The sequence below is a fragment of the Candidatus Njordibacter sp. Uisw_039 genome, assembly GCF_047730075.1.
Lineage (GTDB): Bacteria > Pseudomonadota > Gammaproteobacteria > Pseudomonadales > Balneatricaceae > Njordibacter.
In genome coordinates this window covers 931,374-989,044 of the sequence record NZ_CP159831.1, presented here as the reverse complement: position 1 = coordinate 989,044, position 57,671 = coordinate 931,374, and the positions used below count along the sequence as shown (strand labels likewise).

Annotated in this window: 45 protein-coding genes and 1 pseudogene (2 of these 46 cut by a window edge); 27 read left to right on the top strand and 19 right to left on the bottom strand. The window is 44.0% G+C overall.

Annotated features, from left to right (window positions below):
* Window positions 1–579, top strand: the 3' portion of a protein-coding gene (locus ABXT70_RS04665; RefSeq protein ID WP_443642011.1) for a dimethylsulfoniopropionate demethylase. It extends 534 nt beyond the left edge of the window; the window shows 579 of its 1,113 coding nt (coding positions 535–1,113); its start codon lies beyond the left edge, outside the window; the stop codon is at window positions 577–579.
* Window positions 580–741: 162 nt separating this feature from the next.
* On the opposite strand, the gene ABXT70_RS04660 is transcribed toward ABXT70_RS04665, so the two are convergent.
* The 6 genes from ABXT70_RS04660 to ABXT70_RS04635 form a co-directional block, all read right to left on the bottom strand.
* Window positions 742–909 (bottom strand): hypothetical protein, encoded by a 168-nt coding sequence (locus ABXT70_RS04660; protein WP_443642010.1) that lies wholly within the window; start codon window positions 907–909, stop codon window positions 742–744.
* A 132-nt stretch (window positions 910–1,041) separates the two neighbouring features.
* Entirely contained in the window at window positions 1,042–3,480 is a 2,439-nt protein-coding gene (locus ABXT70_RS04655; protein WP_443642009.1) for a GcvT family protein, read from the bottom strand.
* A gap of 8 nt (window positions 3,481–3,488) precedes the next feature.
* A complete protein-coding gene (locus ABXT70_RS04650; protein ID WP_443642008.1) occupies window positions 3,489–4,370 on the bottom strand; it encodes a phosphotransferase in 882 nt (293 codons plus the stop codon).
* Window positions 4,371–4,547: 177 nt separating this feature from the next.
* Window positions 4,548–5,279, bottom strand: a complete 732-nt coding sequence (locus ABXT70_RS04645; protein ID WP_443642007.1) for a substrate-binding periplasmic protein — start codon at window positions 5,277–5,279, stop codon at window positions 4,548–4,550.
* Window positions 5,276–6,148 (bottom strand): phytanoyl-CoA dioxygenase family protein, encoded by an 873-nt coding sequence (locus ABXT70_RS04640; protein ID WP_443642006.1) that lies wholly within the window; start codon window positions 6,146–6,148, stop codon window positions 5,276–5,278. The genes ABXT70_RS04645 and ABXT70_RS04640 overlap by 4 nt, the downstream gene beginning before the upstream one ends.
* 341 nt (window positions 6,149–6,489) lie before the next feature.
* Entirely contained in the window at window positions 6,490–6,717 is a 228-nt protein-coding gene (locus ABXT70_RS04635; protein WP_443642005.1) for a tetratricopeptide repeat protein, read from the bottom strand.
* 490 nt (window positions 6,718–7,207) lie between these two features.
* Here ABXT70_RS04635 and ABXT70_RS04630 point away from each other — a divergent pair, with 490 nt between their 5' ends.
* Window positions 7,208–7,924, top strand: coding sequence for a hypothetical protein (locus ABXT70_RS04630; RefSeq protein ID WP_443642004.1), 717 nt, complete (start codon window positions 7,208–7,210; stop codon window positions 7,922–7,924).
* 170 nt (window positions 7,925–8,094) lie between these two features.
* Window positions 8,095–8,220 (top strand): annotated as a pseudogene (locus ABXT70_RS04625) (transposase); the annotation flags it as partial.
* Window positions 8,221–9,044: 824 nt separating this feature from the next.
* Here the strand turns inward: ABXT70_RS04625 and ABXT70_RS04620 are convergent.
* Genes ABXT70_RS04620 through ABXT70_RS04610 form a run of 3 tightly spaced genes read right to left on the bottom strand, consistent with a single transcriptional unit; the run spans window position 9,045 to window position 12,881 of the window.
* Window positions 9,045–9,788, bottom strand: coding sequence for a phosphate/phosphite/phosphonate ABC transporter substrate-binding protein (locus tag ABXT70_RS04620; RefSeq protein WP_443642003.1), 744 nt, complete (start codon window positions 9,786–9,788; stop codon window positions 9,045–9,047).
* A gap of 20 nt (window positions 9,789–9,808) precedes the next feature.
* On the bottom strand, window positions 9,809–11,497 hold the full coding sequence (locus ABXT70_RS04615; protein WP_443642002.1) for a tetratricopeptide repeat protein: 1,689 nt from the start codon (window positions 11,495–11,497) through the stop codon (window positions 9,809–9,811).
* A 22-nt stretch (window positions 11,498–11,519) separates the two neighbouring features.
* Window positions 11,520–12,881, bottom strand: coding sequence for a formimidoylglutamate deiminase (locus ABXT70_RS04610; RefSeq protein WP_443642001.1), 1,362 nt, complete (start codon window positions 12,879–12,881; stop codon window positions 11,520–11,522).
* 108 nt (window positions 12,882–12,989) lie between these two features.
* On the opposite strand from ABXT70_RS04610, the gene hutC reads away from it, so the two are divergent.
* The 6 genes from hutC (at window position 12,990) to ABXT70_RS04580 (ending at window position 19,762) form a co-directional block, all read left to right on the top strand.
* Window positions 12,990–13,748 (top strand): histidine utilization repressor, encoded by a 759-nt coding sequence (gene hutC / locus ABXT70_RS04605; protein WP_443642000.1) that lies wholly within the window; start codon window positions 12,990–12,992, stop codon window positions 13,746–13,748.
* Between the two features lie 78 nt (window positions 13,749–13,826).
* Complete coding sequence (gene hutU / locus ABXT70_RS04600) at window positions 13,827–15,527, top strand: urocanate hydratase (protein WP_443641999.1); 1,701 nt, start codon at window positions 13,827–13,829, stop codon at window positions 15,525–15,527.
* Window positions 15,528–15,535: 8 nt separating this feature from the next.
* Window positions 15,536–17,071: a histidine ammonia-lyase gene (hutH, locus tag ABXT70_RS04595; protein ID WP_443641998.1), complete on the top strand. Its 1,536-nt coding sequence runs from the start codon at window positions 15,536–15,538 to the stop codon at window positions 17,069–17,071.
* A 43-nt stretch (window positions 17,072–17,114) separates the two neighbouring features.
* Window positions 17,115–18,323, top strand: a complete 1,209-nt coding sequence (gene hutI, locus ABXT70_RS04590) for an imidazolonepropionase (protein WP_443641997.1) — start codon at window positions 17,115–17,117, stop codon at window positions 18,321–18,323.
* A complete protein-coding gene (locus ABXT70_RS04585; RefSeq protein WP_443641996.1) occupies window positions 18,320–18,895 on the top strand; it encodes a HutD/Ves family protein in 576 nt (191 codons plus the stop codon). Before hutI ends, ABXT70_RS04585 begins: the two co-directional genes overlap by 4 nt.
* Before the next feature lie 87 nt (window positions 18,896–18,982).
* A complete protein-coding gene (locus ABXT70_RS04580; protein ID WP_443641995.1) occupies window positions 18,983–19,762 on the top strand; it encodes a HalD/BesD family halogenase in 780 nt (259 codons plus the stop codon).
* Between the two features lie 72 nt (window positions 19,763–19,834).
* On the opposite strand, the gene ABXT70_RS04575 is transcribed toward ABXT70_RS04580, so the two are convergent.
* Window positions 19,835–21,433 (bottom strand): ABC transporter substrate-binding protein, encoded by a 1,599-nt coding sequence (locus ABXT70_RS04575; protein WP_443641994.1) that lies wholly within the window; start codon window positions 21,431–21,433, stop codon window positions 19,835–19,837.
* 323 nt (window positions 21,434–21,756) lie between these two features.
* Between ABXT70_RS04575 and ABXT70_RS04570 the strand changes: the two genes are divergently transcribed.
* The 6 genes from ABXT70_RS04570 to ABXT70_RS04545 all read left to right on the top strand — a co-directional run bounded on the left by ABXT70_RS04570 (window position 21,757) and on the right by ABXT70_RS04545 (window position 30,439).
* Window positions 21,757–22,737, top strand: coding sequence for an ABC transporter permease (locus tag ABXT70_RS04570; RefSeq protein ID WP_443641993.1), 981 nt, complete (start codon window positions 21,757–21,759; stop codon window positions 22,735–22,737).
* The gene (locus ABXT70_RS04565; protein WP_443641992.1) at window positions 22,734–23,663 is read left to right on the top strand and encodes an ABC transporter permease; all 930 of its coding nucleotides are present in this window, start codon (window positions 22,734–22,736) and stop codon (window positions 23,661–23,663) included. Before ABXT70_RS04570 ends, ABXT70_RS04565 begins: the two co-directional genes overlap by 4 nt.
* On the top strand, window positions 23,653–25,269 hold the full coding sequence (locus ABXT70_RS04560; protein WP_443641991.1) for an ABC transporter ATP-binding protein: 1,617 nt from the start codon (window positions 23,653–23,655) through the stop codon (window positions 25,267–25,269). Before ABXT70_RS04565 ends, ABXT70_RS04560 begins: the two co-directional genes overlap by 11 nt.
* Window positions 25,270–25,621: 352 nt before the next feature.
* Entirely contained in the window at window positions 25,622–27,046 is a 1,425-nt protein-coding gene (locus ABXT70_RS04555) for a sulfatase-like hydrolase/transferase (protein WP_443641990.1), read from the top strand.
* Between the two features lie 146 nt (window positions 27,047–27,192).
* Complete coding sequence (locus ABXT70_RS04550; protein ID WP_443642479.1) at window positions 27,193–29,055, top strand: tetratricopeptide repeat protein; 1,863 nt, start codon at window positions 27,193–27,195, stop codon at window positions 29,053–29,055.
* Between the two features lie 463 nt (window positions 29,056–29,518).
* Window positions 29,519–30,439 (top strand): hypothetical protein, encoded by a 921-nt coding sequence (locus ABXT70_RS04545; protein ID WP_443641989.1) that lies wholly within the window; start codon window positions 29,519–29,521, stop codon window positions 30,437–30,439.
* A 52-nt stretch (window positions 30,440–30,491) separates the two neighbouring features.
* Here the strand turns inward: ABXT70_RS04545 and ABXT70_RS04540 are convergent, their stop codons facing one another.
* Genes ABXT70_RS04540 through ABXT70_RS04525 form a run of 4 tightly spaced genes read right to left on the bottom strand, consistent with a single transcriptional unit; the run spans window position 30,492 to window position 36,174 of the window.
* Window positions 30,492–31,601 (bottom strand): mandelate racemase/muconate lactonizing enzyme family protein, encoded by a 1,110-nt coding sequence (locus ABXT70_RS04540; protein WP_443641988.1) that lies wholly within the window; start codon window positions 31,599–31,601, stop codon window positions 30,492–30,494.
* Between the two features lie 6 nt (window positions 31,602–31,607).
* Window positions 31,608–33,233: a GMC family oxidoreductase gene (locus ABXT70_RS04535; RefSeq protein WP_443641987.1), complete on the bottom strand. Its 1,626-nt coding sequence runs from the start codon at window positions 33,231–33,233 to the stop codon at window positions 31,608–31,610.
* Entirely contained in the window at window positions 33,230–34,171 is a 942-nt protein-coding gene (locus ABXT70_RS04530; RefSeq protein ID WP_443641986.1) for an alpha/beta hydrolase, read from the bottom strand. Before ABXT70_RS04530 ends, ABXT70_RS04535 begins: the two co-directional genes overlap by 4 nt.
* Complete coding sequence (locus ABXT70_RS04525; protein WP_443641985.1) at window positions 34,168–36,174, bottom strand: CocE/NonD family hydrolase; 2,007 nt, start codon at window positions 36,172–36,174, stop codon at window positions 34,168–34,170. The genes ABXT70_RS04530 and ABXT70_RS04525 overlap by 4 nt, the downstream gene beginning before the upstream one ends.
* A gap of 246 nt (window positions 36,175–36,420) precedes the next feature.
* Between ABXT70_RS04525 and ABXT70_RS04520 the strand changes: the two genes are divergently transcribed.
* Window positions 36,421–36,804: a hypothetical protein gene (locus ABXT70_RS04520; RefSeq protein ID WP_443641984.1), complete on the top strand. Its 384-nt coding sequence runs from the start codon at window positions 36,421–36,423 to the stop codon at window positions 36,802–36,804.
* Window positions 36,805–36,810: 6 nt separating this feature from the next.
* Here ABXT70_RS04520 and ABXT70_RS04515 read toward each other — a convergent pair whose 3' ends face one another.
* Window positions 36,811–37,392: a thymidine kinase gene (locus tag ABXT70_RS04515; RefSeq protein ID WP_443641983.1), complete on the bottom strand. Its 582-nt coding sequence runs from the start codon at window positions 37,390–37,392 to the stop codon at window positions 36,811–36,813.
* A gap of 352 nt (window positions 37,393–37,744) precedes the next feature.
* Entirely contained in the window at window positions 37,745–39,001 is a 1,257-nt protein-coding gene (locus tag ABXT70_RS04510) for an FAD-dependent oxidoreductase (RefSeq protein ID WP_443641982.1), read from the bottom strand.
* A gap of 118 nt (window positions 39,002–39,119) precedes the next feature.
* Between ABXT70_RS04510 and ABXT70_RS04505 the strand changes: the two genes are divergently transcribed.
* A complete protein-coding gene (locus ABXT70_RS04505; RefSeq protein WP_443641981.1) occupies window positions 39,120–40,595 on the top strand; it encodes a M81 family metallopeptidase in 1,476 nt (491 codons plus the stop codon).
* A gap of 72 nt (window positions 40,596–40,667) precedes the next feature.
* Window positions 40,668–41,480, top strand: a complete 813-nt coding sequence (locus tag ABXT70_RS04500; protein ID WP_443641980.1) for a phytanoyl-CoA dioxygenase family protein — start codon at window positions 40,668–40,670, stop codon at window positions 41,478–41,480.
* A gap of 659 nt (window positions 41,481–42,139) precedes the next feature.
* On the opposite strand, the gene ABXT70_RS04495 is transcribed toward ABXT70_RS04500, so the two are convergent.
* Genes ABXT70_RS04495 through ABXT70_RS04485 form a run of 3 tightly spaced genes read right to left on the bottom strand, consistent with a single transcriptional unit; the run spans window position 42,140 to window position 45,605 of the window.
* Entirely contained in the window at window positions 42,140–43,636 is a 1,497-nt protein-coding gene (locus tag ABXT70_RS04495) for a sugar ABC transporter ATP-binding protein (protein ID WP_443641979.1), read from the bottom strand.
* A gap of 8 nt (window positions 43,637–43,644) precedes the next feature.
* Window positions 43,645–44,649 (bottom strand): ABC transporter permease, encoded by a 1,005-nt coding sequence (locus tag ABXT70_RS04490; RefSeq protein WP_443641978.1) that lies wholly within the window; start codon window positions 44,647–44,649, stop codon window positions 43,645–43,647.
* The gene (locus ABXT70_RS04485; RefSeq protein ID WP_443641977.1) at window positions 44,646–45,605 is read right to left on the bottom strand and encodes an ABC transporter permease; all 960 of its coding nucleotides are present in this window, start codon (window positions 45,603–45,605) and stop codon (window positions 44,646–44,648) included. The genes ABXT70_RS04490 and ABXT70_RS04485 overlap by 4 nt, the downstream gene beginning before the upstream one ends.
* A gap of 283 nt (window positions 45,606–45,888) precedes the next feature.
* Here ABXT70_RS04485 and ABXT70_RS04480 point away from each other — a divergent pair, with 283 nt between their 5' ends.
* The 9 genes from ABXT70_RS04480 to ABXT70_RS04440 form a co-directional block, all read left to right on the top strand.
* Window positions 45,889–46,890 (top strand): sugar ABC transporter substrate-binding protein, encoded by a 1,002-nt coding sequence (locus tag ABXT70_RS04480; protein ID WP_443641976.1) that lies wholly within the window; start codon window positions 45,889–45,891, stop codon window positions 46,888–46,890.
* A 329-nt stretch (window positions 46,891–47,219) separates the two neighbouring features.
* Complete coding sequence (locus ABXT70_RS04475) at window positions 47,220–48,377, top strand: Gfo/Idh/MocA family protein (RefSeq protein WP_443641975.1); 1,158 nt, start codon at window positions 47,220–47,222, stop codon at window positions 48,375–48,377.
* Complete coding sequence (locus ABXT70_RS04470; protein WP_443641974.1) at window positions 48,367–49,965, top strand: GMC family oxidoreductase; 1,599 nt, start codon at window positions 48,367–48,369, stop codon at window positions 49,963–49,965. The genes ABXT70_RS04475 and ABXT70_RS04470 overlap by 11 nt, the downstream gene beginning before the upstream one ends.
* Window positions 49,962–50,963 carry an inositol 2-dehydrogenase gene (gene iolG / locus ABXT70_RS04465; protein ID WP_443641973.1) on the top strand — a complete coding sequence of 334 codons (1,002 nt, stop codon included), beginning with the start codon at window positions 49,962–49,964 and terminating at the stop codon, window positions 50,961–50,963. Before ABXT70_RS04470 ends, iolG begins: the two co-directional genes overlap by 4 nt.
* 188 nt (window positions 50,964–51,151) lie before the next feature.
* Window positions 51,152–52,831 carry an extracellular solute-binding protein gene (locus ABXT70_RS04460; RefSeq protein WP_443641972.1) on the top strand — a complete coding sequence of 560 codons (1,680 nt, stop codon included), beginning with the start codon at window positions 51,152–51,154 and terminating at the stop codon, window positions 52,829–52,831.
* Window positions 52,832–53,577: 746 nt separating this feature from the next.
* Window positions 53,578–54,597: a sugar ABC transporter substrate-binding protein gene (locus tag ABXT70_RS04455; protein WP_443641971.1), complete on the top strand. Its 1,020-nt coding sequence runs from the start codon at window positions 53,578–53,580 to the stop codon at window positions 54,595–54,597.
* 186 nt (window positions 54,598–54,783) lie between these two features.
* The gene (locus ABXT70_RS04450) at window positions 54,784–56,313 is read left to right on the top strand and encodes a sugar ABC transporter ATP-binding protein (RefSeq protein ID WP_443641970.1); all 1,530 of its coding nucleotides are present in this window, start codon (window positions 54,784–54,786) and stop codon (window positions 56,311–56,313) included.
* A complete protein-coding gene (locus ABXT70_RS04445) occupies window positions 56,310–57,332 on the top strand; it encodes an ABC transporter permease (protein ID WP_443641969.1) in 1,023 nt (340 codons plus the stop codon). The genes ABXT70_RS04450 and ABXT70_RS04445 overlap by 4 nt, the downstream gene beginning before the upstream one ends.
* A 4-nt stretch (window positions 57,333–57,336) precedes the next feature.
* A protein-coding gene (locus tag ABXT70_RS04440; RefSeq protein ID WP_443641968.1) for an ABC transporter permease crosses the window boundary here: on the top strand, window positions 57,337–57,671 show its start. It continues 694 nt past the right edge of the window; only the first 335 of its 1,029 coding nucleotides appear in the window; its start codon is at window positions 57,337–57,339; its stop codon lies beyond the right edge, outside the window.

Sequence of the window (57,671 nt, the reverse complement as noted above, 5' to 3'; positions counted from 1 at the left end):
AAATTTGGCTGGATCGAATTTCAAGGATCCCACCAATTAATCGCCCGTTCGGGCTACTCTCGGCAGGGTGGCTTTGAGATTTATCTTGAAGGTGGTCATCTTGGTGGCGACCTATGGGATTATATATGGGATGCAGGACAAGCTTTTAATATGACGCCTGGGTGTCCAAACCTCATTGAACGTATCGAAGGCGGCCTCTTTTCCTACGGCAATGAAATGACTCGAGAAAATAATCCTTTAGAGATTGGCTTAGGTAAGTTCTGCTCACTGGATGGTTCCATAGACTATATAGGTCGTAAGGCATTAGAAAAAATTGCTGCCGAAGGGGTTGCTCGCATAATCCGTGGCATCATTTTTGATGGTGAGCCATGCCCGACATGTTCAATACCTTGGCCTATTATGGTTGGGCAGCAACAGGTTGGACAAATCACCTCGGGGATTTGGTCGCCACGATTAAAAGCCAACGTTGGGCAATCACTCATTGACCGAGGGTTCTGGGAAATCGGGCAGGAAGTTACCGTGATCACCCCAGACGGACAGCATAGGCATGGTCATGTATTAAAAATGCCAATGGTATAGTATTGAATAAACACAACACAGGTTACGTAATCCAAAATGTGCTAAAAGCTAATGCTCTCTTTACATCTGCTTATAGAAAAAATTTATCAACCCACACGGATATTGCATAAGCTGCATTAGGCGCCCACCCTTTCATTGAATTTAGGTGGACAGCATTGTTGATCACACTTCAGCGGCTACTCGATTGTAGAGCAAGATTTTGCCCCTTGCTTCCGCTACTAGCTCCCCGTTCTGATTAATGCAATTGGCGGACATAATGACGATGCCACCTTTTTGCTTAGGTTTGTCTAATTTTTCTTCAATGTTCCAGGTGGTGGTTAGAGTGCCCATGACCTTAACACTAAAGAAGACATCACCATCGATAAACTAGTGACAGTGATGACTAAATTATTAAACAGTGATGATAGTAATTACGTAAAGTGAAACACCACAGGTGGTTAAGGGTCGAGGCATCGGGAACTTTTAATCCCTTATAGATGTTTTTAGCAGGGGTTTCAGATGCACTTTGCAGGGAATACGGACAGTTGCAACTTCTAGCTCATAGTCTCCAGCCTCAATATAATTTTTGTCGACACCCTCCAGATTGCGGACATAGCCATACCCAATTGACTGTTTTACTGTGTACCCAAAACCTCCAGAGGATAACCAACCTACTCGTATTCCATTACGATAAATGGTTTCCCGGCCCAAAAGAACGACACTTGGATCATCAACCGTAAAACCTACCAGCATTTTCTTAACACCATCCTGTTTTTGCGTCACCATGGCAGCACGGCCTTTGAAAGCTTGATCCGTCTTCAGTTTTACTGCCCAGCCAAGGCCCGCCTCGTAAGGGGTGTGGTCTGTACCGAGATCTGAGCCCCATGCACGATACCCCATTTCCAGACGGCAGCTTTCGATGGTACGGTAACCTGCGTTGATTAGCCCATAATGTCCCCCTGCTTTCATGACTGCTTGGTATACGGCGGAGGCAAATTCCACTGGAAGGTGTAGTTCCCAGCCCAATTCACCGACGTACGTAACCCGCAAGGCCTGCACGGGGCAGCCAACGATATCTATTGTTCTTACAGTGCCAAATTTGAAGCTGGTATTGGAAACATCGTCGCTTGTTACCTGTTGCAATATATCTCGCGCCTTAGGCCCCATTAACGACAGCACTGCATTTGACGAGGTGATATCAAACAACTGGCAGTTCAGACCGGCAGGAATATTTCGACTAATCCAGTCAAAATCATGAGTGGCAAAACCCGTTCCAGTGACGACGTAATATTCATCATTGGCCAGACGAGCAACGGTGAGGTCGCATTCAATGCCACCACGATCATTCAACATTTGAGTATAAATAAGTGATCCAACAGGTTTGGCAACATTATTCGCGGCGATCCAGCTAAGCGCTTTTTCTGCATCGGGGCCTTTCAGCGAAAACTTAGCAAACGAGCTTTGGTCAAACAACACTGCAGCCTCTCGAACAGCTTTGTGTTCTCTGCCTACTGCATTAAACCAGTTCTGTCGGCCAAAGCTATAAACATCCTGTGGAGTTTCATCATATGCTGCATCAGCAAACCAGTTGGGCCGCTCCCAACCTAACTTCTCTCCAAAACAGGCCCCCTGATCTTTTAGCATTTCATAAAGTGGGGATTTACGGCAGGGACGCCCAGACTGATTTTCCTCATGTGGCCAATCCATTGTGTAGTGTTTGCCGTAAGCTTCTACCGTGCGGGTGCGAACCCAGTCCGTATCAAAGTGCGGATGCCCAAAGCGGCGAATATCGGCAGACCAAAGATCATAGGGGGGTTCACCTGCATGCACCCATTCTGCCAGCGCCATTCCTGCGCCACCACCCGCGGCGATGCCAAAGGCATTAAAGCCAGCACCAACAAAGAAATTCGACAATTCTGGCGCCTCACCTATAATAAAATTGCCATCTGGGGTGAAGCTTTCCGGGCCGTTGGTCAGGGTTTTGATACCAACATTTTCAAGAGCTGGAACACGACCCAAGGACAATTCCATCAACTGTTCAAAGTGATCGTAATTGCTGTCCAACAAAGAGTAGTGAAAACCCTTAGGAATCCCTGCGATTGCCCAGGGGATAGGGTTTGATTCATAACCCCCCATTACCAGCCCGCCAACCTCTTCTTTGTAATAGGTTAGACGATCTGGGTCTCGAAGGGTTGGCAAGTGCTTAGGCATACCCTCAATTTCTGCGGTAACCATATACTGGTGTTCCATCGAGACTAACGGCACATTCACACCAAACCGTTTGGCGAATTCGCGAGTCCATTGCCCGGCACACACCACAACTTTTTCACATTCAATACGGCCATGTTCTGTGATTACAGCTTTAATTTTTCCATTGTCTATTTCTAGATCCAAAACCTTGGTGTCTTCAAATATCTTTGCGCCAGCCATACGCGCTCCCTTGGCTAGGGCTTGGGTAATATCTGAAGGATTAGCTTGGCCGTCAGTGGGCATGAAAGCGGCGCCGATTACATCGTCAATATTCATCAATGGCCACAGATCAAGTGCTTCTTTGGGCGTCAGTAAGTCCATCTCCAACCCAAAGGAGTGGGCTGTGGTTGCCTGGCGTTTTACTTCGGTCCAGCGCTCTTCGGTGCAGGCCAAACGTAAACCACCGTTCATCTTCCAACCGGTGCTAAGCCCAGTTTCTTGCTCTATCTTGTTATAAAGTTCTACGGAATAGCCCAGAAGCTGGGTGATGTTAGCGTTTGAACGCAATTGCCCAACCAGTCCGGCCGCATGGAATGTGGTGCCAGAGGTTAGCTTCTTGCGCTCAAGCAGAACGGTTTCGACGCCTATCTTCGCCAAATGGTATGCGGTTGAACAACCAATAATACCCCCACCTATAATAACCGTTTTGGAAGAGCTCGGTAAATTATGCATATTGGGTCTCATGTTTGATTGTAGTTGTTATAAGCAATGCGAAACCGCGCAAGATTGTCGGTAGTGTATGTTGTGTAATCAAAGTTAATATCCGAACTGATTTCGGACACCATGCTCCACATAGTTTCGCGCAGCAAAGACGCGCATTTCATGGCGGTATAGCGATGCAGTAATTCAGATGTAACAGGCGTTTTGAAGTAGTTTTCTAGGAGCCAAATTTCTTGAGATTCGTTAAGTTCATTATTAGAAGCCAGCCCACCAAGGTCAAATAGTGGCGAATTAAATCCGGCATAATCCCAGTCAATCATCCATAAACGTTCTCCATCATCCAAAAAATTAGCCGCCAACAGGTCATTGTGGCCATAAACCATATCAAATGGGCCTGCGTTGGTTTCTAGCAGATTGCCAATTTGAACTAGTTCAGGTAATAATTTTTGGTACAAGCTTCCTGCATCTTGCAGGCTCGCTGCATAATCCCTAATCACATGAAATACCCAGAAAACAAGAGCAGGACCACGCAGATGTTTTGGCAGCTCAAAATGACACTTCTGGATTAATAACAGGATTCTTTTCAGGTTTTCAGGTTTACGGACATCTTCTGGAGAATAGGTTGCACACTCAATGAATTGCAGAACCGTAATGCCGGGTTCGGTGTAAATAACAGCTGGTGACAGACCTGCTAAATGAGCTGCACGACTCGCAGACAGTTCATTAAAGCGCATGACGTGGTGTTTAGGAATATCTTCACCCAAACGCACCACGTATTTTTTATCTCCGTCGGTGACAACATAATTTACATTAGTGATCCCACCGTCCAAAGGAACTGCACTAATCTCACCTTGCCAAAGTGGCATGGCTTTAATCCGGTTCAAAAGCGTATTAGTAGTCATGCGTAGTCTCCAGTCCATAACGAATACGGGCATTCTTAGCAGATGCTGAATCAATCCTATCAGCAATAATCGCAATGAAGGCAATCGAAAGTCCAGCGATAATACCGTGTCCCGTGTCGGTCCTAGTCAGAGCGATATAAATCTCTTGGCCAAGGTCACGGGTACCAACGAGCGCTGTTATCCCTGTAACTTTATAAAACAATGACTAGGATATCTAATGCCAGCCAAGTGCTGGCGCCAAATGTCAGACACTGAGCCTGCTTCAATCAGCACATTTAAGGCACCATCAAGTGCAGATTTCAATTCGATTTGATGTTTTTGCATAGCTGCACCCCATAAATTAGCACTTTTCACAGTAAAGGCAAGCTTATAACGAGGGTCAGTTAGGAGGTCCCCAAAGGCTGGCTCGTCATCCACAACAGCGTCAACCTCTCCAACTGTTAAGGCGTCAATCATGTCTGCAAAAACGTCGTCAGACTGACCTGAAAAAGAAATTTTTACACACCCTAACCAAGATTCTGCTAATGCCATATTGGTACTACCATCGATGGCCGCCACTTTTAAGGCTTTTAGGTCTGACGGACTAGATATGCTTGAATTACTGCGCACCAACACAGATTCATCAAAGGCTGCGTAGGGCCTAGAAAAGAGCAAACGTTCTTCTCTAGCGGGGGTTATAGCACAACCACACCAGATGGCATCCGCTTTATTGTCTAACAATACAGTTTCAAATTCAGACCAGCGAGTAAATAACCAATTAAGCTTAAGGCCCAAATGCTGGGCTAATATTTGGGCCACTTCTGGTTCGTAACCAAAACGCTTGCCCTGAGGGTTAGTGCTAAATAGAGGCATTGCGTCTAAGTCTGCACAAATTAATGTTAAGTAGCCATCTTTTACTGTGTTTATCATACTGGCCCTGGTGACGCTAAATAGTCATCAAGGGCTTTAGTTCTGCTGCCATCCTCATGCCACAAAATTGGAAAATAGTTTTCGTCCAATTGATTGTCTGCTAAATGTTTGTAACGGCTGTAAGTAGGACCTATTCCCTGCTCAAACTTAGTTGGGTCATATTCTGCATCACAGCGCATCAAATGAAGAACTAATGCACGTCTGGGCAAAGCAGAGTCATTTGCTCCCGAACCATGCCAAGTCCAGCCATGATGAACAGAGCCTCCACCAGCTTTCACTTCAACGTACGCAATTTGCGGTTCCACTCCTTGGCTCTCAGCAGCATGATGCATTGGTTGCCGGTAATCATCTGGCCCATGGAATTCACCCGAAGGTGAATCCTGTTGCCACTCATGCGAATGCGTCACAAATTCCAACGTACCACCAGATCGGGTGGTATCGTCAAGGGCAATCCAGCAGGATATGAGATCACTTGGGCTAAACCATGACAAATAGGCACTATCTTGATGATAGCCCAAGGACCTCGCACCTGGTGGTTTCGAAAGTAGATTGTCAATCATGATTCGAACCCCAGGCCAACCTGCTAATTGAGCAACACTGCGACCTAAGGCTTCACTTAATACCACCCGCGCAATACTTCGATTGGCCTTCCAGCCATTGCAGACCTGACGAGTGAGACTGGGGTCACCCGTGCCATACTGCCAGTTTACCTCGTCGGGCGTTACACCTGTTTCAAAGGTTCCGTTAAATACGTCATCAAAAGCTTGGTGCAGCTGCAACAGTTGTTTGGAAGGGAGTATTTCATCGACAACAAGGAACCCTTGTTCACTATAATCTAGCTTATTACGATCCGTTGGCGTGAATAGCATAATGATCTTAATTCCACTCTTACTTGAATGATCAGTATATATAATAAGAAACAAACAGTTCAACTGAAGAATTAATGGAATAAAACGAACCTAAGCTTCTACCCTGCAGTCTAATAATGAGCGGCCTTAAGAATCCGCATACTCTCATTCCCAGCACCGGATAGCCATCTTTTGTGCCTTGGCTATTTTAGTAGATGTCATTTGTTTAGGGATGCTTTCTATATCTTTAAAACTCTCATAAGCTGCTAAGTTGTACCACATATATGCTCGTACATAGTCTTTGGGAACACCCCTTCCAGCCTTGTATATATTTCTAGGTCACATTGAGCTTCTGCATGCCCCTACTCAGGGGCTAGGGTGAACCACTTAGCTGCTGTCTTATCGTTCTGCCGAACACCGTCACCAAGCAAGTACATAACCCCAAGATTATATTGTGCATTAGCATACTCCTGGTCAGCAGCTAAGCTGTACAATTTCCTGGCTTTCCTATCATTCTCCCAGACACCAAATCCCTCATCGTACATAACTCCCAAAGTATATTGAGCATCCACGTGTCCCTTTGCTGCCAAGGGAAGCTTTTCCCTAAAAGGGGATTTGTAGTCTCCTAGCTAAAAGTGGCTATAAAAAGCAGTTTTATAATCTCCTGATTTAAACGTGTTATACGCGCTATTATAATCGGCAACTGCGGCTCCAAAAAATAGTAATAAAAGACTTAACCCAAGAAGTAATTTTCTTACACCTATGTCTCTATGCTCAAAGATGTACGATAAATACTGCTTCCATAATACCGTAATGAATGTAGGAAGATTTTTGATTTTGAATCTCAATTACGGCCAATACAAAGAGCTACCGTCGCTATGCAGTGGTCTTAGAGCTAAAGAAACCATCATCATGCGTAAACTGGTAGCAGAAATGAATAAGTCACTAATAAGTCAAAATTTAGTCCCACTAGACTAAGGGTTAGCACGGCAATTGCCCCTAAAAATACATCGTACGAATAAAGATTTTTGCTATTATTTTCGTTAAACTGGCAGAGTAAAATCATAAAAGACAATGATAATGAACCCACAACAGATAAGTAATTTTTTTGAAGTTATTCGATCTAATAAACTAATAAGTAGTAAAGAAATATCAGATATTTTGGCAAATTCGGACTTGCCAGAATATTCGTCAAAGCATATAGGACATGAGTCCCCAAGTTCAAATGCAGGAAAAATATTGTATGCGTTAGGTCGTTCAGTAAGCATAAAAACAGCGTTGGTTTGTTTTGCTGGCCCCCCTGGCCCCAATGGCTTATTTTGCTTATCTAAAGGGTTCAGCAATAAAAACGGTCAGGTTTTTGCGCTAGAAGGACGAAGAAGATATGCCTTCTTAAATTGGCTGTTTTTATTTAAGCACAAACTTACTAAAAGTGTCACCATACACTTTAAGCGAATAGAGTTACCTAAAGATAAACCTTGGTTTGACAAAAATATCGATGTTCCCACTCTTGATTTATTTGCAGTCGATATTGATGACAAAGGATCAGAAAATTTATATCAATTTATCATAAGCAAATACGAGCCAAAGTTGATTTTTGTAGAAAACTCAGGTTATAGGCCGAATGAAAATAATCTTGATACTTTAGAATATGATTATGAAGATGAAGAGTTGTTCAAAAAATCAATGGAAAAAACTGGCCAATATCAGTTATTGATTAGCAGATGTGATTCAAAGCTAAAGGTTCCAGGAAGAAAATTTTCGTTATATATTAAAAAACATTATTGTATAGAATAAATAACAGTCAGCCAAAACCAGAAAAAGCGAAAATTTACCAAATTCGCTTTACCACTGCATTTTTCTGGCGGGTGGGCGGGAACTATGACTGTAGTGGTACGATAATCCCCCCGAAAAATAACGGAGGTCAAAAGTAGAATTTTCTCGTAAACTTTACGAAGGAGATCTGCATGAAAAAATCACGTTATTCTGATAGCCAAGTACTGGCCATCATCAAGCAAGCTGAAAGGGGCGTGCCCATTCCCGAACTCTGCAGAGAACATGGAATGAGCGGTGCTTCCTTTTACAAATGGCAAGTCAATCATTTCCCAGTTAGCGTTTGCCTCGAATGAGGCTGAATAATAATCAGAGTAAGATTGCATCTCAGTTGTGCGAATAAAAATATAATAAGTGTGTTTATTGCCTCGCACATTTAAGCGAACCTCTTAAACTTTTTTGCCATTTTTTTCTGAATCTCCAAATGAGATACCCGAGCGTAATTGTTAGTCTTGCAAAAAAAATATCGCCGTCTTATTCAATCCCAACCTTGCCATCAGATACTCCACCCATTACTCTATCACTAAAATACTGCCAGTATTTTGTGTTTTCTAACTTAAATGGCAGACTAATACCCGCTTCATTAGCAAAGGTTATTGGCGTAAAAGTTAATAACATAAGCAAAAAAATTTGATACTGAAATTATATTCAAATTTAATCATACTCAAAATCCAAATTTTATTTGATGTATTACGATAAAAAATCACTAAGCTATTTAAGGATGTTTTTATTAATATCCTGATCCATTAGAAGTTTCAGGTACAGCGGCATTGGGCTTGATTACTATATAATCAACGCAACTTAACTCTCTGTTTTTAACTTCCTGCAGAAACTGAGGGTTGTCTTGTTGGTTTGCGGCAAGCCTGCAAATAGTCTTATCAGACCAGCCTGATATATCTTGCGATAACACGTGTGTCGTAATCAACGATGCAGTCAATAAACACACAACCCGAAGCCAGAAATTCAACATGACTACCTCTATTAGCTTAAATTTTACGGTAAGTAGCATAAATACTACTTCCATAAAATCGTTATAGCTATAGGAAGATCTAAGCGGTCACAGCTTAATGCCGATCTCAACAGCTTATTTGGGATTCGGAATTTTTAGGTAATCCGAGGCTGAGATTTTCACTATCCCTTTCAGAAACATTGCATCACGCATATCCTGTGGCAGGTCTTGAATGGCTTGATTCACCGAGTCGTAGACCTGATCTACATCCAGTGTCAGCGAGGTGATCAAAGGCAGTACCGGCGTGCTAGGTGTTGTCTTCTCCAATACCCGCAGCTTTGATGAAAACGCATCATGTCGCTCGATCAGCATCCATGTCACGGCATCAATTGCAGCAATATCAGCTTGCCCGTTCACGACCATTTCGGCAGATTTCACATGGCCATGAGATTCAATTCTGTTGGTAAAGCTGACCCCGCGGGCTGCTGCATAATTTAGAGGCGCGGCAAATCCAGATTGGGAGTTTTCCATATTATAAGCAAATATTGCTTCGGCGTAGTCCTTCAAAGCCTGGCGTGGATCACTTTTTCGCACCACAATTGCACTAAAGTAATGGCCCGGCGGACAGTCAGGCAAGCCATAATCCGGCGTACCAACAAGTTGAACTTTGCCGTGTAAAACATTGCGATATGGCATGCCACAGGTCTGACTTAAAACTAAACCTGGATCCAACCAACTGCTCAGGCCTTCTGCATCCTGAGATAGGGTTTCCGGTGCTTTAATGCCTTTGTCGTTCAGATTTTTACGGATAAGATCCCATAAATACGCGATGGCATCGTTTAATTCAGGACGAGCATACATTGGTAAGCTGGCAATCATGGGGATTTTCCCAACAGTAATCATACAGGAAGTTCCACGACAGTTTTTCTACAACAGCAGGAAGATGTGATCGCCAAATCAGTTTTTGAAAGAGCCTCCATCAGCAGACTTTGCAACAGGCTGCATTCAGTTTCTTCATTACGATGTTTCAGACATTCAACTATTCCATGCAAAGCCCAAACGTTGTTTCTGTGTTGGGCACAGCGGGGCACGGCATCGTTTAGCCCCAAATCAGAGCGGTATACGTCTTCCGCTTCTTTATAATGGCCCTGCTCTAACAATAAAGCACCCAGTGCATGACGTGGTGGGTGCATCCATGGCCATGGTTCTGAATAATGCAAATCATCGCAGCGCTGAACACTCTCGCGTAGGTGCGCATATGCTGTCTCATAGTTCCCTTTATAGTATTCCAACTCTCCCAGCAGCATCTTTTCTCCCACAGCCAGCGTTTTGAGGGCGGGGTTATTGAATAATTTTCTGCTAGGGGAAATGCGCTTCAGAGAGTTGTAAAATGCCTTTTTCTCTTGTTCGGCTTGGTCAAAATTTTTCAGTGCAGCATGGGCTATCGTTTTGCCATAATGGTGCATGCTGGTCGAAACACAATAAAGTTCTGGTCGTTCCGGCATCGGTGCATCAACGATTTCCTGCCATTTCCCAAACCGCACAAGTACATGTATTTTCATGGCAAAATACCCCTCCATCGTCCCTGCTATGAAAGGTTTGCCTTGCAGATCGATGACATCCGGAGTCAGATTTTCACATATCTCTTTTGCGGCAGCCATGGATGGTTCGAACTGACCAAGCAACATGCAGGTATACATCATCAGATGGAGGTCATGGCACCGCGCTGTTGTATAGTAATTATAGGGCCCTGCATAAGACAGGTACTTGCGATTGACCCGAATAGCAGTCTCGCTGGCAATTTTTGCCTTTTCATACTCTCCACACAAAACATAGATATGGCCAGGCATATGGTGAATGTGCCCAGCATCCGGACAAAGACCGACGAGGCGGTTAGCAGACTCCATTGCATGTTCTGGTTCTGTCGACATTTCCATCAAGTGAATGTGAAAATGCAGTATGGCGGGATGCTGTTCTTTATCATGTTGGACGGCCAACTCAATGGCATTTTCACAAACCCAGATAGCCTCGTATGTGTCAGCACCCTTGGGGGGTAAGCAGGTCTTTACATCCCACATGTTCCAGGGTGTACGGGTCATCATCGCCTCGACGAATAAAGCCATCACATCCTGATTATCTGGAAAATCAACATTCACCTGACGCATGGCAGTTGCATAGGCATCATCCCAACTACCAAATTCTAACTCAGACACTACATAAGCCTTTTGCACACGCTGCGATAGTGCGTTAATCAAAGCCTTTTCAAGCGGCGTAGCACTTTCTGACAGCGAGAGAGATTCGTCTATGTGACCACGGCAAAAAGACGTACATGCCACTGCTTCTGCATGGCTGAAATCACCCCATGGCATATTGTAGAAAGGGCCCGCCGCATAGGCGACCCCCCAATGTAGCATTGCGCAGCACGGATCATCCTCCAACGCCTTCTTAAAACAGGCAAGTGCTTCTTCCTGATTAAAGCCAAAACACCAATTGAGTCCTTGATCGAACAAGCGCTGCGTATCTGGGGAAGTAGCGCTTACTTTGAAACTGTGCGAACCAAGATCAAAGCTAAGCATGTCATATGCCATTGCTAGTTCCTAATTACTAATTTCAAGACAACAACTCTTTAAGGCTCTTCACTAGCGCGCCAGAGGCATTTTCTTCAAGCTTATGACAACCGAAAGCAACCACCTGTTCTCCTGCCACAAACACGTCTTTCACTGGGTTGTGATTAATACCAAAGGTCCAGCGGTTAATGAGTTGTTCGGGCTTAGCTGTTGCTAGTAGCGGATGGCTAGTATCAAGGGTAATAAAGTCAGCCCGGGCACCTACCTCTAAACCAGTATTGATGTTACAGGCAGCATTACCACCGGCAGCACTGGCTTGGTAAATAAAGTCACCTACGCTAGGTTGGTCACTACTATAGATACGATTACGCTGCTGATCACGCAGGCGCTGACCGTATTCCAAAGTACGTAACTCTTCGGCGACTGAGACACACACATGGCTATCGGAACCGATACCTAATCGGCCACCCTGCGCCACTAAGTCTGTGATAGGGAAAATGCCATCGCCCAAATTAGCTTCAGTGCTAGGGCACAAACCCACTACGGCTTGGCTGTTGGCAATAGTCTTTACCTCCTGCTTATTCACATGGGTAGCATGGATCAAACACCAACGGGCGTCAAAGCCAACTTCGTTAGCCAACCACTCCACAGGACGCTGGCCACTCCACGCAATACAGTCATTCACTTCTTTCATTTGCTCAGCAATATGAATATGTACAGGCCAATCTAGCGGTAAGCTAGTGAGTGCAGCTTCAATTTGTGATTTTGTGACAGCACGCAATGAGTGGAAACACAAACCTTGATTATGCCTAAGTTCATCCATGTTTTGGCCAAGCTGCTCTTGCAAGCATAAGTAGGCGTCTAGGTCGTGGATAAAGCGCGCTTGTCCAGAACTTGGGGCTTGACCATCAAAACCTGAGTGACTATAAAGCACGGGTAATAAGGTTTGGCCAATCCCCGTATCAACAGCTGCTTGGCGCACTTGTAAGGCCATTTCTGCTGGGTTGTCATAAGCTTGGCCATTTTGCTGGTGATGCAAATAATGGAACTCAGCCACTTGGGTGTAGCCGGCTTTAAGCATCTCAATATAGAGATAAGTGGCAATTTTTCGCACTTGATCAGGAGTTAACTTAGCCACTAGACCGTACATAAGGTCTCGCCAGCTCCAAAAGCTGTCTTTGGGATCTAAACACACCTCTGCTAAGCCTGCCATGGCGCGCTGAAAGGCGTGTGAATGCAGATTGACCATGCCGGGAAGCACTGGGCCATTTAATAACTGGCACCCTTGGCTAGTTTGATCCGCTTGGATGTGGCTAATAACCCCGTTGGTAACAGATATTTTTACGTTGTTAGCCCAGCCTGAAGCCGTTAAAGCTTGGTCGGCAAAGTAAAACTTGTTCATCATTAGCGATCTCGTGATAGTATAGACTTAACTTGTATAGACAATACATGAATTGGCGCAGTCAAGTCAAGATTGTATACTCCCAGCAGCACTAAGAGCCATGGACCTATTGTGAATATACGCCAATCAGATACCATTCAAAGCTTACTCAACGCCCTACCCCACACCAATGCGCCTATTTATGCACGCTTAAAAAGTGCAATCTTGGAGAATATCGATTCATCAACTTGGATACCAGACCAACGTCTGCCATCCGAAGCGGAAATGGTCAACGCATTAGGAGTAAGCCGCATGACAGTAAATCGAGCGTTGCGAGAACTGACCGCTGATGGGATCCTTATCCGCCAACAAGGAGTGGGTACATTTGTAGCTCCCAAAAAAGCTCACTCATCGTTATTTGAAGTACATAATATCGCTCAGGAAATCACTGATCGTGGTCACCATCACACAACAATAGTTGTTAAATTACAACAAGTTAAATCAAACACAGATCAAGCATTAAGACTCGGCGTACGCACGGGTGAACCTATTTTCAAATCGACTTTAATCCACTTTGAAGACCAAAAACCTATTCAATTAGAACAACGTATCGTTAATGCTTTTCTGGTTCCAGACTATGGTGAACAAGACTTTACACAATTCACACCTTTCGCATATTTAAATACAGTAGCACCCATTACGGAAGGTGAGCACTTAGTGGAAGCAGTTACTCCAAATGCCACAGAGGCAGAACAACTAGCTATACACTCAGGTCAGGCCTGCCTACAAATCAAACGTCGAACATGGTCTGGTCAGAAGATTGTAACTAGTGCTAGGTTGCTTTCTCCAGGCCATTTATTTCAGTTATTTGGTCATTTTGGACGCCCTTAATACACAAGTTTTGCTTGCCAGATTATTAAAATGGGCGTATGTTTGATTACTTGTATATACATGTAAAGGAAAACATTCATGCTCAGTACTGATGAACTCAAGGCACGCCGCACACGTAGTGGAGATATCAAAGCACCTACTGGCACCAAAATCACCACCAAAAGCTGGCTGACTGAAGCACCCTTGCGCATGCTGATGAACAACCTAGACCCAGCAGTAGCAGAAAATCCAAATGAGCTAGTGGTTTATGGTGGCATCGGCCGCGCTGCTAGAGACTGGGCAAGTTATGATCAAATAGTCTCCTCGCTTACTGGCCTTGAAGAAGACGAAACGCTGTTAATACAGTCTGGCAAGCCTGTGGGGGTATTTAAAACCCACAGCAATGCTCCAAGAGTGCTGATTGCCAATTCCAATTTGGTACCCCATTGGGCAACATGGGATCACTTTAACGAGTTGGATGCCAAAGGCTTAGCCATGTATGGCCAAATGACTGCGGGCAGCTGGATTTATATTGGTAGCCAAGGCATCGTCCAAGGCACTTATGAAACCTTTGTTGAAGCCGGACGGCAACACTTTGGTGGCAACCTCAAAGGCCGTTGGATATTAACCGCTGGATTAGGCGGCATGGGTGGGGCACAGCCATTGGCAGCGAGCTTGGCAGGCGCCTGCTCCCTTAATATTGAGTGCCAGCAAAGCCGTATCGACCTGCGTTTACAAACCCGCTACCTAGATGAACAAGCCGTCGACATCGATGATGCCTTGGGGCGTATCAAACATTACACTCAAGCCGGGGAAGCCAAGTCCATTGGTTTACTGGGTAATGCAGCAGACATTTTACCCGAGTTAGTACGACGTGGTATTAAACCAGATCTAGTCACAGACCAAACTTCTGCTCACGATCCTTTGAATGGTTACCTACCCCAAAATATGGATTGGAATACCTATCGCCAAAATGCCATTGATAACCCTGCGGCAACAATTAAGGCCGCCAAAGCATCAATGGCCGTTCATGTTAAAGCCATGTTGGCGTTCCATCAGCAAGGTATTCCTACAGTAGATTATGGCAACAATATCCGCCAAGTGGCATTAGAAGAGGGGGTAGAAAATGCCTTTGACTTCCCAGGTTTTGTGCCTGCCTATATCCGCCCTCTCTTCTGCCGCGGGGTTGGTCCATTTCGCTGGGTTGCACTATCTGGTGACAAGGAAGATATTTACCGCACTGACGCTAAAGTTAAGGAGCTCATCCCAGATGATGCCCATTTACATAACTGGCTCAATATGGCCCGCGAACGTATACAGTTCCAAGGTTTACCAGCACGCATTTGCTGGGTTGGCCTTGGACAGCGTGCCAAACTAGGTTTAGCTTTTAATGAAATGGTTCGCAGTGGTGAACTAAAGGCGCCGATTGTCATTGGTCGTGACCATTTAGACTCTGGTTCCGTTGCTAGCCCCAACCGAGAAACTGAAGGGATGCTGGACGGGTCAGACGCAGTGTCTGACTGGCCGTTACTCAATGCCTTACTCAACACTGCTTCTGGTGCCACATGGGTATCCTTGCACCACGGTGGTGGCGTAGGTATGGGCTTTTCCCAACATTCGGGTATGGTTATCGTGTGCGATGGCACTGACGAAGCTGCTGCACGTATTGCGCGCGTACTTCACAACGATCCAGCCACTGGTGTCATGCGCCATGCAGATGCCGGCTACAACATTGCCATAGATTGCGCCCAACAACAGGGTTTAAACCTTCCCATGATCAAGCAGAACCAAACACACTGAGGCACGCTATGTACAAGTTTGAAATACAACCAGGGCTTCTAACACTGGCGCAATTACGTCAGGTGGCAAGGCGCCGTGTATGCGTATCTATCGCTAGCGATGCTCTGCCAGCTATTCATAAAAGCCAGCAACTGGTCAATCAGGTCATTGAAGAGGATAGAACTGTATACGGCGTCAACACCGGCTTTGGGTTATTGGCCAACACCAGAATAGAAGTGAAAGACCTTGAAGAGCTGCAACGTTCCATTGTTTTATCTCATGCCGCAGGTATTGGTCAATTGATGGACGACGCTACTGTTCGCTTGGTTATGGTACTCAAGGTCAACAGTTTAGCCCGTGGTTTTTCTGGTATTCGCTTAACAGTCATCGAAGCCTTGATGAGCCTTATTAATAGTGAAGTTTTTCCCTGTATTCCAGAAAAAGGTTCAGTTGGTGCATCTGGCGACTTAGCCCCTTTGGCCCACATGAGTGCCGTTTTATTGGGCGAAGGTGAGGCTCGCTACCGTGGTAAAATCATTTCTGGCCAAGCGGCATTGAAGATTGCCGGTTTGGACCCAGTGATATTAGCTCCCAAAGAAGGTCTGGCTTTACTCAATGGCACTCAAGTCTCTACAGCCTTTGCACTACAAGGGTTATTCCACACTGAAGACCTATGGGCTTCAGCCACAGTATGTGGGGCACTCTCTGTAGAAGCTGCCTTAGGTAGCCGCAGCCCATTTGATGCTCGCATCCATCAGGTGCGGGGGCATAAAGGCCAAATAGACTCTGCTATGGCCTATCGTCACCTGCTCACGCAAAGTAGCGAAATAGGGATCTCACACGACCATTGCCACAAGGTACAAGACCCCTATTCTTTGCGCTGCCAACCTCAAGTTATGGGTGCATGTTTAGAACAAATTCGCCATGCAGCTGGTGTATTGCTGGTAGAATCCAATGCCGTATCAGATAATCCCTTAGTATTTGCCGACCAAGGAGATATTATTTCTGGCGGTAACTTTCATGCTGAGCCTGTAGCTATGGTGGCCGACAATCTAGCCTTGGCCATTGCCGAAATTGGTAGTTTATCTGAGCGCCGTATGGCTTTGCTAATCGATTCAGCCCTGAGTCAGTTGCCACCTTTCTTAGTAAACAATGGCGGTGTGAATTCTGGGTTTATGATCGCACAAGTGACTGCCGCGGCCTTGGCCAGTGAAAACAAAACATATGCTCACCCTGCCAGTGTCGACAGTTTACCTACCTCTGCCAACCAAGAAGATCATGTGTCCATGGCCACCTTTGCCGCAAGGCGGTTACGGGACATGAGCGAAAACACCCGCGGCATTCTAGCAGTAGAAATTTTATCCGCGGTGCAGGGCTTGGATTTCCGTACGGGGTTAAGCACCAGTCCGTTACTAGAACAAGCCCGCTCTGGATTGCGTGCACAAGTACCTTTTTATGACAAAGACCGTTACTTCGCCACGGATATCGCTGCTGCCAATGATTTATTGGCCACAGCTTGCCATAATGACATGATGCCAGCTGGAATAATGCCGAGCTCGGTCTAGCAACAGAAACAACAGATTGTTCGCACTAAACAGGATTAAAAACATGCCCTCATTCGATACGGTTTATGTTGGTTTCCATGCAGCTACTATGGTGTCTAGCATCGATTATGACTCTATCAAGGATGCCGCTATAGCTGTAGAAAACGGCCATATTGCGTGGATTGGTCCAGCCAGTGAACTACCTAACCACGACGCTACTGTTGTTAACTTGGGTGGCGGTTGGGTCACACCAGGATTGGTTGATTGCCATACCCACCTCGTGTTTGGTGGCGATCGCAGCGCCGAATATGAAATGCGTTTGCAAGGGTTAAGCTACGAAGTTATTGCCAAATCGGGTGGAGGCATTGTCTCTACGGTTACAGATACCCGTAAAGCCAGTGTCGAGGAACTATTAACCAGTGCTAAAAAGCGCCTACAAGCTTTAATGGCAGACGGTGTCACCTGCGTAGAGGTGAAGTCTGGTTATGGCTTAGACCTAGCCACAGAAGAAAAAATGTTACGTGTCGCCCGTGCATTGGGTGACCAGTTATCAGTGACACTCCGTACCACATGCTTAGCAGCCCACGCCCTACCTCAGGAATACCAAGGCCAGGCCGATGCCTACATTGACTTAGTATGTGAGGAAATTATACCCACCATCGCCAAAGCTGGCTTGGCCGATGCAGTCGATGGCTTCTGTGAAAGCATTGCCTTTTCAGTAGCACAAATTGAGCGGGTATTTAAAACAGCCCTAGCCCATAACCTGCCCGTGAAGCTCCATGCCGAACAGCTTTCCAACCTAGGAGGCTCTGGTCTTGCCGCACGCTACAAGGCATTATCGAGTGATCACTTAGAATACTTAAGCGATATAGATGCCAAAGCTATGGCCGCTGCAGGCACAGTTGCCGTGATTTTACCCGGTGCCTTTTTCTGCCTCAAAGAAACTAAGCTGCCACCCATTCAACGCTTGCGTGATTTAGGTGTACCAATGGCTATTGCAAGTGATTCCAATCCAGGCTCTGCCCCAGTTTTATCGTTGCGATTAATGATGAGCATGGCCTGCACTTTATTTGGTTTTACACCACTGGAAGCCTTACAAGGGGTTACTCGTCATGGTGCTCAGGCACTTGGTCTAGGCCTAAGTCATGGCCAGCTTAAAGTAGGCTATGCCGCAGATTTTGTATGTTGGGACATTCAAAAACCCGCAGAGTTGAGTTATTGGCTGGGTGGACAGCTAGTTAAACATCGCGCTGTTTCTGGGGAACTCACTTGAGTAACATAAAGATAACCTCTCCAGACGACTTCATCACCATGCCCTGGCGTAATGGCTTGGGCTCAACCATTGAGTTATTGAAGCATGACTTAGGAGGTTCATTCCAGTGGCGCCTAAGTATGGCCGATGTTACGCAAGATGGCGCCTTCTCAGACTTTTCTGGTTACGATCGTTGTTTAGTCTTAATCGATGGCGCAGGTATTACTCTGACTGACAATAAAGGTCAAAAATGGTCTCTCACAAGCCAACTTGATGCTGCCCATTTTAAAGGCGAAGACCTCATCGATGCACGTTTGCATGACGGGCCAATCCGAGATTTTAACCTCATGACTAGCCGCCAGAACTGCAGAGCCAAGGTTTTCACTAGCCAGCAACAAACCAACCAAACTATTCGTTTAGATGCCGACTTATTTTTGCTTTTCAACATTCAGGGGAGCGCCAGCTTCAAACTTGACGGCAACACTCATGAAACACTAGACGAGCAACATTTAATGCAGCTAGACTCCAGATCTGGAAGCAGCTGTGACTGTTCTGGCGAAGTTTGGATAGGTATACTTATTACCTACTTATAGGCCCTATCGATAGTTGTTCAAGGGATTGGCATTACTTGGAAATAGGCTAGGCCAATTACTTATCCTAGATTAACTCAGGAGTAATGCATGCAACTCAGCCAAGTGATCAATCTCGCTAACCACCCTATCCACGACCAACATTATGGGCCAGCCTGTAAACAACAGTTTAATAAGGAAGGCGTGTTAGTTCTCAAGCACTTCCTCACATCATCTGCTCTTACGGCAATTATTGACGAAGGCAACAGTAAACAGTCCTCAGCATTCTATACCGAATCTGGCCACAACGTTTACCTTACCCAAAAGGATCCTGCTTTTGATGATGGCCACCCTCGCAACCAATGGGTACAGTCTTCAAAAGGTTGTATTACGGATGACCAAATAGCTCTAGATTCGCCCTTGCGAACCCTTTATGAAGCACAAGATCTGCGCTCATTCTTGGCATCTATATTGGGTGAGGACAAACTTTATCCCTATGCAGACCCACTCTCTTCAATTAACTTACATTACGCAAGTGAAGGTCAAGAACTAGGCTGGCACTTTGACAATTCATCTTTTGCAATCACTTTATTGATTCAGAGCCCTCAAGCTGGGGGGCAATTTGAGTACGTTGCTAAATTGAGAAATGCTAGCCAAGGCGATATGAATTACCCAGGCGTGGATCAGGTGTTAAAGGGGGTAGTAGAGACACAGGCTCTTGCAATGTCTGCTGGAGACTTAGTGTTGTTTAGGGGGAAAGATGCACTCCATCGTGTTACCCCAACTCAAGGTAATACTACGCGGATGCTAGTGGTACTGGCTTACAATGCAGAGGCTAATGTGGCACTGTCAGAATCAGCTCGTATGACCTTCTACGGGCGTTTAGAATAGATGTCAGTAAGACTTAACAGGCCTGGGCTTTTATCAAAAAAGCCCAGGCCTGTTTGTTAAGGTAAGAAGCTGTTACGCAAACCACCAACGTTCTATTGCTTTAGCACCATCCATTTCCCAGTTTGCTGCTACAGTGCCATGAGCTAACTTTTTACTCAACGCATGTACGTGATTAGCAAACATAGGGATCAAGGCACCACCATCGTCGTTAACCAAGACTTGGCATTCATAGTAAATTTCGCGGCGTTTGTCCAAATCCACTTCAGCACGCCCTAAAACCACCAACTTATTAAAGCGCTCTACCGAAGCACCCGTGCGCCATGCAGTGTCATTCCACTCACCATCTGCCATATAAGCCGCAGTGAACATCCAATCTTCTGTAGGACGGCCACCCCAATAGCATGCACCCCATGGCTTCTTGTTCCACACGTTGGACCAATAACCATCTTTTGGTTCACGCACCACTTCAATTTTAAGACCAGATTTAGCTGCTGACTCCTTAATCAACAAGGCTGCATCTACTGCGCCATTAAATGCTGCGTCAGAGGCGGACAGCTGTACATTAGAACCGTCATATCCCGCTTTCTTAAGGTGGTAAGCGGCCTTGTCTGGATCATAGGAGCGCTGAGCAAGGTCACTGTTATGGTATGCGTTGGCAGTAGAAATCGGGGTATCATTACCAATGGCACCATGGCCCGATAGTATTTTTTCAACCAATTCTTCACGATCTACAGACAGCTTGCAGGCCATGCGGAAATCATAGTTATCAAACGGCGGCGCATCACAACGCATGGGGAAGGTGTAATGCAAGGTGCCCGTAGTTTCCAAGATATTTAGGTTAGGATTACGCTCCAACAAGTGCAAAGTCTTTAAATCTACTTTACCAATGGCATCTACTTCACCATTCATCATAGCATTTTGGCGGGCTGTCACATCCAGTATGCTGAGCATTTCTACTTTATCAAAATGGGCCGAATCCTGCTTCCAGTAGTCAGTGTTACGGTAAAATTTGGCACGCACACCTGGCTCGTAGCTTTCGATAACATAGCCACCCGTACCGATACCAGAAGCCCAATCTAGCTGGCCATCACGTACTGGTAAAATGATGAAATGGTAATCACTCACAATAAAGGGAAAGTTAGCATTGGGATTAGCCAAGGTAAACACCACATCATTGCCGTTAACAGCAATGTTAGTGACATCTTTGAGTAAAGCCTTACCTGCAGATTTCGAATCTTCACCCATATGGAATCGAAATGAAGCCACTACATCATCAGGCGTGAGCGCTTTACCATCATGAAAGGTTACGCCTGTACGAATTTTAAAGGTCCAGGTTTTAACATCTGCAGAAGCACCATACTCAACTGCAAGTTCTGGAATTAAATCACCTTCTTTGTTAACCTCTGTTAGGTTATTAGCATAAGCAAACGCTACACATTGGGACATGGAATTTTCGTGCGTACCTGGGTCTAATGAATCTGTGGTAGAGCCATGGCCCATACCTAATCTGAAATTTCCACCTTTTTTAGGCGAACTAGCCACTGCATTTCCAGCCATAGCCATGGCTGTAGGTAGGACGATACCCGCAGCAAGACTGGTAGTTACAAACTGACGGCGGCTAAGATCTGCTGTAAAAGGGTTGATAAGTTGATCGTTGTAATTTTTAGACATTGTTTTTATTCTCCAATTAGATCACTAATTAATTTTACTAACGTTAACAGTTTACGCTGAGTAGAAAAATTCACCGAGGGTTTCCAAAACAACTGGAGGTCGATCAATCTCGACATAAAATTTGCTAGTGTAGACAAGTTAACATAAAAAAATGCCCCTGTTAATGATCATTATTTGTACCGCGGAATAATGGTGGTCAAAGTTTGATCGTTTATTCAAAAAAAATGCCTAGCAATAATTTACCTTGCCAATAACCATAGTTTGGGTGTTAGTATAAAAGAAAAGGCTATTTTTCAAATTTAGCTCACGGAGTATCTATTCACGTGCATCCTATTTTGACCACCATTATCCAACGCTTAGGCTTGGGTTTTCTCACTTTGTTTGTAGTCTCAATTATTATCTTTAGCGCCATAGAATTTTTACCTGGTGACTTTGGTGAAGCCGTGCTTGGACAAGCCGCATTGCCAGAAACTGTGGAAGCATTCCGGCGTGAATTGGGCCTAGATAAGCCCCCTATTGAGCGTTATCTGAGCTGGGTCGGGAATGTGTTAAGTGGCGACTTAGGTAATTCATTTTCTGGCCGCAATTCATCGGGTGTTGACCGGTCTCGTGACGTTTGGACGCTAATCCAACCGCGCCTAGCGAACACCTTATTTCTCGCTTCCATGACCGCACTTGTAGCAGTGCCTCTAGCTTTAGCGTTAGGCATCACTGCTGCCCTCTACCGCAATTCTCTTTATGATCGGATAGTCAACTCTACCACCTTGACGACTATCTCTTTTCCAGAATTTTTCGTAGCTTACATTTTGATATTAGTCTTCTCTACCTACTTTAAAGTATTTCCCTCATTAGCAAACATTTCTGACAGCACGCCCTTTTTAGAAAAAACATATCGCTCAACACTACCCGCCTTAGCCCTTACTTTGGTCATCGTTGCTCACATGATGCGTATGACACGAGCTGCCATTATTAACTTATTAGCCAGCCCCTATGTTGAAATGGCTCAACTTAAAGGTGTCTCAAAAGCTAAAGTGATTTTGCACCATGTATTACCTAATGCATGGGCGCCTATTGTTAACGTTATCGCCTTTAACTTGGCCTACTTGGTAGTGGGGGTGGTTGTCGTAGAGGTAGTTTTTGTTTATCCAGGATTGGGGCAACTTATGGTGGACGCGGTTTCAAGCCGCGACATACCGGTAGTGCAAGCCTGCGCACTCATTTTTGCTGGCACTTACATTTTACTCAACTTATTTGCCGATGTTATTTCAATTATCACTAATCCAAGGCTGTTACATCCACGATGAATACACCAACCACACCCAAAGGTGGCTATTCTGCGGCTCATGAAGTCACCCAAGTAAAAACCAGAAGAAGCTTCTTAGAAAATATTTGGCGTACTCTTAAAACAGCGCCACCTACCGCCTGGTTTGGCATGATTGTAATTAGCGTATATCTAACAGTGGCTTTGTTTGCCCCATTGTTGGCGCCCCATGGTCAAGCGCAAGTCTTTCCGATGGCTTATGCACCCTGGAGCGATGAGTTTCGTTTAGGCACCGATGCCTTGGGCCGCGACGTATTCAGCCGGCTCATCTATGGTGCACGTAATACTATCGGTATTGCTGTGGCCACCACCCTGTTAGCGTTTTTAATTGGCGGCAGCTTAGGCCTTATTGCGGCTATTAGCCGTAATTGGTTAGACCAAGCATTAAGCCGTTTTGTTGATGTACTCATGGCGATTCCAAGCCTTATTTTTGCCCTCATGTTACTTTCAATTTTTGGCTCTAGCGCCACCAACTTAATTTTCATCATCGCCGTTTTAGATGCCACTCGAGTATTTCGTCTAACCCGCGCTGTGGCCTTAAATGTGGTGGTCATGGACTATGTAGAAGCTGCCAAACTGCGTGGTGAAGGCTTAATGTGGATAATGCGTCGAGAAATTTTACCCAACATTATGCCACCTTTAGTTGCCGAGTTTGGTCTGCGTTTTTGTTTCGTATTTTTGACAATTGCTGCACTGTCATTTTTAGGTGTGGGCATCCAACCCCCTACGGCAGACTGGGGTTCCATGGTGAGAGAGAATGCAGGCCTCATTCAATTTGCGGAATACGATTTAACTGCAGCATTAACGCCTATGATTCCTGCTGCCGCTATCGCCTTATTGACAGTTGCAGTGAACTTTGTAGTGGATTGGTTTTTACATCAAACAAGTGGACTTCGCGATGAGCACTAAAGACGCTTTACTCACGATGCGTGATGTGCGCATTGACGGCTACAGTGATGACCGCTGGCATCACATTATTAAAGGCGTCGACGTGACCTTAAAACGGGGTGAGATACTTGGCTTCATTGGGGAGTCTGGCGCTGGCAAGTCTACCCTTGGCTTAGCAGCCATGGGTTTTGTCCGTCCTGGCTGCAAGTTTGTGGGAGGTAGCATAGAGTTTGATGGCATGGATCTATTAAACCTCAACGATGCAGACCTTAGAAACTTGCATGGTTCACGCATTGCTTATGTGGCCCAGTCAGCTGCAGCTTCGTTTAACCCAGCCCACCGCCTGATTAACCAAACTATAGAATCCACCGTAGCCTATGGCATCGCAGATACTGAGACCGCTAAGAAAGATGCTATTGAACTCTATAGAGATCTGCAACTTCCAGACCCTGAGAATATTGGCCAACGTTACCCTCATCAAGTCTCAGGTGGCCAATTACAAAGAGTTATGACCGCCATGGCTATGTCAACAAGGCCTGATCTAATCATCTTTGACGAGCCAACTACAGCGTTAGACGTTACCACTCAAGTGGAAGTGCTTACCGCTATGCGCACTATTGTAGAAAAGTACAACACAGCAGCCATTTATATTACCCATGATTTAGCTGTGGTTGCACAAATGGCAGACGAGATTAAAGTGCTTCGCTATGGAGAGACGGTTGAAGATGCACCCACAAGGGAAATGATATCCAACCCTAAAGCAGCCTATACACGATCACTGTGGGCTGTGCGCTCTCTAGCAAAAACACCACAGCCCGCCATTGATACCATTCTTGAAATCAACCAAGTACATGCCAGCTATGGCAAGAGCGTTAAGGTACTCAATGACATCAGCATCAAAGTCCCCCGGGGGCAAACTATAGCTGTTGTAGGTGAGTCAGGTTCGGGTAAGTCTACTGCTGCGCGAGTCATTACTGGTTTATTACCTCAATTGGAAGGTCAGATTATATTTAACGGTGAAAGCTTACCTGCAGCCTTAAAAAATCGCTCCAAACAACAATTACAATCGATTCAAATGATTTATCAAATGGCTGATACTGCCATGAATCCTCGCCACACAGTTAGAGATATTATTGGCAGGCCGTTGAATTTTTATTTGGGTTTAACCGGCCAGGCTCAAGACCAAAGGATCATGCAGTTATTACAACTGATTGAATTGGATGAGAGCTTTTTAGATCGCTACCCAGATGAATTGTCAGGCGGCCAAAAACAGCGTATCTGTATTGCTCGCGCCTTAGCTGCAGAGCCTGAACTGATTATTTGTGATGAGGTCACGTCAGCCTTAGATCAAATTGTGCAAGAAGGTATTCTCAAACTCCTGTTGCGCTTACAAAAAGAACTCGGCATTACCTATATTTTTATTACCCACGATATTGCTACCGTGCGAGCCATAGCCGACCAAGTTGTGGTCATGTTTCAAGGCAAAGTGGTGGAACAAGGAGGTAAGGAAGAAATATTTACCGCACCCTATCCTGAATACACCGAGCTGCTACTGTCGTCTGTACCTGAGATGGATCCAGACTGGTTGACTCAGTTACAAGCGCAGCGCGTGGCGGCAGGTGCCTGAACTTAGGCTGCACGGCCTTACAAGACAGCATCGCTTGATTTATCAACCCGCTAGGCCATACTATAACTATTATGTCTTACACCCTGACGGGTCAGTTGTGCTTAGTGTCTGGCTCACTAACACTGCCACGCTGGCGTCTCGCAATTGAAATAGTGGGCGTTAATATAGTAACAACCTTTATCGGCAAAGTGCGCTATATGTCATTTTTGGCTGGATTATTGCCAGGGCATTCTTGGCTGATATGCCTGGACAATAATTAGGTAATTGGTTGATCTTAGCGTGCTGGAGGACATTCTTAAAATTAGATAAGATGTCTTATTCGGCCTAATTAAATCAACCAATGAAAAGATCTATGAGCAAGCTAAATGTATTATTTTTGTTTAGTGATGAACACCGACGCGACGCCCTCAGTTGTGATGGCCATCCATTGGTGCAGACACCAAACCTCGATCGACTGGCTCAACAGGGAACACGGTTTTTAAATGCCTACACCACATCGCCCATCTGTGTACCTGCACGGGCTTCAATGGCAAGCGGAGAGTATGTTCATAAAACACGCTGCTGGTCTAATGCCCAAGCTTATCAAGGCGAGCCCAAAAGTTGGGGACATCAACTTCAATCACAGGGCCACCGAGTAGACTCTATTGGTAAACTTCACTATCGTGGAAATGAATTCGAAAATGGTTTTGATGAAGAAATTTTGCCTATGTATATCCGCAATGGTGTTGGTTGGACGAAAGGCTTGTTACGCGACCACGAAGGCGTACTCGATTGTTCATCCTACGCCAAAGAAATCGGTCCTGGTGATGATCAGTACACTCAATATGATCTAGGCGTTACCCGTAATGCTTGTGATTGGTTACAGAACAAGGAAAATCAAGGCTTAGATAAACCCTGGACACTATTCGTTTCCTGGCTCCGCCCCCATTATCCACTGACATGCCCTCAAGAATTTTATGACCTATATCCATTGGAACAAATGGACCAGCCTCGTTTTTTAAGTGATGACGAACGCCCATCACATCCAGTATTGCAGGCAGTGAGGAGAAACTTCGACTTTGAAAAACATTTCACCCCAGAAACAAAAAAAGTAGCTCGTGCTTCATATTACGGATTATGCAGTTTTCTTGATTACCAAGTTGGTCAGGTACTTACAGCATTGGAAGCTTCAGGTCAGGCTGGAAACACCTTAATTATTTATACTAGTGATCATGGTGACCACAACGGGGATAGAGGTCTCTGGACCAAAATGACTATGTATGATGAATCGTCTTCAATCCCCATGATCATCGCTGGGCCGGGCATTCCCAAGCAAAAAACGGTGACCACCCTGAGTTCACTGATAGATATTTACCCGACGATTCTTGAAGCCACTGGCGCTAGCCATGACAGCAAGGAGCGCCCTGGTATCGCATTGCAAACCATTGCAAACAGTGATCACCTCGACCGCGATGTTCTTTCTGAATATCATGATGGCGGATCCCCAACGGGTATGTTTATGCTACGTACAGGTGAGTGGAAATACAATTACTACCCAGGATACCCGTCAGAGCTTTACCATATTGTCGACGATAAGGATGAATTAGTAAACCTCGCTGAGTCTGCAGAGCATCAGCAGGTACTGACTGAGTGCCATCAAAGATTGCTCGAATTAGTAGACCCAGAAACAGAAAATAAACAGGCGTTTGCAGATCAGGCTGAAGCCATTGAAAGACTGGGTGGTGTGGAAGCGATTCTTAATTCAGACGAGTTCGACTGCACCCCGGTGAGAAACTAGAGAAGCCTTACTACTTGTGTCGTACAAGGTCTCAACCATTTTCAAGATGGGCTTATACTTCAGCTAATATATTAAAGATATTCAAATATATGTGTTTCATATGATAGTCTCACACAAATGAATACATCACGGACTGATTTGTGAAAATGACATTAGACGAAGCCTTGAAGATGGGTGTTGAAGCGCATAAAGCTGGCCAGCTTCAAGAAGCGGATAGGCTCTATGCTTTTATCCTAAAGGCACAGCCCAAGCACCCTGACGCTAATCATAACATGGGTGTGCTATCTATTGATGTGGGTAAAATTCAAGAGGCACTGCAGTTCTTCAAAACAGCCTTAGAGGCTAATCCCAGAATAGGTCAATTTTGGCTAAGCCACATTGATGCTTTAATAAAGCTAGGCCGAATAGCTGATGCGCAAGTTGCATTTAATCAGGCAAAGGATAAGGGTGCTAAAGGTGAGGCTTTTGATCAGTTAGAGAAACAGCTTTCTGAGTCAAGTGCTAATCCACAAGATCCTCCCTCAGACCAGTTGCAGCCTATCATCAACCTCTTCACCCAAAGACAACTGCAGCAAGCTTTGTCTCATGCCGCTAAGATGCTAGAGAAATTTCCAAACTCAGTTGTCCTCTACAATATTGCTGGGGCTTCTAATGCAGAACTAAAACAATTTGATGCAGCTATAGACTGCTTTAAACAGGCTCTCAAGATTAAACCTGGCAATGCTGAGGCCTATAATAATATTGGCAACGCCCTGATGGGTAAGGGTGATTTAGAGGCAGCTGTAGGTCGCTACAAACAGGCGCTAAAAATTAAGCCTAGTTTTGCTGAGGCCCATAATAATATGGGTAATGCTCTGAATGCTCAGGGTGAGCCAGGGATAGCTATAGAAAGCTACGAGCAGGCTCTAAAGATAAATCCTGATTATGCTGAAGCCTATAATAATATGGGTATTGCCTTGAATGATAAGGGTGATTTGGAGGTAGCTGTAGACAGCTACAAAAAAGCTGTGTTGATTCAGCCTAATTATGCTGAGGCTTATTACAATATGGGTATTACCCTGGGTAATAAAGGTAATCCAGAGGCAGCTATAGACAGCTACAGCAAGGCTTTAAAGATTAACGCTGGTTACGCTGCGGCGACATCAAATCTGCTTAGTTTACTGACCACCTATGTACCCAAAAAAGAAACTCTGAACCCGGTAGTTCTGGTTAATGAGGCGATTCGAAAAATTGACATAAAAGACATCACTTCAAACGTTATTTGTGATGATCAAATTGTTGACTTATTTTCCAAATCCCGACGTTACATAGGTAGTTATGGCTTAGAAATTACAACTAAATTAGACCAAACATACCGAAGAAATTCAGTCGACATGAATTGTAAGAGACACATCTCGATCTTTGATACACACGATATTATCCCTGAGTTATGTTTTAGTTGCTACAAAGTTCAAGTTGAACCTAGATCTGTAACTGAGCTAATAAAATTATTTCTGGTTTTTAATCAGCTAGAGCTTAATGAAAATAACACTCGAAAGTGTATGGTTGAGTTAAGACCTAATATTCCTGGATTTTATAAAGGCCTCATCTACTGCACTGAACTAAAACAAGCTAACCAAATCTCGGAGTATCTTGACACAGTGCTCAAACGAAGTATTAGATCAGGGCTGTCTTCTAAGGTAAAAAGAGGTTGTTCGGAATATCCACTTTCCTTCCCTAATTATAAAGCAATCAATAACTCCGGCCCTCAATTAATGAACTACAATGAAGAGTGGAGGGCTATAGAAGAAGCCCATGATAGAAAAAAACCTATACACGCGAATAAAAATAGAAGCCCAAGCCTTTCTGGATTGAATCTCAGCGATGTTCTTATAATTGAAAAGTGGGTCGATTATGCAAGGGGTATTGGGGATCCAAGTGCAAATTTAATAAACCAAAACCCTGTAACCCATCAGGGAATTTATGACCAAGCAAGAGCTAGGCTAGATACATTTGATTTTATCAATTAATTGTATTTCTTTATCTACACAAAACCTCAGGCAGCCTGAAAAATATAAACGATACACACAAAAGAGGTTCCTTTAGGACTGCCCTTAAAAGCTTTGAGACCCCATTAACGTAGTTAAATACATGCGCTGAGATGATTTCGGGGTTCAGATAAAGTTATGAAGATCTCGCTATTTTTCCAGATACAAGGAAGTGTGATGATGACTTTAATGGGTTATGATTTAACAGTTAAAGTGTAGCGTCACACAATGTTCATAGCAGGTACAGCCTTTCAGCGACCAATGTCTCAACCAAATGAACTTCTGCATTAACCATTATAGGGCTATTCCAATTATCTTTTAGTCTTTTTAGTCCAGCTCCGCACCTTCGAACCAACGCTGCATAATCCCATAAGCATCACCACCAATAGCAGTTAGTGCGTTAATTATTTCTTTTAAACCAGAATATTATCTGTAAGATGAACGAATGGTAAAGGTAGAACGCTTCTTTGCAAAACCAATTATTTTTCCCCATATGGATAAAAGAATGGGGGATAACATAAATGGTCCTTCGATAATTCAAATGCCAAAATGGGCGAAAAAAGAATTAGGAGCGTACCACCTATATTTCTCTGACCATAAAGGTTCTTATATTAGATTAGCATCCTCTGATTCCATAACAGGCCCTTGGGAAATTTATTCATTAGGTGCATTAGAATTAGGTGACAGTTTATTCATTACGGAAGATCCTTCAGACAAGTCTCTATACGCTCATATAGCTTCCCCAGATGTTCACATTGATCACGAAAAAAAATGTTTTTGGATGTATTTTCATGGCCAACTAGAAAATGGTGATCAAGTTACCAGGGTTGCTGTATCCAAAGATGGTATATCTTTTTCTGTGAAGGAAGCTATTCTTGGGCCACCTTACTTTAGGGCTTTTGAGTACAATAATTGGATATATGCGATTTGTTGGGGGGGTGAAATATGGCGGTCAAAGGACTGGTGTTCTCCATTTGAAAAAGGCCCACTAATACTTCCATTTGATAATAAAAACATAAACTTGCCAAGCTGTAGGCACAGTGAAGTTTTCCTTCGAGATAGTGTATTACATATATTTTTTAGCAATATTGGTGATAAACCAGAAAAAATATTACACACAAAAATAGATATTGTAAGTGATTGGAAAGATTGGAAAGTCAGTTTGATCAACACAATAATTGAACCAAAATTAGCGTGGGAAGGTGGCAACCTACCTCTTTCAAAATCAGTTATAGGTGCTGCTGAAACAAGGGTTAGAGAGTTGCGAGATCCGTGTGTATTTGAAGACTTTGATGAACAAGTTTACTTATTTTATAGTGGTTCAGGAGAACGCGGTATTGGAGTGGTTAAATTGTTCGATATCTAACTTTGAACCGTTCACTGCGCTCATATAAAGTGCTTCTAATAATCCGCGTAGCCTAAAGCCAGTCACCAAAATAGCTGACTTTATGATCTGAAAGCGCCAGCCATTCTGAGTCCAACTCAATGCCCCAACCTGGCTTATGGGCCATCATGAGTTCACCGTTTTGAATATCAAAATTAGGCTTAAAAATATTAGCTTGCCATGGGTAGTAATCTAACCCCTCTATAGAAAACTCAAGGTACTTACCTGCGTTAGGAATCGCCCCCATAATGTGAGCCGAGAACAAGGTGACTAAAGACAAGTTAGCACAGTGGACAGTGACCGGAATATTGGCTTTTTGGGCTATGGATGCCACTTCTAAGGTGCGCGTAACACCACCCATATAACACACGTCTGGTTGCACAATATCCACTACATTAGTGTCTACCATATGCTGCCAGATACGCATATCGTTGTCCTGCTCACCTCCAGTCACATCAATATCCAGGGCGTCTGTAACTTGTCTCGTCCAATCGGGCTGCCAATAGGGGCATGGCTCTTCAAAGTGACTAACCCCATAGTCTTGCAACATGCGCCCCACTTCAATGGCCTTTGCTGGTGTGTATGCACTGTTGGCGTCAACCAACAGAGTCACATCATCGCCTAGCTGCTCTCGAACGCGCTTCACAATTGCCTCCGTGCGCCCCGGCCATTGATCGATATCATGGCCGCATTCCTGACCTACCCGAAACTTAAAAGACTTATAGCCAAACTCTTCTTTAAGCGCCAAAAAGCGTTCTGCTTCTGCTTCTGGTGTGATTTCACGCTGCATGCTGGAGGCGTAAACAGGTACCGACTTTGCAGTGCCACCCAATAATTGGCATACACTTTTACCCTCACGCTTGGCATGTATATCCCACAGTGCAGTATCTAAACCACATAAAGCGCGGTACAAATAGCTGCCAGGGAACTTGTGTTCTCTCTCCAACACGAGCTGATTTAACCCGCCAATGTCATTAGCATCTAAACCCAATACGTGCGGTGCCACTTGCCTGTGCACCACTTGGGCAGTAATGTCTGAATTATAGGTGCACGTTTGGCCCCAACCTTCTTCACCCGTGTCCGTGCGCAAACGCAGCAAACCCATGTATTCGTTGGTAAAAGTTTCTATGCTGATAATTTTCATTTATACCTACTTATGTTCAGTTAAAATTAGATCGGCGGCTTTTTCACCCACCATGATGGTGGCTGCATTAATGTTGCCACATATAACATTGGGAAATATCGACGCGTCTACTACTCTCAAACCGACTAGACCATGGACTTTTAGCTCATTATTCACCACATTATCTTTTGGGTCTGGCCCCATACGGCAGGTACCGCAGGGATGGAATACCGTATCGGCGTTATTACGAATATCCTCAATTAGTTGAGCATCTGTTTTACAACCCAAACCAGGGCGCATTTCGTCCAAGGTAATGGCCTGCAATTGAGAAGTCTCGGCTAACTTGCGGATTAGCTTAACGCCTTCCAACAGGTCTTGTATTTCATCTTCATGGGTTAGGTAATTGGGCTCAATGGCAGGCGCTTTGCTGGGATCATTAGAAGTGATGTTGATTTCACCCTCAGACTGAACCCGGCAATTTGAAATACCTAATACATAAGCAGGAAAGGGGTCTGGATTCATCATAGGCCTTTCACCCAAAGGCGCTTTGGTATAGCTCAATGGAGAAAAATATAGCTGAATATTAGGCCGATCTAAACCCTCACGGGTGTGCACAAAACCACCCGCTTGATTAATACTTAAGCTCAAAGGACCACTTCGAGTCAGGACATAGCGGAACCCTTGCCACAACTTACCCCACCAAGGCTGCAACTGCTGATTTAATGTAGGTTGGCTAGCACGGTAAAAGTAGCTATGGCTAATATGATCCTGTAAATGTTGGCCTACGGCTGGGCTTTCATGCACTTGCTCAACCCCAGCCTTTTGCAACACATGGCTTGGGCCGATACCAGAAAGCTGCAATAATTGCGGTGAATTTACAGCGCCAGCACTCAAGATGATTTCTTTAGTCGCATTGGCTCTATGGTATTTGTGCTTATGTTGATACTCCACACCAATGGCACGCTTACCCTCAAATACAATACGTGCAACTGAAGCATTGCACACTATGGTTAAATTGGGCCTTTTTCGAGCAGGCTTTAAGTAGGCACGGGCAGCGGACATGCGCTGGCCTTGGTGAGTTGTGAGCTGATAATAACCTACACCCTCCTGCTTCACCCCATTCATATCGGCATTGTAATCAAAGCCAAGGGCTTCACCTGCTGCTACAAAATGTTTGCATAGGGGGTGAAGTTTGGCCGATACGTCCGATACGTTTAGAGGGCCATCGCCACCCCTAAACTCATCAGCACCATGTTGCCATGATTCCATGCGTTTAAAATAAGGCAGCACGTTATCATAACTCCAGCCAGGGTTACCGGCACTTTGCCAATCTTCAAAATCTTGTTTATGGCCCCGCACATAAACCATAGCGTTAATGGAGCTAGAGCCACCGAGGGTCTTGCCTCGTGGCCAATAACTAGTCCGGCCATTGAGCCCAGCATTAGCGTTACTGGTGTACATCCAGTTGACTTTAGATTGATAAAAGGTTTTGCCATAGCCAATAGGCATTTGTACATAAAAGCGCTTATCACTGGGGCCCGCTTCTAACAAAAGTACCGAGTGATTAGCATCTGCGCTTAACCGATTAGCAAGTACACAACCGGCAGACCCAGCACCAATTATAATATAGTCATAACTAGAACCTTTGCTCATTTGGCTAAACCTTTAATTGCAGTGCAAATTGCCTCAAAATTGGCAGCAGCTTTATCGCTCATATTACGTGCTCGCAAATAACAATGTACTAAACCCTGACCCATAGCCAAATGATTAGTGACTTCTACGTTAGCATCGCGCAAGGCTTGGGCATAGATCTCGCAGTCGTCTCGCAGCGGATCTACTTGAGCTGGAAATAAATGAGTAGCTGGCAATCCACTATAGTCCAGTGTTTGCATGGGCATGTAATTGCCTCCTAGGCTAGCAATAATGCTGCGATCACCACCCACACGAATCGGCAGATAATAATCCATGTCATCTTTGCTTAGTAAAGGTGCAAATGCATGTTCAGTCATGGATGGCGTATCCACACCACGGTTTAAGGCCGGGTAGATCAACACTTGGCCTAACAATTGGGTACCCACATATGACTTGCGAGCATTAGCCACACAAGCACTTAAAGTACCACCTGCACTATCACCCACCAAAATCATTTTTTGGCCTGTTTGTAGCAAGTTATCCACCACTGATAGGCAATCGTTAATATCATCTGGGTATTGGTGTTCCGGTGCCAAGCGGTAATCTACTGCAACTAAATCAAAACCAGTATCATTAGCCAATTGACCACAGATATCATGATGGCTGTTTAAGTCCCCCACCACAAAGCCACCACCATGAATAAATACGATGTGAATGCCTTCGGTACCATTAGTTTGGCTTTGATGCTGATAACGCCTTATGGGCACAGGATGGCCACCCTGCGCAACAATAGTGTCATCTTTGAACCCAATCCCGTTAGGCAGCGGTGCCGCAAACCCTTTACATAAGGCGTTATACCATTGCCTTTGTTGTGCAACACTGGCATCAATGGCATCGGCAGGATAGAAGCTTAAACTCTGATCGACGAAGATCTGCATCTGGGCATCCAGTACTGTCATGCAAAACCTCGCGGCACTTGCTCTTGCCAGGTTTTTTGATGCACTTGCTGACCATTCTCTAAAGCCTCTAAACTGGCATCAAGATAAAAGTTATTAGCGTCACATGTCACCTTAAGGCTGGTGTAAACGTCTATTTCCCAACCTGGCCTAGCTTGACGTGAGTGCCACTTGCAGAAGCTGGTCGCAGAATTTGGGTCGTGGGGTAAGATTGAGTGCTCTTCACGACACACATCTCCCACCGTGAGCCCATGATCGACGAAGGTAAATTCACCAAAAACATCATCAATAACTGTGGTTTGTTGGCCGTTGGCCGCATTTGTTTGGGTAACACGGGTGTGTGTTTCAGGCCTAATTTCTGTAATTTTGTTCACTGGGCAGACATACCCTTGGCCTAAGTCTCGCGTCAATTGTCCTGTGCGGTCATGACACGGAATACTCAACTGGGCAGTACTTAAGTCTAAACTCAAATTACCTTTTTGTGCTGCTGGCCATAATAATGGGAAATAAGCTGTTGAGATGGCCAAACGTAATTTGTGGCCTTGGGGTATTTCATAACCTATATCATCCAGCTTTATGGTGATGTCCATACCCTGTCCGGGTATAAGAGACTGGGGCTTATCTAAGCCCCCACGCATGGCCAAATTAAGCACTCCATAAGTAATGCGAGTGCTACTACCATCAGGTGCGACATCGCAAAGGCGTAAGGCCATTTGGCCACTTTTTTGGTCACTTGTTACTACCGCATTAAACACTGCACCACCCAGAATGGACACGGGTTCAATCATCGCTGTAGTCTCAAAACATAGGCTATTGGCATCATCTTGGCGTTGATCCGTGGGGAAGTCTGGTCCACACCAAATGATACAATATTCGCCACTAGCAGCACCTGTTGTAAGTGGGCTATTCACTGTTACCTGCCCACTATCGCCAGTTTCAACTAATTGACCAGATGAACTCAACTGTAAATCAATGCGGCTTGTTTGGATGGGCCATTGACTACCTTCTACCCAAATACCAGGACGAACATCATATGATGCCTGAGGTGGAACACCATCTTGGATATAGGCAGCAATGGTTGGCTCTGCCATAATGCCGTTGTCTATGCCCTTGAGCCAATAGTCCCACCAACGTTTGGCCTCGCCTAAAAAATCTATTTCTGGTTTAGGTGATGCGTAATTTGGGTATTTATGGGCCCAAGGGCCAATTAGGGCCTTTTTGGGGCATGTTAACCCTTGCATCATGCGCGGAATAGTTTCTGAGTAGGCATCGCCCCAACCTCCTACACAATACACTGCAGCCTTAATGGCATTATAGTCTTCGTTAATTGAACCATGTTTCCAGTAATCGTCCTTATAGCTGTGCTCTAGCCATTGCTTGGCCAAGAATGGCATATTTTCCAACCGGTGAAGCCATTGCTGACGCCATGTATCAGGCAATAACAGAGGATCTGGTGCCTTAGCCATGTAACAGGACATCGTTGAGGCCCAGCTAAAATTCTCTAACTGCAATGCGCCACCACGGTAGTGAATGTCATCGGCGTAGCGATCATCAGTGGAACATACAGTAACTATGGCTTTTAATGCTGCAGGTGCCATTGCGGCCACTTGCAGACAGTTAAAACCACCCCAAGACTTACCCATCATGCCCACTTTTCCACTGCACCAAGTTTGTATTGTCAGCCACTCGATCACTTCCACAGCATCATCAAGTTCTTGCTGTAGATACTCATCTAACAACAGCCCAGTAGACTCACCACAACCACGCATATCAACCCGAATGCAGGCATAGCCAAAGCCAGCCCAATAAGGGTGCATTTGTTCATCACGAATGGCCGTGCCATCACGTTTCCTATAAGGAATATATTCTAAGATAGCTGGAGCTGGAGAATCAACTGCGTCACTGGGCAGCCACGCCCTTGCAGCCAGTTGTGTACCGTCTGCAAGTGGAATAAAGAAATGGGTCCACTCTTCGATGCTATGGGTAAAATCGAGGTTGTTCATCATCTGTTATTGCTCCCAATAAGCGACCCGTTATAGAGGCCATATAGAAGTAGTAACATACCATTGGATTATTCAGCAGGTATAGCAATTTTTACCTAAATTGTTCCTCACAGATGATGGTAAACTAAACACACTAAATAGTGCTTGCAGCTGCTTAACACTAGGCTGCTATATTTACAAAAGCTTTAACAACTTTACTGAGTAGTTAGCTTAAAAAATGATACGTTCTTGCGCAGGTCACATAACACAATGATTATGAAATTTTTTCTCAACTCACCAAAAATTGGTCTATTGTTGATCAGTGGACTAGGAATTAACCTTAGCTGGCTCTCTTTACTAGACTGGAGCTGGAACAGTGCCGTCACCTTAATGATGACTACATATATACTTAAACTAAACTATAATCGGCACGCAGTAAAACAGCACATCATGTATGACCTTAGCCTCATGGGTGGATCTTTTTTAGCCTTTCTAGCGCTGAATTATGTTTTAAATGAGACGCTAGCAATATCGTCTATGGCGGCTGCTATTATGGCGAGCCTGTGGACATGGGGCGCTTTCACCATGTTATTTAATAAAATGGTGCCTGATAGTATTCGGCATGAGTTCGCCTTAGGTCACAAACCCCACTAAGGATTGCTACGCACTCCACATGTGTTCACTAAAATGGCGACGGCAAAGGGACTGATATTGATCGTTGCCGCCAATCACCACCTGGTCACCATCCTTGATCACCATACCATCACCATCCATCCGCACCACCATGGTAGCTTTGCGGCCACAATAACAAACAGTTTTTAACTCCACCAACTTGTCTGCCCAAGCTAGCAAATGCTGACTACCCGGGAATAACTCCCCCCTAAAGTCTGTGCGGATGCCGTAGCACAATACGGGAATATTGAGTTGGTCTACCACTAAGGTGAGTTGCTTGACTTGCTCACGACTTAAAAACTGACTTTCATCTATGAGAATACAATCCAGAGGTTTTTTTAGGTTTTCAATTTTTAAGATGCTGAATAAGTCGTCTTTGCCATTGAATAACTGTGCTTCGGCAGCCAAACCAATTCGAGAGGTGACTTTACCAAGACCATAGCGATCATCTAACGCCGCAGACATTATAAACGGCCGCATGTCACGCTCTTCATAGTTATAAGCTGACTGTAATAGTGCGGTAGATTTTCCGGCGTTCATGGAAGAGTAATAAAAGTAAAGTTGGGCCACGATAAAAAGCCTTTACTGGGAAGGGCGCATTAACCCTTATAAGAATAATTGGTCGGGACGGTAGGATTTGAATAACCCATCCAACCCACTGATAAATATATAGTTATAATCAATTAAATCTGATAGTACCAACAAAAGCACCAACAATTATTAATGTCTATATTAGACTTATAATTCTCGTAAAGGACCCTTCGTAAAACTGCACGTCCAGCTTGTTAGATTTAACAATATAACTCTTACAGATAGTCTACCAGACTATCCGTAAGACACCTTAATTAAGTTACTTTGTATATGACATTGCTTTACCCGAGGGCAGTGTTATTAGGTAGGAATGAGTGAAACCAGCTTGAGTTTACTTAGCCTTGAACAGAAACGGACTAATATTCACTCGTGGCTTTTCGTTGGCTATAAGATCTGCGACTATTTTCCCCGTACCGCAGGCCAAGGTCCAACCCAAGTTCCCATGGCCTACATTGAGATACAGATTTTGCATTGGAGAAGGGCCCAGTATGGGCAGTGATGACGGGGTCATCGGCCTTAAGCCCGCCCAATATTTAGCAGCACTGTAATTGGCCACATCTGGGAGTATTTCTTTGGCTAGGTTCAAAATCCCTTGAAAGTCTTGTTGTCGATGATTTGTATTGAATCCATCAAAAACTGCCGATGAAGATATGCGGAGGCGGTCTCCAAAAATCGATAGTGAGACTAGTTTATCTGTATCATCAAACCCCGACATTGGCTTCATTTTTGTATTGATTAAAGGGGCTGTTATAGAAAACCCTTTTATTGGATAGATAGGCAATTTGATATCAAGTTGTTTCGCTAAAATACCGTTGTGAGCGCCAGCAGCCAATACGTATGCGTCTGCTTTAAACTCTCCTTTAGACGTTAAAACACTCGAAATTTTATTATTCTTCTGTAAAAAAGATTCAACAGAAGCACCCCATACAAATCGGCATTTTGTGTTCTCTACACACCACCTGCCTAGTTCTAGAGAAAACTTGGCGGAATCGCCTGTTTTACAGTTAGGAGAGAAAACAGCGCCTGCATATGTTTTGCTGCTAGCTTGAAGTAAAGGAAGCTTCTCATGCAGGCCATCTCGATCAAGTAATTCTAACTTAAGCCCCCTATCTTCCAAAAAATTAAAATGACTTCTTAATTTTTTTAAATTGCTTGGGCTTCTGCTTGCATATGCTATCCCCTGATCACTAGCATCAAAGTTTATGTTTGTTGCCAGGCGTAAATCTGCCAAGTTATCTATGGAATATTGCGCCAATCGGAATTTGGAATCAGTATTTTGGACCCATTTACTACTCCGACACTGAGATAGAAAGGATGCTGTCCAACCCCATAGTGCAGGGTCCATATGCAACTTATACTGAATCCCTAGCTGTGAATTTAACAGAGATTTAATCGCTACTTTTAAAGCAGAAGGTGACGCCCAGGCAAATGCATCACTGGGACTTAAAAGACCAGCATTTCCCGCTGTCGCGCCAAAATCCCCACCCTTTTCTTGTGCCTCTAAAACGGTGACATTCATCCCTTTTTGAGAAAGGTAATAAGCAGTTGTCACACCGACAACACCTCCTCCAATAACTAGTACGTTCATAGTATTACTCTAAAAATAAATTCGTTAAAAAATTGCACAAATGATATAAGAAGATAACAAATTTTTTTGTTCAAAGAGCTTAGCTTAGTCACCAAAAAATTAAAAGGAAGAGCTAATAATGACTTTTAAAATACTTAGCGCAGAGTTTTCTCATGAAACAAATACATTTAATATTTATCCAACGACATTAGGTAGTTTTAATAATGATCTATTACTCGATGGTGAGCAGGCTATAGCACAGAGAGGCAGCAAAAATACTGAATTGGCAGGATTATTGGATGTAGGTGCCGAACACAGTTGGCAAATACAGCACTGCTTTAGTGCCTCAGCTGGACCAGGAGGTAAAGTAACAAGCAATGCATTTGATGAAATATTGAAACCTCTGGAACATCATTTTTCTGAGCAGTGGGACGGTGTTTTTTTGATGTTGCACGGCGCTATGGTGACCGATTTTTGTGACGATGGCGAAGGGGAAATACTGCGTAGAGTACGTGCAGCCTTGGGTCCCGATATTCCAATTGCCGTTACCTTAGACCCTCATGCCAATGTGACACCAAAAATGTGCCAATTGGCACAAATTTTAGTTTCCTATAATACCTACCCCCACATAGATATGCGTCAAACAGGACGGCATGCTGCGCAAATTTTACAGCGCACGTTACTCAAAGAAATTCAACCACTAACACTTCGGGCCCACAGGCCAATGCTAGAAGAAATTAATGGTGGCAGAACTGATATAGGGCCGATGATCGAACGACATAGATTGGCAAGGAAATATGAACAGCTAGCAGATGTCTATGCAGTGAGTATCAATGGTGGTTTTGCCAGTGCTGATATCAGCGAATTAGGCCCTACAGTATTGATATGTTGCTCTGGAGACACAGCTATTCATCAGGAACAGGCCGAACACATAGCTGAAGATATTTGGACCAAGCGAGATCAAGTATTGAATCTTTATTACAGCTGTACCGAAGTAGCAGACATAGCTAGTAAATGGCCTGGACTAAAAAAAGAAGGCCCTCTAGTTATCGCTGATTACGCAGATAACCCTGGTTCAGGGGCTTATGGTGACAGTACTGAACTATTAAGAGCGCTTTTAGATAGCAACATTGAAAATGCCTGTTTCGGACCATTGTATGACCCGCAAGCTGTTTTAGAGTTACAAAGCCATAAGCTAGGGGCTCAAGTGGGTATAAATATCGGGGGAAAAGTAGACCCAAAAATGGGGGGTGGCCCACTTCAGGTAACTGCACAAGTCATTTGGCAAGGGAGCGGCTTAGTGGTAGGAACAGGTCCAATGTTAGGTGGTTTACAAAAAAACTTCGGCGAGTGTATCGTATTAAAAGTCCAAGGTATTGAAGTACTTTTAGTGAGTATTGCTCACCAGATTTTAGACCTTAATCAATTTCAAACATTTGGTATAGATCCTAGGGAAAAAATTGTAGTCGCACTAAAGTCTATGCAGCATTTCCGAGCGGCGTTTGAGCCTATAGCTGGAGAGGTCATCGTTTGCGATAGCGGTGCACTGTGTACTATAAATTATAAAGCCTTGAACTATCAAAAGGTACCGCGGCCCATTTACCCCTTAGACTAACCTCAACAACAACTAGTGGATCTCATCTGAGCTAACTAGGGGACTTATGAATAATTCCAAAGTGATAAATCAATGAACTTAAGACAAAAATACGACCATTACGGCTTTCTAACAGCAGTAGATGCAATTTCCTCTGCCAAAGCAGCATACTATGCCAAAAAATGCACCGAGTTCATCGAACAATACAGCACCCATTCTGACTATTCTGATTGGACATATGGTAGAACAGAGATGGTCTTGCGGTGGGTTGCTGAACTTGCCGCTGAGGAAAGCCTGCTAAATGTCATCGAGGATTTAATTGGCCCTAACATTCTACTATGGAATGCTTTTCTCCCTGTTAAACCGCCCCATTCAGCAGCAAATTTCGGTTGGCACCAAGACGCTACTTACTGGCCAGTAGAGCCCACCAATCAAATTATAACTGCCTGGGTCGCCCTATCTCCAGTAAATCCATCAAATGGTGGTATGCAGATGGTGCGAGGTTCGCATTCAAACGGACCCGTTGCGCACGAAACGACTTATGATAAAACAAGTATGCTTCGGCGAGGCCAACAAGTGACTATACCAATTGATGATACCAAGGTTATTAATATTGATCTAATTCCCGGCCAGGCATCGATCCATCACACATTGATGCTCCACAGATCAAGTTCAAACGAATCAAAAGATTGGCGACTTGGTGTTGGTTTTAACTATGCATCTTCTAACGTCAAGCCACTACCCGGGTATCATGACTCTGCCATATTGCTTCGAGGCGACGTCAAAGGAAGTGGCTTTGAATTAACTGAACCACCCAAATCCGACCTAGATAAAGCCGCCCTGGAAAATTTTGCACGCGTGCAGCAGCTTCAATCTAAAAGATATGATGATGTAAAGCAAAGCTAGGTTGGTGTTGCAGCTAAAAATCAGGTTCCAAGGCGTAGACCGCGATAAGACAACCGTTTTTGGTTGTTGAATTGTGGACAGTGCCGTCGCGCAGCCACACCAGATCGCCAGGGCCATAATCAACACCGTCATGATCTCTTATATTTCCAAACCATACACTATTAGGAAAAATATCTTTTAAAAAGCAAAAGATTGCATATTTAAAATCTCAAAGAGCTTCAGTGATTGTCTAAATACCCTGTTCTTTACATATTAAATTAAGCATTAATTGATCGGCTTGCCGATCTGTTTTCGGTGTTACCACCATCGGTCTCCGTTATTAGCCAACAAGTTGGCCTTTCTTCGATCTCAACAGGCGCGGAAGCGCCGCTTGGAGTATAGCGTAGCGCATCGCTTTAGCGGGGTGTGAAGCGAAGCGACGAGGGTCGCGTTAGCGCCCTTAAGATGCAAACACAGACTACTGCGTAGACGAAATCATACTCCATTCTCTCTTAAAACAAGGTTCCAAACTTTGAAAACCAAGATATCCAATCCGTAAAGTAGAAGCGGGGTAGACCCCCTTCTCCTTGGAAGGGAACCTATATAGTGAACACGTAAATGTTTAAAATTTTCCAAAAAGATTTTAATAAGAATGAGATCACGATCTGATATACAATTTATCAGGCTGTAGTCAACCCTGACACTGCTGCAATTAAATTTTCTTCTGTCATTTCTTTACCGGTATACTCTCCAACCAGCCGTCCCTCTGCCATGGTCAATATGCGGTGACTCACGCCAATAACTTCTGGCATCTCAGAAGAAATTACAATAACTGCTAGGCCTTGTTCAGCAAGTGTCGCAATGTATTGATGAATTGCAGATTTGGAACCCACATCAACGCCCCTAGTTGGCTCATCAAGAATAATTAATTTTGGATTGGCACATAGCCATTTGGCGAGAACTAATTTCTGTTGATTGCCACCAGACAGGTCGGAAAGCATTTGCTCTGGCCCCGTCGTTTTAATTTCAAGTTTGGTTTTATAGTCTTCAAATATCTGCAGTTCATTCTCCACATTAGGAACTCCCATATTTGAATATAAGCTAAGGTGTGGCAAAGTCATATTGTGTCTGCCACCCATACCAAGTATCAGGCCCTGCGATTTCCGATCTTCAGGCACAAGTGCCATACCTTTTTCAATGGCCTGTTTTGGGGATGAAAAACTAACCTTTTGTTTATTAAAAATAATTTCGCCGCTATCTTGTCGACGCACACCGAAAAGTGTTTCAGCAACTTCAGACCGACCTGCGCCTATCAGACCATATAAACCAACCACTTCTCCTGATCGGACTGAAAAACTGACATCTTTAAAAAAACCTCGTATTGTTAGTTTATTAACACTTAATAACTGGTTACCAATTTCTGATTTTGCTCGGTGAAAATACTGGTCCAGATCTCGACCAATCATTCTATTTGTGATTTCTCCAATTGTTGATTCACAAGTGTTCACCGTACACTGCACCTCTCCATCTCTGAGAACAGTAATTCGATCTGCTATCTCAAAAATTTCATCCATTTTATGGCTAATATAAACAATAGCCACACCCTTTTTACGTAAGGATCGCACGACTTCAAAAAGCTGATCTTTTTCAGTAGTTGTTAGTGTTCCAGTTGGCTCATCAAAGATAACAACATTGGCGTTAAAGACCAACGTGCGTGCGATCTCTACCATTTGCTGCTTCGCAATTGACAAATTACGAACAAGAACTTCTGGTCCAAAATTACAACCTAACTCATCTAAGGCAGTTTTTGCCGCTGCGTTCATTTTTCGTTTGTTAACAATTCCAAACCAATTTGTTGGCCAGTCACCTAGGTAAATATTTTCTGCAGCTGACAATTCTGGTGATAATGAAAGTTCTTGATGCACAAGTAGGATGCCTAATTCTCGTGCTTCCTTTGGTGTCTTTACAATGACTTTTTTGCCGCGATGATGAATGGCTCCTTCATCAGGATTATAAATACCTGATAGTACTTTCATAAGCGTTGATTTACCTGCGCCATTCTCACCCATTAACGCATGAACCTCGCCAGCCCTAATATCAAAACTAACTCCGTTAAGTGCAATGACACCAGGGAATTTTTTCAAAATAGAATCAGCAGTTAGGACAATTTCATTCATTTTTCATCCTACCTAGATTGGCTAGAAGTTAACGTTTTATCAAGAATTAATGCGAGTACAAGAACTGTTCCCATGACTATCAACTCGATATAATTAGGAGTGTTTAGAAGCCGCAACCCATTCAGAAGTGCCGCTAGAGTAATAACACCCCCCACTGTTTTCCACATACTTCCATACCCACCTGTTAAACGTGTACCGCCCAAAACCACAGCGATAATAGTCCACAGTTCCCAAATTCTTGCGGCATTGGGTTCTGCTGTACCTAAACGCATAGACAACAAAACTCCAGCAACCCCAGCTAATAGCCCACAAAGGGTGAAATTAATGACCTTATGACGTCGAACTCTGATTCCCGCCTCATGAGCAGACTTTTCATTATCACCAACAGCATAGGTCTCTAATCCATGCCTGGTCTTAGAAAGAATCCATTGAAAAAACAGGGCGAAACCGAAAAATATCATTGCAGTAAGCGACACTGGGCCGATATAAATTTCTGGGTACTCTGTATATGAATAATCACTTGTCATTAAGGCTTCTTCACCAGTAAAAATGAACACAATACCGCGAATGCCCATAAGCGAACCCAGTGTGATTATAAAAGAATGAATTCCAGATAATGCGACTAAGGCACCGTTAATGAAGCCAAAGAAAGCACCCGACAATAAAGCAACCAGAATAGCTGGCCAAATACCTATACTTTCCTGAAGGCCAATAGCAAGCGCCGACGATAACGCTAGCGTTGCACCAACCGAAAGGTCGATCTCTCCGTTCAGCATAACCAGCGTCATTCCCACGGCGAGAAACCCAATAAAAGATCCCTGCGTAAGAACATTACCGATATTATTTAGGGTGAAAAAATACGGTGAAGCAAGCGAAAACACTACCATGCAGATAAACAAGAACACCCATATGTGCTGTTCTCGGATTATTCTTAATATGCTCAAGCTTGAACTTTTAATTGATGTCATAATTTTGGCAGCGCTATCTTTCTTCATACCAACTGTGTTGCTCATACGAAAACTCTCCCTCTCTTAGCAGCTAAATCGATCCACACCGCAAGAATGATAACTGCCCATGTCACCAACCACTGGACATAATAAGCAAAGCCTAACAACAACAATCCGTTTTGCACAAAGCCCAACATTGTGACGCCAATAACTGTTCGCCAAATGGTACCCGACCCACCCAGCATAGATGTACCACCAAGAATTATTCCAGAGAGAACAGTCAGTTCATATCCTTGACCAATCGTACTCTGCGCACCCATGACTCGGCTACCCATGATAATGGCGGCTAACCCAGTTCCAAAACCAGAGATGACATAAGCAATTAAGACTACCCCCCTTGTTTGCACACCCGAAAACAAACTGGCTGTTTCGTTTCCTCCAATGGAGAAAACCCAACGTCCAAAGTTAGTTTTTAAAAGTACAAAACTGCCCACAAGTGCGGAAAAGAAGAATATCCAAACAGGTACTGGAATATCTACAAACTCACTTCGTCCAAAAAACCGGAACCAAGTTTCTTGAGGGTTAGTTACATTAACGTTTGAACCTCCCGAATAAAATAGTGTAGCGCCCTGCAATAATGACAACATCGCTAGGGTGACAATAAGTGAGTTTAACCTCATAAAACCAATCAAATAACCATTTACAATTCCAATTAAAAGACTGGCAAACAAAGTGTATGCGATCGCTATGGCAGGACCCACTTGATTATGTTGGTCCACTACTAAGACCGTCAGCAAGGTAAGCATCGATCCAACTGACAAATCTAAGCGCCCAGTAATGACAACAAACGTCACCCCAATAGCGATCATTCCGGTGATCGACACTTGGCGGATCACATCTAAAATATTCCCGGGGGTAAGAAATTCTGGTGAAGAAAAAGACACAACTGCTAAAAAGATGGCGAAGCCACCAATTAAACCGTGTTTTTTAGCTGTCTCGCTGGCTTTTTTGAGGATGGCCATAATAAAAAAATCTACATTAGTTTTTGTTTTACTATTTTTATAATAGATCTATTCAATGGTTAATTAGTAGCAGATATTTGTCCAAAATGGATATTTTTTAGAATGGCCATTGTGAATAGAAAACCAAACTTACCAATAGGTCCAATATCTTACGGTATTAATAAAATATCCAATTTGGACATACTGAGCATTGCGAGCCGTTTAACAATTATGGTGATAATAAGGGAACCCAGCAAATGAGGCTTGGGCTGAAAGATTAATAATTTAACGGAGTGTCAAAGTGATGAATAGTATAAAAACAACATCAGTAATTTCTATTGCTGGATTATTGTGTGCTGGCCTGCTAGCTAGTGCAGTTCAAGCGGCCAATGCACCTGATTGGTTGGGTGGTAAGCTGACAAAGCCACTTTCCGAAACCCGGATTGGTATTACCGTGTTATACCCAGGATCCAATGCCTACCAAGCCAAATATGCTGAAACAGCAGTAAGTTATGCAAAAGAACTTGGCATAGATGCGACAGTTATGGATCCCCAAGGTGACCCAGCTGTGCAGTTCAACCAAATTGAGGATATGGTCTCTCAAAATTTGGACGTCATTGTATTATGGCCAACTTCCCAGAATGCTCTTATACCTGCTGTGCGCCAAGCAGCACGCGCGGGCATTCCCGTCATAACGTCAAACTCACCTATTGGAGAGGCTGGTCGTCGATATATTAAAGCACACACAGGTCCGGATGATTGCGCTCAGGCAGAACAAGCAGCAGAAATGCTGGGTGATTCACTGAACGGAAAAGGTAATATTGTTGTAGTTGAAGGTACACCAGGTTACAGCGTTTCGATTCTTCGAAAGAACTGTTTCCTCGATAAAATAGAAGATTCATACCCCAACGTCAATATCCTTGCTAGCCAATCAGCCGATTGGAATCGCGAAAAAGCACAGACTGTTATGGAAACCTTCTTAACCAAGTTTGGTAACGACATTGATGGTGTTTATGCTTTTGATGATGGCATGGGTTTAGGTGTTATTAGCGCATTACAAGCTAAAGGCAAAAAGCCTGGTGACGTAAAGGTTGTAACCTGTAACTTATTTGGTGAAGGTTGGGACGCTATAAAAACTGGCTGGGAAACGGGATCCAATAAGCAATCAGCAGAGGATGATGCAATATTAGCAATTCAAACTGCAGTAAAAATTGCCCATGGTATTGATGTACCAGTTTTAGCCCAAATCGAAACTCCAAAAATCCAAGCTAACAACGTTAACCAATTCGAACGTCCAAGTTGGTAGTTTGACAATAAATGGGCCGTTATAAATTAACACAATCGACTAACGATCCATTTGCTAATTGTTCTAACAAAGTATGAATTTGTAGAAGAAAAATAGTCTATTGCCTTAGTCATCTAAAGCCCTTAGTCAAAGGTTTCTCTCGTTGAGAGAAGCCTTAGACGACTGGTTAAATCGACTAATAATTAAAAAAATTTGGAAGCATTGTTTATGGTTGTTTCTCCAACAGAGTTGAGAAAAAATAATATTTTGAGTGTTCCCATAACTTATAACAATAATCAGACATGGCTTTCTAGAATGAAGCCAACAACTAGGCAGATAGAGAAGTCCACATGGGATCAAAAGATAAACCTACCATTCGCGTTGGCCTAATTGGGTCTGGATTTATGGGCCGTTGTCACGCTAATGCTTTTCGCAACGTAAGCAGTTTATTTAATCTTCCAGTCAAAATAGAGCTAACTTGTTTGGCAGATATCAACAAGGCCCTGGCGCAGGATAGCGCAGACGCTCTCGGTTTTATTTCAAGTACAGACTGCTGGCAGGACATGGTTGCTGACCCAAACATAGATATTATTGCTATAACAGCCCCCAACGGGTTACATGAGGAAATGGCTATCCTTGCCGCGAGCCATGGCAAAACAATTTATTGTGAAAAACCTCTGTCGACAACTTTGGAGTCGGCTATGCGTATGGTAGATGCAGCTATTAACGCTGGTATCGTTACTCAAGTGGGGTTTAATTTTTTACGCAACCCGCTCTTTAAAATGGCTAAAAACATGATAGGAAGAGGTGATCTAGGCGACATTGTCAGCTTTCGTGGGACTCATGCCGAAAACTATATGGGTGATCCACGCCAACCCCATTCATTTAGGACCCACCCCCAAGGGGGAGGGGCGTTAGCTGATATAGGCAGCCATATAACATCATTAGCTCGTTATTTTTTAGGCCCTATAACCAAAGTGAATGCACACCAAAAAACAGTGGTTAACGACAGGCCGCGCGAACTTGGAAGTTATGAAATGCTAACGGTTCAAGTTGATGATGTGTCACATGTGTTGATGGAATTTGCTAGCGGCTGTATCGGCAGTATTAATGTTTGCTGGCTGCAGACAGGGCGCAATATGGACCTGTCCTTCGAAATCACGGGCACCCTCGGGGCAATTCATTTTAATCAAGAAAGAATGAATGAAATCCACGTTTATAAGCCTAAACAAGATAGTTCTGAAACCGGGTTTACCAAAATAGAAACAGGTTCTCAGCATCCTCCCTACGATCAATTTTGCCCAGCGCCAGGCCACCACATAGGATTTAATGATTTAAAAGTGATCGAAGTGGCCGAACTTATTAACGCGATGTTAAATAGCGAACCACTTTTTACAGATTTTCAAGAAGGCTACCAAGTCCAACGCACCATCGATGCTATGCAGTCATCTGCAGACACTGGACAATGGGTTAGCATAAAGGAGTTTATTAAATACAATGGAAAGTAAATACGACTATATTGTTATAGGTGCAGGTTCGTCAGGCTGCGTAGTAGCTGGCCGACTGGGCGAAGCTGGATACAGAGTATTATTGCTGGAAGCGGGGGGAAAGGATAATAGCCCTTGGATAAAAATTCCATTGGGCTACTCTAAGTTGTACAACAATCCGAAGGTTAATTGGTGCTATACGAGCGAACCAGAGTCAGAATTGAATAACCGGCCTTTATTCCAGCCAAGAGGCAAAGTGCTTGGCGGGACTGGTTCCATTAATGGCATGATTTATATGCGAGGTCAGGCACAAGATTTTGATTTCTGGCAAGCCCAAGGTTGTGTTGGTTGGGGCTGGGAGGAAGTCCTGCCCTATTTTAAAAAATCAGAAAATCAACAACGGGGTGCAAGTGAATTCCATGGTGTTGGTGGCCCTTTAGAAGTTTCCGATTTACCCTCTAATCATGCTTTGGGTGAAGCCTTCCACAGTGCTTCGGAGGCGCTTGGCTCCCCCCAGAATAATGACTTTAACGGTGCAGACCAAGTCGGCACAGGTTATGTACAAATCAATACTAAAAAGCAAAGGCGCTGGAGTACCGCGTCGGGATTTTTAACTGGGCCTGCAATGCAAAATATTACAGTGCAGCTTGGTGCAATGGTAGAGAAAATTATCCTACAGAACGGCGTAGCTATGGGTGTTCGTTGGAGCAACAATTCTGGAAAATATGACAATTTTGTGACTAAAGAAGTCATTGTTTGTGGTGGTGTTTTCAACTCACCACAGATTCTAGAATTGTCGGGTATAGGTAAACGAGATGTACTTGAGAAAGCGGGTGTTGAGGTTCAGCACGAACTGCCGGGGGTCGGCGAAAACCTTCAGGATCACTTCGGTATCAGTGCAGAATATCACTGCAGCAAAAGAATTACCGTTAACGATTTATACAATAATCTAATTTTAGGCGGCTTACAGTTGTTGCGCTATTTGGTGTTTAAAACCGGTCCCTTTGCCGACAATGGTAATTACTCTAATACTTTTATTACCACAGCTCCCCATATTAAAACCCCAGATATGATGATTACTTTAATGGCTTGGAATACGGGTGAAGATTTGAAGCCCAAACCGTTTTCCGGTTTTACTATTTTGGCTGAACATTTGCGGCCAAAATCCAGAGGCTCCTGTCACATCAAAACTTCCAGACAACAAGACGCACCCGTCATTAAATTTAACTTTTTTAAGCATCAAGATGATATTGATGCGGCCATTGCAGGACTCAAACACGCCCGAAAAATCGCTCAAACAGCACCAATGAATGAGTTTGTGAAAAGTGAAATTTCCCCAGGGCCAGGCCCAAAAACTGATGCTGAACTGGAAGCTCACTGTCGAGAAAATGGTTTGTCTTTGCTACATGGTGCTGGTACCTGCCGAATGGGCACAATAGAACAAGAAGATGCTGTAGTGGATTACCGTTTAAGAGTACTCGGATTAATTGGTTTGCGGGTAGTTGATGCGTCTATTATGCCCAAACTGGTATCAGGTAATACTCATGCCGCCGCAGTAATGATTGGAGAAAAAGGTGCGGCAATGATCATTGAGGATGCCGAGGCATGATTAATATTGCGGTGATCGGCGCTGGTCGTATGGGACAAGTATATTGCCATAATGTGGCTAAAAACGCCCACTGCAAGCTCGTTTATGTGGTCAGTAGAGCACTAGAATCAGCATCCAAACTAGCGCATAAATACCAAGCACATGCCTGCACAGATATTAGTGCCGTAATCAATAATGAGGCTATCGATGCCATTATTATTGCTAGCCCTACACCTACTCATTTAGACATTGTTACTTTGGCGGCAAAAGCAGGAAAAGCTGTGTTTTGTGAAAAGCCCATTGATCTAGATATACAAAGGGTCGATCAGTGCTTACAGACCTTAGCCCAGTATCCGATACCTTTTATGTTAGGTTTTAACCGCCGCTTCGATCCACAAATTAGCAAACTTCAACAACGTGTATTAGCGGGAGAAGTAGGCCATCTGAATATGTTGCTACTGACTAGTCGAGACCCATGTCCACCTCCAGTCAACTACATACAAAGTTCTGGGGGTTATTTTATTGACAGCACAGTGCATGATATTGATTTGATTTGTTGGATCAGCCAAGAGTTACCTCTTGAAGTCATGGCCACTGGGTCCTGTCTAGTTGATCCAAAAATTGGTGAGCTTGGTGATATCGACACCAGCATGACCATGATGCTGATGCCTAGTGGAGCCATTTGCCATGTTAACAATAGCCGGCGAAGTGTGTACGGGTTTGATCAGCGCATAGAAGCATTTGGTTCCAAGGGCATGCTGCAAACACAAAACCAACATGAACATTCGTTACTCAGTCATTCTGACAGCCAAACTAATATGGCGTCACCACTAGAATACTTTTTTTTGGAGCGTTATCAACAATCATATCGCATTATCATAGATCAATTTATTGATGCGGTACAAAACAAAAAATCTATAGATTGTAATCAATTTGACGGTCGCAGTGCCCTAGCTATAGCTCTTGCTTGTAATCGATCAGTTAAAGAACGCAAGGCTATTGCGCCAGTTTATTCCTAGACATGACAGCAAAAAAACAGAGTCTATTGTTGGCGCCCAACATTGTGTTGCGAGCCGTTATTGCTCCACCACCTAATCAATAACAGTGGCTAGTAAGCACCCAAGCGGGGGCCACTCTATTTAAGGATGACTTCCATAGCACACCTAGGTAACATATCTCTAACATTATCAATTCAATCGATAGGGCCATGACCCAAACTGAGCTACTTTCTATTCTAGGATTTGTAGAAAAAATACAGTATATGGCGCAGGGAAAAAATACCTTGGCTGGTGTGGATTCTCGTTGGAACATCATTTTGTATGCGATGCGCCGTCATCTTGAAGGCAAAATCCTTACCCAAACAGCCTTGACGATGGCAGCCAATGTACCTTATGGCTCTGCTATACGTCGAATCAATGAATTAATAGATGACGGTTACATACTAAAGCGTCAACGTTCCAAAACTGGAAAGTCTTTTTCCTTACATCCTTCCAAACAGCTGATCGGTAGATTCGAAGAATATGCATTTGAACTTAAATCTCACATCGGTGTTACTTTTGGTTTTAATGAGGGTGGCAAGTCGTTGGATGACTTCTATTTTGGTGCTTCTTATATGGCGTCCAGCACCCTATCTTTTCCTTCGGCCTTAAGTCATGGGGTCGGTTTTGATAAAAAGCTACGCATATTAGGCCCTACCGATCCAACTTTTAATTTTCTTGCAGATAATCCTCGTAAAATTAATGAATTTTGCGGTGGCACTGTAGAAATGGTGGTAATGAATCTGGATGATTTGCGACAAGAGTCAATTCGTAACGCTTTATTAGAGCAGTCTGATTACGATCTCATTGCCTTTGATTTGCCTTGTCTAGGTGAATTTGTTGCTAAAAAAATTATAGCGCCTCTGAATGATAGAATCGATGAAGAGAAATTCAATTTTACAGATTTTCATAATGCTGCCTGGCAGGGATCAGCTTACCAGGGCGACCAATATGGTATTCCTATTCAATCCACTAGCGAGGTATTTTTATACCGTCAAGATCTGTTTGAACAGTTTGATATTGGTTGCCCGCCAAAGCAAGTTGAAGATGTTTTGCAAGCAGCGCAGAAATTACATCAGGTACAGCCAGGCTTAAGTGGTATTGTCATGAACTATGGAATAGGTACTCCAGTTGCGCATACTTTCATGCAGACTATGGCGTCTATGGGCCAAAGCATCATGTTACAAAGCACAGAGTCGAATAGGTTATTTCATCAAGGACGCCCAAAAGTCGATACCGAGGTGGGCAAAAAGACTATGGAATATCTTTTAGAGTTACTGGATTATGCTCACCCATGCAGCCTAACATGCGATTGGGATAAGCGGATCCGTACTTTTGCTAAAGGAGAAGCTGCGATGACATATGGTTGGTCCATCCGCGCATCTATGGTGGAGTTAAGTGATTACACAACCGTTGCTCAACAGGTAGGTTATTGCGCTCCACCTAGCGCATTTGGGGTGACTTCAGTGTCTCCCATTGGTGGTTTCTCCTTATCTATCCCCAACAATATGAGCAAAGCAAGGAAAGATACTGCTTGGCGTGTCATGAAGTACTTAACTAGGCCTGAGCTTATCAAATGGTATGCTTTAAATGGTAACTATTCTAGCACTCGATATTCAACCAGTGCTGACCCCGAGGTAAAAATAGTGAGCCCAGTGGTGGAACTCGTCGATGAATTAGAGCGTAAAGGTCAAGTGCAAAATGGCGTGAGGCCTCCAATACCAGAATATTTTGATATTATTAAGATACTTGGTGAGGAAATTTATTCAATTTTAGTCCGTACATATAGCGTGGCAGTTGGTCTAAAAAGAGCGCAAGATCGGCTCGATAAGTTGTCGATTAGCGTTTAGGTAAGTAGATCTCTGTAGGCACAGATGCCAGATCACTTGACTCTAAAAATCAACGAACTCATTGCAGGCCCGGTTAGCAAACCCGTAATACAAGTTACGCAGCCAACTTTCTTTCCATGGGAGAGTTGATACCATTGCCCGCTATGCCAAGGGAGATCTTCACATACGCTCTATAAGGGCGGTTTCTTCTCCATGATCCTTGTCAATTAAACAAATTATCCGCCACTCTAACTATCCAACTTGGCCCAGTTTTTATGCCGAAAGTTATACTTAAAATGTATTATTTATTAAATAATCGATCGCTTTCAATCCATACACTATTAACAAAAAATACATATTAAAAAGCAAACGATTGCATTTAATTAATCTTAAGTTGCTAAAGGATAAGAAAAAAACACATCTAACCAATAGCTAACTACATAAAAAAAGTATAATAAGCTGACGTGCACACTTTAATCTGCCACTATAAAATCAACCTAAAAACTTATACTTAGAACATGACTCAATTACTAATTACACATTAAAATACTATAAACCCTTGTTTTTATTAATTTAAAATAAAAATTTAGTGCCAATATAAATTATTTAACATCATTAATGAAGCTGCTTAACATCGAGACCAGTTTAAAAAACACAAAAGAGTTACAATTTAATCATATTTTTAATTGACTGAAAAAAGAATGTGTGTTCATATTGCTTATGCAATCGTTTGCATATAAAAATACAAATAAACTTAGGTATCAATTATGACTACAAAATCTACCCTAGTAGCGACGCTCGGTACTGCTGTATTAGCAGGTACGTTGAGCATGAGCTCACTAGCAGCTTCTATCGTTTCGTTTAACGGCCCTGCTGGTGAAGCCTATATCGGCAAGTTCATCAAAGGCATCAAAGCCACTGCTGAATTAAAAGGCTTCGATATCAAGGTATATGAAAACCAGTTTAATCAGGCAGAACAGGACCAGCAAGTGCAGCAAGTGTTGTCTACCGGTCAGTTACCTGATGTCTTTATTTGGTGGCCTTCTGATGCAGTAGCAGGCTTAGGCTCTTTGCGTGCTATGCATAAGACGGGTGTACCAGTTCTAAAAATTAACCAGTTGCCAAATGATCAAGACAAAAAGTACATCTTTGGTTATGCAGGCCCAGATGACCGTTTGCGTGCTCGCAACGCCGGTGTCATGATGGTTCAAGCCGCTAAAGAAAAGAAAGCAGCTGGCGGCACAGGATTTAACGTGGTTGCATTAACCTACCCACAATCTTACGGTGGTTATGGTCTTTCAATGGATGCCTTTAACGCAGCCATCGAAGGTTCAGACCTGAACCTAATCGGTGAAGTTGACGAAGGTTTCGGCCAAGCCAATGGTTACAAAGGTGCTGCCAAGTTGGTTGCCAAATTGAAAGATCAAGGCATTGACTTCGTATACGGCATGGATGACGCCATTTTGACTGGTGGTCTTAAAGCTTTAGAAGAAGCTGGCTACAAAATGGGCGAAGACGTGATTGCAGTGGGTACCGTATGTAACGGTGACAAGCAGTTATTAGAAGAAGGTAAGCAATACGGTACGACTTTACAGTCTCCATTGCATGAAGGTCAGTTGGCTATCAAGCTAGTTGAAGAGTACCTTGCTACTGGTAAGCTTGAAAACTACATCAACTTTACACCTAACCCACCAATTACTCAGTCCAACATGGACACAGTGGCATTGAAAGGTTATGACGGTAAAGTATACGCTATCGAAGAGCTTTGCTCTGGTGCTTGGAATTAAGCAGACGGGTTAACACCTGTTAGTGTTTGAATCAAAGCGCCCAGCTGGGCGCTTTTTTAATAATTTTTTTAAACAAAGTAACGTTTGAAACGTCCTCAAGATGTTTTACTTTCTGTGATCAGGCAGGCCTGAAACCGGCTCAATAAATCATTCTAGACTAGACTAATCTAACAAGGACCTATTGATATGACTAATGCTCCATGGCTTGAGCTCAAGGGGATACAACGACATTTTGGTTCCATTAAGGCGCTCAAAGGCGTTGATATTCAAATCAACCGAGGCGAAGTATTGGGCTTGGTAGGAGAAAATGGCGCAGGAAAGTCCACCCTAATGAAAATCATGAGTGGCTTTGATAGCGGTTTCACTGGCGAAGTATTCGTTGATGGCCGTGCTGTTGAACTTGGCTCTCCCAATAAAGCACAGGCCCTAGGCATTGCTATTGCACAACAAGAACTAAGCCTAATCCCTACACTTTCAGTAGCAGAAAATATTTTCCTAGGTGGCAATCATGGACCCACTATAGCCTCCTTAAGTACCCTCAGCAAATTGGCTAGACCCTTTTTAGATGAAGTTGGGCTTAATGACATCGACCCCAAAATGCGTGTCCATAGACTTTCAGTAGGCGAAAGCCATCTGGTTGAGGTCGCCCGCTTAGTGGCTCATAACCCCCAACTACTGATTCTCGATGAACCTACAGCGGCATTGAGCGAAACTGACAGCGAACGCATCCTCAACATGGTTAATCGCCTCAAAGAGAATGGCAAGTCAGTTATTTATGTGTCCCATCGATTAGACGAAATTTTCAAAATTGCCGACCGCGTAACGGTCTTACGAGACGGCGCCAGTCAGGCAACCAAACAAGCTTCTGAATTAGACGTACCCAACTTGGTGACATTAATGTTGGGCCGCGAATTAAGCGATATGTTTCCACCCAAGAATCTGCAACGCCAAGGCACAACAGCCTATACATTTTCTGACCTGTGGCCAGATGGTTTATTAAGCCCCATCACCTTTAATGTCAAAAACGGCGAAATATTAGGTCTTGCGGGACAATTAGGTAGTGGTGCTGGTGAGATTTTGGCTGCCATTGCGGGCTCCCACCCAGTTCGTGGGGGCCAAATAACTGATATGTCTAGCGGTCAATCTTTTTTGCCCAAGTCATCTAAAGTTGCCATTACCTATGGTATTGCCTATTGTTCACCAGACCGAAAGCACGATGGTCTATTTTTGGGCCGTCCAATTTCCGAAAACTTAACCTCCCCCAACCTAAAACGCATCTCTGATAAAGGCATCATTAACACCTCCAAAAGCGACAGAGTAAGTGCGGACATCGCCGAGTCCTTTACCATAGACCCCAACCGTCTGCCCCACGAAGCGTCAGTTCTAAGCGGTGGCAACCAACAAAAAGTAGCATTGGGTAAATGGCTTTCCATTAACCCTGGGCTAATGCTAGTAGACGAACCCACCCGTGGCGTGGATGTAGGAGCACGTGCAGAAATTTATCAGAAGCTTGCAGAACTCGCAGAATCAGGGGTATCCATTATCATAGCTTCTACTGACCTGCTTGAAATATCTGAACTACCCAGCCGTGTACTCACCTTTTACAAGGGTGCATTAACCAGTGAACTAGAGGGTAGCAAGGTGAACACTGAAAACATTCTCAAAGAAATCACCAAACCTGAATCCTTCTTACAATTAGCGGGAGAGGCATCATGAGCGCTGCTGCAGACAGTAAACGTTCGCCAGGGGCTGGGCAAAGCACAGCCATAGCCATACTCAACCAAAATGGTTTAAATATATTTTTAGCTATTATTGCTTTGGTGTTTATCGGCTTTGCTATCACAACACACAATTACTTAACCCTATTTAATATTAAAACCATCGTGCGTGACGCCGCTTTGGTGGGCATCATGGGGATTGGACTGACCTTTGTTACTTTATCAGGTAATTTCTTTCTGTTATCCATGAAAGAAACAGCAGCCCTGTGTATTATCACTTTCGCCACGAGTATGTCTCATGATTTTGGCTTTGTCATTTCACTGGCTGGCGCTGTAGCGGTTGCCATGATTTCAGGTGGCTTACAAGGCTTACTGATCGGTAGAGGGGGCAACCCAATAGTGGTGACCTTAGGTGCTGCAGGTATTTTGTATGGCATTGCCAGTTGGTGGAGCGATAACTTGGTGATTTCTTTTCGACGTCCCAATGACGCTGAGTGGTTAGGTACTGGCTCTGTGATGGGCATACCTAATATCACCATCACCTTTATTGTCATCGCTATAATAGCCGAGTTAGTGCTGCGCAAAACCAGCTTTGGACGCCAAGTGTATTTGATCGGCGCCAATCGGGCGGCAGGTAAAGCTACTGGCCACGAGAACAGAAGCATGGCTATCAAAGTGTGCATGATTGCGTCAGTGTGCTGTGCCATTGTTGCGGTGGCGTTTTCTGCCCAGATGTCTAGCGCTCAAGCGAACTACTTTTCTTCTGAATTTGGTTCGAGTGGCGACTTCACTATTTTAGTGATTGCCACCGTCATGGTGGCTGGTAACTCAATTATGGGTGGCTACGGTTCTACCTTGAGAACTAGCTTAGGTGCAGTCTTTATCTCGGCTGTAGATAACATGATGGTGTTGCAAGGCTACAATAGCGGACCTCGGGTATTATCCGTAGGACTTATGATTGTATTCAGTATTTTAGTATTTGCTTACATACGTAGAGACAACCGCTCTGAGGGCTAACAACATGACATCTTTCAACCTTAAAAAAATCACCAGTAACGACCCTGATTTGACTTTTGCCATTCTCTTGTCTGCCTTGGTGTTTGCTTTTTTCTCTATCTATGAACCCTTGTTTTTTAACATTAACACTGGTTTTGCCATCATGGAGCGCTTCGCTGTACTGGGCTTGGTAGGCCTGGCCTTAACCTTATGCATTATTGCTGGGGAAATTGACCTCTCTATTGGCTCCAATGCAGCCTTGTCGGCTGTTATTGTGGTGCGATTAACCGATTCAATTGGTGCACCCAACGCCATCTTAATTGCCTTGGCAGTAGCCACCAGCATTGGCTTGATCCAAGG

Excerpts from the sequence above, each read along its gene's own strand:
- ABXT70_RS04660 (WP_443642010.1), bottom strand. The coding sequence starts at position 909 with ATGGGCACTCTAACCACCACCTGGAACATTGAAGAAAAATTAGACAAA.
- ABXT70_RS04655 (WP_443642009.1), bottom strand. The coding sequence starts at position 3,480 with ATGCATAATTTACCGAGCTCTTCCAAAACGGTTATTATAGGTGGGGGT.
- ABXT70_RS04650 (WP_443642008.1), bottom strand. The coding sequence starts at position 4,370 with ATGACTACTAATACGCTTTTGAACCGGATTAAAGCCATGCCACTTTGG.
- ABXT70_RS04645 (WP_443642007.1), bottom strand. The coding sequence starts at position 5,279 with ATGATAAACACAGTAAAAGATGGCTACTTAACATTAATTTGTGCAGAC.
- ABXT70_RS04640 (WP_443642006.1), bottom strand. The coding sequence starts at position 6,148 with ATGCTATTCACGCCAACGGATCGTAATAAGCTAGATTATAGTGAACAA.
- ABXT70_RS04630 (WP_443642004.1), top strand. The coding sequence starts at position 7,208 with ATGAACCCACAACAGATAAGTAATTTTTTTGAAGTTATTCGATCTAAT.
- ABXT70_RS04620 (WP_443642003.1), bottom strand. The coding sequence starts at position 9,788 with ATGATTGCCAGCTTACCAATGTATGCTCGTCCTGAATTAAACGATGCC.
- ABXT70_RS04615 (WP_443642002.1), bottom strand. The coding sequence starts at position 11,497 with ATGGCATATGACATGCTTAGCTTTGATCTTGGTTCGCACAGTTTCAAA.
- ABXT70_RS04610 (WP_443642001.1), bottom strand. The coding sequence starts at position 12,881 with ATGATGAACAAGTTTTACTTTGCCGACCAAGCTTTAACGGCTTCAGGC.
- hutU (WP_443641999.1), top strand. The coding sequence starts at position 13,827 with ATGCTCAGTACTGATGAACTCAAGGCACGCCGCACACGTAGTGGAGAT.
- hutH (WP_443641998.1), top strand. The coding sequence starts at position 15,536 with ATGTACAAGTTTGAAATACAACCAGGGCTTCTAACACTGGCGCAATTA.
- hutI (WP_443641997.1), top strand. The coding sequence starts at position 17,115 with ATGCCCTCATTCGATACGGTTTATGTTGGTTTCCATGCAGCTACTATG.
- ABXT70_RS04580 (WP_443641995.1), top strand. The coding sequence starts at position 18,983 with ATGCAACTCAGCCAAGTGATCAATCTCGCTAACCACCCTATCCACGAC.
- ABXT70_RS04575 (WP_443641994.1), bottom strand. The coding sequence starts at position 21,433 with ATGTCTAAAAATTACAACGATCAACTTATCAACCCTTTTACAGCAGAT.
- ABXT70_RS04565 (WP_443641992.1), top strand. The coding sequence starts at position 22,734 with ATGAATACACCAACCACACCCAAAGGTGGCTATTCTGCGGCTCATGAA.
- ABXT70_RS04560 (WP_443641991.1), top strand. The coding sequence starts at position 23,653 with ATGAGCACTAAAGACGCTTTACTCACGATGCGTGATGTGCGCATTGAC.
- ABXT70_RS04555 (WP_443641990.1), top strand. The coding sequence starts at position 25,622 with ATGAGCAAGCTAAATGTATTATTTTTGTTTAGTGATGAACACCGACGC.
- ABXT70_RS04550 (WP_443642479.1), top strand. The coding sequence starts at position 27,193 with ATGACATTAGACGAAGCCTTGAAGATGGGTGTTGAAGCGCATAAAGCT.
- ABXT70_RS04545 (WP_443641989.1), top strand. The coding sequence starts at position 29,519 with ATGGTAAAGGTAGAACGCTTCTTTGCAAAACCAATTATTTTTCCCCAT.
- ABXT70_RS04540 (WP_443641988.1), bottom strand. The coding sequence starts at position 31,601 with ATGAAAATTATCAGCATAGAAACTTTTACCAACGAATACATGGGTTTG.
- ABXT70_RS04535 (WP_443641987.1), bottom strand. The coding sequence starts at position 33,233 with ATGAGCAAAGGTTCTAGTTATGACTATATTATAATTGGTGCTGGGTCT.
- ABXT70_RS04530 (WP_443641986.1), bottom strand. The coding sequence starts at position 34,171 with ATGACAGTACTGGATGCCCAGATGCAGATCTTCGTCGATCAGAGTTTA.
- ABXT70_RS04525 (WP_443641985.1), bottom strand. The coding sequence starts at position 36,174 with ATGATGAACAACCTCGATTTTACCCATAGCATCGAAGAGTGGACCCAT.
- ABXT70_RS04520 (WP_443641984.1), top strand. The coding sequence starts at position 36,421 with ATGATTATGAAATTTTTTCTCAACTCACCAAAAATTGGTCTATTGTTG.
- ABXT70_RS04510 (WP_443641982.1), bottom strand. The coding sequence starts at position 39,001 with ATGAACGTACTAGTTATTGGAGGAGGTGTTGTCGGTGTGACAACTGCT.
- ABXT70_RS04505 (WP_443641981.1), top strand. The coding sequence starts at position 39,120 with ATGACTTTTAAAATACTTAGCGCAGAGTTTTCTCATGAAACAAATACA.
- ABXT70_RS04500 (WP_443641980.1), top strand. The coding sequence starts at position 40,668 with ATGAACTTAAGACAAAAATACGACCATTACGGCTTTCTAACAGCAGTA.
- ABXT70_RS04495 (WP_443641979.1), bottom strand. The coding sequence starts at position 43,636 with ATGAATGAAATTGTCCTAACTGCTGATTCTATTTTGAAAAAATTCCCT.
- ABXT70_RS04490 (WP_443641978.1), bottom strand. The coding sequence starts at position 44,649 with ATGAGCAACACAGTTGGTATGAAGAAAGATAGCGCTGCCAAAATTATG.
- ABXT70_RS04485 (WP_443641977.1), bottom strand. The coding sequence starts at position 45,605 with ATGGCCATCCTCAAAAAAGCCAGCGAGACAGCTAAAAAACACGGTTTA.
- ABXT70_RS04480 (WP_443641976.1), top strand. The coding sequence starts at position 45,889 with ATGAATAGTATAAAAACAACATCAGTAATTTCTATTGCTGGATTATTG.
- ABXT70_RS04475 (WP_443641975.1), top strand. The coding sequence starts at position 47,220 with ATGGGATCAAAAGATAAACCTACCATTCGCGTTGGCCTAATTGGGTCT.
- ABXT70_RS04470 (WP_443641974.1), top strand. The coding sequence starts at position 48,367 with ATGGAAAGTAAATACGACTATATTGTTATAGGTGCAGGTTCGTCAGGC.
- iolG (WP_443641973.1), top strand. The coding sequence starts at position 49,962 with ATGATTAATATTGCGGTGATCGGCGCTGGTCGTATGGGACAAGTATAT.
- ABXT70_RS04460 (WP_443641972.1), top strand. The coding sequence starts at position 51,152 with ATGACCCAAACTGAGCTACTTTCTATTCTAGGATTTGTAGAAAAAATA.
- ABXT70_RS04455 (WP_443641971.1), top strand. The coding sequence starts at position 53,578 with ATGACTACAAAATCTACCCTAGTAGCGACGCTCGGTACTGCTGTATTA.
- ABXT70_RS04450 (WP_443641970.1), top strand. The coding sequence starts at position 54,784 with ATGACTAATGCTCCATGGCTTGAGCTCAAGGGGATACAACGACATTTT.
- ABXT70_RS04445 (WP_443641969.1), top strand. The coding sequence starts at position 56,310 with ATGAGCGCTGCTGCAGACAGTAAACGTTCGCCAGGGGCTGGGCAAAGC.